We start from the raw sequence: 57,003 nt of genomic DNA, 5'->3' as shown, positions 1-57,003 counted from the left end.
CGAAAACGTATCTGCCGTTTGGGTACGGGATGTCAACCTGCCGGGGGCGGGCAAATATGTTGTGAAAGCACAGGCCAAAGGAAAAACCTCTGAGGTAACGTGGGACGTCTACCAGACATCGGATAAGCGTAAAGCCAAAAACGTGATCCTGTTTATTGGCGACGGCCTGTCGGTTGCCCACCGTACCGGCGCACGTATCCTGTCCAAAGGCGTTACCGAAGGGAAAGCCGACGGTCGTTTGGCGATCGACGATCTGCAATACATGGCGTTTGCCGGGACGTCCAGTACCGATTCGATCGCGGCGGACAGCGCCAACACCATGAGCGCCTACATGACGGGCCACAAATCCGGTGTGAATGCGCTGGGCGTTTACGTCAGCCGCAGTAAAAACTCGCTGGAGCATCCGAAACAGGAAACGCTGGGCGAATTGATTACCCGTTCGACCAATATGGCCGTCGGCGTGGTTAGTGACGCTGAACTTGAAGATGCGACCCCAGCCGCCGTGGTCTCCCATACCCGTCGTCGTGCTGATAAAGCTGAAATCGTCGGTATGTTTTACAACGTGCAACCCAGCGTGATTCTTGGCGGTGGTTCGGCCTATTTCCTGCCCAAGAGTACGCCTGGCTCCAAACGTAAAGATGAAAACAACTACGTTGAAAAATTCCAGCAGGCTGGCTATGCGCTGGCGACCGATGCCGACACGCTGAAGAAAAATGCTTCACAGGCCACCAAACTGCTGGGGCTGTTCCATACCGGCAATATGGATGGTGTGCTGGATCGTCGTTTCCTGAAAAACGATACGGTCAAAAAATTCCCCAACCAGCCGGATCTGACCGAGATGACGCAGGCGGCGCTGGATGTACTGTCCAAAAACAAGGACGGTTTCTTCCTGATGGTGGAATCGGCGCTGATCGACAAAGCCTCGCATCCGTTGGATTGGGAACGGGCGTTCTATAACACCATCATGCTGGATCAGTCGGTAGCGCTGGCGCAAAAGTTCGCTGAGAAAAACCCGGACACGCTGATTATCGTGACGGGCGACCATACGCACGGTATTTCCATTATCGGCACAGTGGATGACAACAAACCGGGTACGGAAATGCGCGAAAAAGTGGGCGTGTATGAAGACGCTGGCTACCCGAACTACCACGACGCCAATAAAGATGGTTACCCGGATGATGTGAATGTTTCCAAACGTCTGGCGGTGTTCTTCAACAACTACCCTGACTACTATGAAACCTTCCGTCCGAAACTGGATGGCACCTTTGTGCCGGCCATCAAGAACGAGAAAGATGAGTATGTCGCCAACAAAGCCTATGAAAACGTACCGGGCGCTGTGTTCCGTGAAGGCATCTTGCCGCGCTCTTCCGATACCGGGGTTCATTCGGTGGACGATATGGTGATTCAGGCCAGCGGGCCGGGGGCCGAGCGCATTCGTGGCTATATGGAAAATACCGAACTGTTCCGGGTGATTGTGGATGCCCTGGCGGTAAAACCGCAGGATAAGAAATAATTTTCAGTATGAGTCATATTAATCGCAAACTGGCGGGGGAAACCCCGCTTTTATCTTTCTGGCTGCTGACGATGTGGGTTCTGTTGTCTCTGGTATGCGCCTTTCCCGTAAAAGCGGCTCCGCCTGCACTCTCATTTGACAGGCTTTATGCGTCCTATGGCGTATTGGGACTGGAATTTTCCGATGAGGTTAAAACGTTATCCGGCAAGCGGGTGACGATGCGCGGCTTCATGGCGCCGCCGCTAAAGGCGGAATCGCAATTTTTCGTGCTAACCAAAATGCCAATGGCGCTATGCCCTTTTTGTTCATCCGATGCCGACTGGCCGGAAGACATTGTGGTGGTCTATCTGGCTAAACGGCAAACTTTCGTGCAGAACAACACCATGATTGAGGTGGAAGGTGTGCTGGAATATGGTTCGTGGACCGACCCGGAGACCGGGTTCGTCAGTCTGTTGCGGCTGCGAGAAGCGACATTCGACACGCTGTAGGAGAACCAATGGCCGAATTGTTGATCCAGAGTATGAGCGTCACATTCCCCGATACGCCGGATGCCGTGCTGGATATTCCGGCGTTGCATATTGCTGCGGGAGAGCGGGTTGCGGTAATGGGGCCATCCGGTTCAGGCAAAACCACGCTGGTGAATGCCATCACCGGCATGGATAACAGCGGAACGGGGAGCGTGTACTGGGCGCAGCAGGATATCCGGCGGCTTGACGAAGCGGGGCGCGATCGCTGGCGGGCCAGATACGTAGGATTGGTGATGCAGGATTTCCATTTATTCCCCGGTTTAAGCGCATTGGAGAACGTATTGCTGCCCGCGCATTTTCATCACTGGCGGTTACCCGCAACATTAAGACAACGGGCTATCGATCTGCTGGCGCAAGTTGGGCTGGCTACCGGCAAGCGCCCGGTTGAAGTGCTGTCCCGTGGTGAAAAACAGCGGGTCGCCATTGCCAGAGCGCTGTTGAGCGCACCGAAAATTATTGTTGCAGATGAACCGACAGCCAGTCTGGACGCACGTAGCGGTGAGCAAATCGCTGATTTACTGGTCACGTTGGCACGGAAAAACAATGCCACGCTGATCGCCATTACTCACGATACGCGTCTGGCATCTCAGATGACGCGTTGTCTGCAACTGGAAAAAGGGCGACTGATAGCAGATAGCGCTCAACCGGAGGTTGAACCATGATCCCGTGGCGTCTGATTTGGGTTGACTGGCGCCGATTATGGCCGGGCGTGCTAGTCGTGATTTTACTGATTGCAATGGCGACAGCATTGAGTATTTCCGTCAGCCTACAGGAGAGAGCGCTGCGTATGGGGAGCGCCAAAGCGGCGGATCGCTTTGATTTGGTCATCGGCGCGCCAGGCAGCGAAACGCAACTGGTACTGTCGTCGGTTTTCCTGCAACCCGCCGCGTTGACGCTGATCCCGGCGCAGGTACTGGATGATCTGGCGAAAAATCCGCTGGTGGCCTGGGCGTCGCCGGTGGCGTTTGGCGATTTCTATCAGGGGATGCCGATTGTCGGCACGACCGCGCCGCTGGTGACGGATAACGGCAAGCGTCAATTGGTGGCCGGACGGCTATTTGATCACGGCTTTGAAGCGGTGGTGGGGGCGCATACCGGTTTAGCACTGGGCGATACTTTTAGTCCTATTCATGGACAGATGGGTACGCAAAGCGTACATGCCCATGAAGGTGTGACTTATACCGTCGTGGGGATTTTACCTGCTGACGGCAGCGCGTGGGATAACGCGATTCTGGTGCCGGTGAACGCAGTCTGGCAGGTACATGGCATTCAGCCGCCGCACCACGATCACGATGATGGATATCATGCAGAGAGTGAGCACGAACATCACGACGATGCTGAACAGGATCACGCGGATGAGCAGGAGCACACGCATCAGGCGGGTGTACCGGCAATTGTGGTTAAGCCCAAAACCATTGCCGGCGCCTATCAGTTGCGTTCGCTGTACCGCAATAACGTCACTCAGGCGGTGTTTCCCGGTGAGGTACTGGTGAAGCTCTATTCTGTTCTGGGCGATATCCGGCAATTGCTGGTTTACATTTCACTGGGAACTCAGGCGCTGGTGGGAGTGGCCGTGGCGATGGTGGCGGTGATTCACCTTAAACAGCGACAAAGGCAAATTGGCGCTCTGCGTGCATTCGGTGCACCGCGCTGTGGCATTTTTGCGCTTATCTGGTGCGGGCTGATGTCGCTGGTCAGCGCCGGAGTGCTGTTGGGGGTGGGAGTAGGCTACGTCGCCGCTCAAGTCATAGCCGTGATAATGAGTGAGAAGAGCGGTTTTGTCCTCCCCGTCACGCTGGAACAGGAGGACGTGAGGTTTGTTCTGATTCTGCTGTTCGTTGCCGCCGCAGTACTGACTCTTCCCGCCATGCTGGCTTACCGGCAGTCGCCGGCGGTGGCACTGCGCGGAGAATGATGTGAATCTGTATTGGCTGTGACATATCGGATTTAGGCAAATCAGAATAACTAATGCGTAGCGCTACGCATTTTCGTTATGTCATTATCGTTTTTAGTTGGCCGTTACCCCATGATTAACAGCATTACAATAATCATGGGGCGCAGGGATTGTGAAAAACGGAATCGGGGATTTACGCCCTCCCCGGTGTGTAAGGGAGGGGGGTACAATATTTAGCGCTTTTTAAACGCTGCGGCCAGTGCGTCACTCATGGCGCTGTTACCCGTAGTTGATGTGCTGGCCGGGCGGGCGCGGGATTTGCCCACCGTCCGGTTAGCCGGGGCGTGGTTCTCTCGTGGGCCGCCGTTACCGCCACGGCGTGCGGCGGTTTCACCGGGTTGTTCGTCCAGTCGCATCGTCAGGGCGATCCGTTTACGTTGCAGGTCGATTTCCATCACTTTGACTTTCACGATATCCCCGGCTTTCACCACTTTATGCGGGTCGTCAACGAAATGGTCAGCGAGGGAGGAAATATGTACCAGCCCATCCTGATGTACGCCGATATCCACGAAAGCGCCAAAGTTGGTGACGTTGGTGACTGCACCTTCCAGAATCATGCCTGGCAACAGATCGCTCATGGTTTCCACACCATCGGCAAAGCTGGCGGTTTTAAACTCTGGCCGCGGGTCACGCCCCGGCTTCTCCAGCTCTTTAAGAATATCGGTGACGGTCGGCACACCAAAACGCGCATCGGTAAAATCCGCCGCTTTCAGGTTGCGCAGTGCGCCGGGATTACCCATCAACTCCTGTAGCGCCTGTTCGGTGGCGGCCAGAATACGCTCCACCACCGGGTAGGCTTCCGGGTGAACGGTGGAGGCGTCCAGCGGATTATCCCCGTGATTAATCCGCAGAAAGCCCGCGCATTGCTCAAAGGCTTTCGGCCCTAGCCTGCTGACTTTCAGCAGTTGTTCCCGGTTGCGGAAACGGCCATTTTCGTCACGCCATGCCACGACGTTTTGCGCCATCATTCGCGTCAAGCCCGCTACGCGGGTCAGCAAGGCGACTGACGCGGTATTCAGATCGACGCCGACGGCGTTTACGCAGTCTTCCACCACCGCATCCAGTTTTTTCGCCAGCAGGCTCTGGCTGACGTCATGCTGATACTGACCGACGCCGATGGATTTCGGGTCGATTTTCACCAATTCGGCCAGCGGATCCTGCAATCGGCGGGCGATAGATACTGCGCCGCGCAAGGAAACGTCCAGATCGGGAAATTCCAGCGCGGCCAATTCTGACGCCGAATACACCGACGCGCCAGCTTCGCTGACAATCACCTTCTGCGCTTTGACATCCGGGAACTGTTTTTGCGTATCCAGAAAGAAACGCTCGGTTTCACGCGACGCGGTGCCATTGCCGATCGCCACCAGCTCGACCTGATGCCTGATGCACAGGGCGGCAACGATGGCGGCGGCCTTGGCGGCCTGGCCGGTATGCGGGTAGATGGTATCGGTTGCCACCAGTTTACCGGTGGCGTCCACCACCGCGACTTTTACCCCGGTGCGTAAACCGGGGTCCAGCCCCATAGTGGCGCGCATCCCCGCTGGCGCCGCCATCAGCAGATCGTGCATATTGCGGGCGAACACGTTAATCGCCTCATCTTCTGCTTTTTCACGCACGCTGCCCATCAACTCGGTTTCGAGGTGCAGCAGCACCTTGATGCGCCAGGTCCAGTTAATCACCGCACGTCGCCAACTGTCTGCCGCAGCATTACCCAAACGCACGTTCAGATGGTCGACGATAATCTGCTCGCAGTAACTTTCACGCGGCGCTTCTGCAAACTGCGGATCGGCATTCAGCGATAACTGCAAAACCCCTTCATTGCGGCCCCGGAACATGGCCAGCGCCCGGTGGGAAGGCACCTGGGCAATCGGTTCGTGGTGGTCAAAATAGTCGCGGAATTTTGCCCCTTCTTCCTCTTTGCCTTCCACTACGCGGGAAACAAGATGGGCGTTTTTCCACAGGTAATGACGCACTTTAGCCAGCAGCGCCGCATCCTCTGCAAAGCGCTCCATCAGAATGTAGCGTGCGCCATCCAGCGCGGCTTTCACATCCGCCACACCTTTATCGGCATCAACATAGCGCCGGGCGACCTGCTCCGGCTCCTGACTGGGATCCTGCCACAGACTGTCAGCCAGCGATTCCAGTCCGGCTTCAATCGCAATCTGTCCGCGGGTGCGGCGTTTGGGTTTATAAGGCAGGTACAGATCTTCGAGTTCGGTTTTGCTCATCGTCGCGGCGATCGCGCTGGCGAGTTGCCCGGTCAGTTTTCCTTGCTCCTCGATAGATTTCAGAATTGTCTGGCGTCTTTCATCCAGTTCACGCAGGTAACTCAGGCGGGTTTCCAACTGACGCAACTGGGTATCATCCAGCCCGCCGGTCACTTCCTTACGGTAACGTGCGATAAAAGGGACGGTGTTTCCTTCGTCCAGCAGGCGGACGGCGGCGTCCACTTGCTCCGTACGAGCCTGCAATTCGCTGGCGATAATCTGGCTTAATGAATCATTCATAGGTCTGATATCGATAGTCATCAAATAATGGGTTAAATAACTGGAGGATAGTTATACGGTTTGATAACAGAAAATGCCAGCTGTACCCGCCAGGGAGGAAAACGGTTATCACCGTGGTGCCGTCTGCGCAGCATGGTAAAAACCGGGGGCTGAGGGTAAGGTAAACTTTATCTGAATCAATATTAGGTAAGATTATTATAACGGCGCGGCATTTTTAGCGTATTAAATAGTAACCACCATGAATTCGGGCAGGAGAAAAGATCAATGACAGTAAGAAAGTCCACCCTTATGTTAGACGGGCAGGAAGATGTCACGCTGGATATTCGTTCGGGGGTAATGGGAAAAGATGCCGTGGATATCCGCCCGTTTAGCGCTCATGGGTTATGCAGCTACGATCCTGGGTTTGCCAATACGGCAGGGTGCGAATCTGCGATTACCTACATTGATGCAGCGAACAGCGTGTTGCTGCATAGGGGCTTTCCTGTCGAGCAACTGGCAGATCAATGTGATTTTACCGAAGTCTGTTTTATCCTTCTGCACGGCGAGGCGCCTTCGCCAGAAGAGTATGCCGAATTTGTAAATACCATCACCCGCCATACTCTGGTTCATGAGCAGATCAGCCGTATGTTCAACGGTTTTCGCCGCGACGCCCATCCTATGGCGCTGATGTGTGCGGTAGTGGGGGCATTGGCCGCGTTTTATCATGATGTGCTGGATATTGATAACGCAGAACATCGTGAACTGGCGGCTGTCCGGCTGCTGTCGAAAATGCCGACGCTGGCGGCGATGTGTTACAAATATTCCATCGAACAGCCGACCGTTTATCCCTGCAATTCGCTTTCCTATACCGGCAATTTCCTGCATATGCTGTTTTCTATTCCGGCGGAAAAGTATGAGGTGAATCCGGTGCTGGAAAGCGCCATGAACCAAATTCTGATCCTCCATGCCGACCACGGTCAGTGTCCGTCTACTATGGCGGTCAGGGCTTCCGGTTCGTCTGGAGCCAATCCGTTCGCCTGTATCGCGGCAGGGCTATCCTCCATGTGGGGGCCGTTGCACGGGGGGGCTAACGAAGCTTGTATGCGTATGCTGGAAGAGATCAAAACGGTTGATCGTATTCCTGAATTTGTGAAGCGCGCAAAAGATCGGCGCAATTCGCTGCGGCTGATGGGATTCGGCAATTCGGTCTATCACCATTTTGATCCGCGTGCCGCCATTCTGCGTAAAACCTGCTATGACGTGCTCAGTGAACTGGGGATGGAAGATAGCTTGCTTCAGGTTGCCATTGAACTGGAGCATATTGCCATGACGGACCCCTATTTCCTGGAACAAAGACTGTACCCCAGCGCCGATTTTTACACGGCAGTGATCCTGAAAGCGATGGGACTTCCATCCTCCATGTTTACGGTGATTTCCGCCGTTGGCCGCACGATTGGGTGGATTGCTCACTGGAATGAAATGCATGAGCAGGAGCTAAAAATCTATCGTCCTTGTCAGGTCTACACCGGTCAGCCCCGCCGGGATTATGCTTCCCGGTTGGATAAATAAATCAAAGAAAGGACGGCGTACTGCATCGCTACTGGCCGGGGGCAGCACGTAGTCGTGTTATGGCGCGGTGGCGACGGCTGGCGTTTCAGCAGAATTTTCAGCAATAAACGGCGCGATATAACGCTGATAACGGGATGCTTTCAGTTGTTGAAGATCGACTAACACCAGCCCGTCGATACAGTTATTGAAATCGGGGTCGATACCAAAGTCGATAAACTGTACGCCACCTGGTTCACAGGCTTCCGAATACTGTTTGTAGAGTGTGGGAATAGCGCATCCTATATTGTTGAGCATACTTTTCAGCAAGGTCAGATCCTGCTGGTAATCGGTGCCTTCAAATTGTTGCAGCACGCCGGGCAGTGAAGCAGGATAAGGGCGTCGTGAATGGGCCAGCGGCTGACTGGGTGCAAAATGCAGCCGGTAAAACGCAACCAGTAAATCCCGCGCCGTTGGCGGCAGCGTGCCGGACAGCGACACCGGGCCAAACAGATAACGACACTGTGGATAACGGGCCACATAGGCGCCGATACCCAACCAGAGATAATCCAGACCACGCTTACCCCAGTATTTGGGCTGGATGAAACTGCGCCCAAGTTCAAGGCCGGATGCCAGTATCGGGTTCATCTCTTCGCCATAATGGAACAGACTGTGGCTGTACAGGCCATTTTTACCTTTTTGGGCGATTTGCTCCGCTGTTGGAATAAATCGATAGGCGCCGACAATCTCCAATTCGCCTTCATCCCATAGAATCAGATGCAGGTAATCATCATCGTAGCTGTCCAGATCGCGCCGCTGGCCCGATCCTTCACCCACGGCGCGAAATGCGATTTCCCGCAGCCGTCCGAGTTCGCGCAGCAGCGGTGAAAAATCTTCTTCTCCGCGGCGATACAGATACACCACTTTCCCGTCAGGCGTGGTTCCCAGCGTTTCGCAATCGGCCAGCGCACGTTTTAACAGGATACGATCCTCCGCCAGCGCAATGGGTTTCTCAACGGAAAAACAGCCGGGTTTGCCTTGCCCCAGTCGATAAACATGACGGCGGAAACGGGCGGCCAGATCGTTAGCCTGCTCATTCCCCTGGCTCCAGCTTGTGTAAGGAATACGCGCACCGATGCGTATTTTGATTTTGTGGCCTTCCTGATGGAACATTTCCCTGACCAGCAGCAGCGTGGAGAGGGGGCGGTACATCAACGAGGAGAGATAAAACAGGCTGCTGTTACGTCCACTGATGTGTATCGGCACCACCGGCGCACGGGCTTTACCTGCCATTCGGATAAAACCGCTGTGCCAGTGGCCGTCGCGGATCCCTTGTAGACTGATTCTGGAAACCTCACCCGCCGGGAATACAATAATCGCGCCGCCATTATCCAGATATTGCTGTATGGCGATAATTTGCTGGCGCTTGGTGCGGTTGTTGAAGTTATCAACCGAAAAAAATAGATTTTTCAGCGGTTCAACGTAAGAGAGCAACTGGCTGGCTACAATACGGACGTCAGGTCTGACGCTGGCAACCGTGCGCAGCAGCGCCAGACCATCGAGCGAACCAATCGGGTGATTAGCCACCAGTACCACCGGCCCCTGGCTGGGTATGTTTTCTAAATCCCCCTCGACCATTTCACAGTTAAGGTGAAAGTGATCCAGGATTTGCTCAACCAGATCCAATCCTTTCAAATAAGGGTAACGTTGAGAAAATTGCTGAATTTTGTTTTCGAATAGCAGAGCGCGTAATAACATTCGCTGCCAGGCTGGGGTGCGGCGATGAGGTGCAAGATCTTGAAGAATGGCATCTAAACTAAACATAAAGAGTTCTCCGTAGCTTACCGTTGTCAAAGTAAGGGATGGAGGTGACACATTTATTTCAGTGTAGAAATAATATTCAGATTGTTCCAGTTGATGTCAATCGGCAAGGGTGAATAGCGGCAATGCCTCACGACATATCCCGCCGAGGCGGATTATGTTAACAGCAGATGCTTACTTCTCATCGTCTTTGACATAATCAATGGAATTGACGAACCATTGTTTTATCCCGTCCGGCGTGGTGACGGTAACGTCCTGCTCGACCTCTTTTTTCAGCAATGCCCGCGCCATAGGCGAATCAATAGAGATGTAATCTTTCGCGTTGTCGCCATAAATTTCATCCGGCCCGACGATGCGAAAGCGCTTTACCTGACCTTCTTCATTTTCAACTTCGACCCAGGCGCCAAAGAATACTTTTCCATCCTGTTGGGGAGAGTAGTCGACGATTTGCAGCTCGGTCAGACACTTCCTTAAGTAACGGACACGCCGGTCAATCTGGCGCAGCAGCCGCTTGTTGTAGGTGTAATCGGCATTTTCAGATCTATCCCCCAAACTGGCGGCCCATGACACAATCCTGGTTATTTCCGGGCGTTTCACATTCCAGAGATGATCATGTTCTGCTTTGAGTTTGTTATATCCTTGGCGGGTGATCAGATTGGTTTTCACTCGTATTCAATCTCATGATGATGTTGGAGAATATGACCCGGCATTATATCAAGTAATTCGCAGGCAGTGCGCCATCCCTAACAGGGTTAATTACATTGGTTTTCAGCGGTGTTGCCGGAATTTAACAGGAATTGGGATCTTTATAACGTCGAATCGGTGGCTGCACATAGCGAATTACCGTGGGTTTGTGGCAAGGTAACTATAATTACCTCAAGGAAATAGTTGATTACACGTATTTTAATATGCTTTGTAACAATTTTGCCTGGAATGTATACCAGAAACGACTGTCAGTAATTCGTATGTTTCTGAACAATAGCGGCATCGGCGGCTATACGCCTTTGGAGAAAGAGAATGCAAGAGAACTATAAAATTCTGGTTGTAGATGACGATATGCGTTTGCGTGCGCTGTTGGAACGTTATCTGACAGAGCAGGGTTTTCAGGTACGTAGCGTTGCCAATGCTGAACAGATGGATCGTTTACTGACCCGTGAGTCATTTCACCTGATGGTATTGGATCTTATGCTGCCGGGCGAAGATGGTTTGTCCATTTGCCGCCGTTTACGTAGTCAGAGTAACCCGATGCCCATCATTATGGTGACGGCGAAAGGGGAAGAGGTTGACCGCATCGTTGGTCTGGAAATAGGCGCGGATGATTACATTCCCAAGCCGTTTAACCCACGCGAACTGTTAGCCCGTATTCGTGCGGTGTTGCGCCGTCAGGCCAATGAGCTGCCGGGGGCACCCTCGCAGGAAGAGGCGATTATTGCCTTTGGTAAATTCAAACTGAATCTGGGAACGCGTGAAATGTTTCGTGATGACGAACCCATGCCGTTAACCAGCGGTGAGTTTGCCGTCCTGAAAGCACTGGTCAGCCATCCGCGTGAGCCGCTGTCTCGTGACAAACTGATGAATCTGGCGCGTGGCCGCGAATACAGCGCGATGGAGCGTTCTATCGACGTACAGATTTCCCGTTTGCGGCGCATGGTGGAAGAAGATCCGGCGCACCCGCGCTATATCCAAACGGTTTGGGGCCTGGGCTACGTCTTTGTACCGGACGGCAGTAAGGCATGAGTCGGTGGCGCTTTTCTCCGCGCAGCGCATTTGCCCGGACGCTGTTACTGATTGTCACGCTGTTGTTTGTCAGCCTGGTAACCACCTATCTGGTGGTACTGAACTTCGCTATTTTACCGAGTTTGCAGCAGTTTAATAAGGTGCTGGCCTACGAGGTAAGAATGTTGATGACCGACAGTTTGCAACTGGAGGATGGCACCACTCTGGAGGTGCCGCCGGCGTTCCGGCGTGAGATTTACCGTGAGCTGGGTATATCGTTATATACCAATACGGCGGCGGAGGAGAGTGGCCTGCGTTGGGCCCAGCATTATAAATTTTTGAGCCAGCAGATGGCGCAACAACTGGGCGGTCCGACCGATGTGCGGATCGAATTGAGTAAAAATACCCCGGTGGTCTGGCTGAAAACCTGGCTGTCGCCGGATATCTGGGTGCGAGTGCCGCTGACTGAAATTCATCAGGGTGATTTCTCACCGCTCTTTCGTTACACGCTGGCGATCATGCTGTTGGTGATCGGCGGCGCGTGGCTGTTTATCCGGGTACAGAACCGTCCGCTGGTTGAGCTGGAACATGCGGCTTTGCAGGTTGGTAAAGGGATTATTCCGCCGCCGTTGCGTGAATATGGCGCTTCGGAAGTGCGCTCGGTTACCCGCGCTTTTAATCAGATGGCATCCGGCGTGAAGCTGCTGGCTGACGATCGAACCCTGCTGATGGCGGGGGTAAGCCACGATTTGCGGACACCACTGACGCGCATTCGCCTGGCAACGGAAATGATGAGTAAGGATGATGACTATCTGGCGGAGTCGATCAATAAAGACATTGAAGAGTGCAATGCGATTATTGAACAGTTTATTGACTATTTACGTACCGGTCAGGAAATGCAGACCGAAGTGGCTGACCTCAATGCCATTATGGGTGAGGTGGTCGCGGCAGAAAGCGGTTACGAACGCCAGATCGACAGCGATTTTTCCAGCGGTGAACTGTTAGTCCGCGTCAGCCCCTTGTCAATTAAGCGCGCTGCGCTGAATCTGGTGGTGAACGCCGCCCGTTATGGTAATGGTTGGATCAAAGTCAGCACCGGACGGGAACTGCAACGCGCATGGTTTCAGGTTGAGGATGATGGCGCTGGTATCGATCCTGCTCAACTCAAGCATCTTTTCCAGCCTTTTGTCCGGGGTGACAGCGCTCGCAGCACCAGTGGGACAGGTCTGGGGCTGGCGATCGTGCAGCGAATTATTGATGCGCACGACGGCATACTTGACGTTGGCGCCAGCGAACGCGGAGGGCTGTGTGTTCGGGCCTATTTACCCTTGCCGTTTGATCTTTCCGGCTCGGACAGCGGCCCGGTAAAAGACAGTTAAAAGGCGAGGTTGATGACAAACCCATAGCGGTGAGATCGAGATACCCGGGCTTATCGCACCGAGGGGCCATTATGGGACACATCCTTGTGTCCCACCCTGCGGGTCAGCATAAATGCTGTTCAAATTTTGCTCCCGGCAAATTTGTCGGCGGCTTACGCCGCTACGGCCCCATCGGCACGCTGTCCCTAATATCGGACTTTGTCGGCAGTCTGAAGGCGCGGATATCCGCGCCTTTTTTGCGAGCCGGATAAGCTACAGCTTTGGCCCAGCCGTCACCAGCGCAGCGCCTGCTGGCGCATCGGTATATTTATCAAAGTTGGTGATAAACCGTTTAGCCAGATCTTCCGCTTTTTCCTGCCATTGGGCCTGATTGGCGTAGGTATCGCGCGGATCGAGAATGTCAGGATCAACACCTGGCAATGAGGTAGGAATGGCCAGATCGAAGATCGGCAGCGTCTGCATTTCCGCATCATCTATACTGCCATTCAGAATAGCGTCGATAATCCCGCGTGTATCTTTAATTGAGATACGTTTCCCGGTTCCATTCCAGCCGGTATTAACCAGATAAGCCTGGGCGCCCGCCGCTTTCATTCGTTTCACCAGCACCTCTGCGTATTGCGTGGGATGCAGCGACAGGAAGGCGGCGCCGAAGCAGGCAGAGAAGGTCGGAGTCGGCTCGGTCACACCGCGCTCGGTTCCCGCCAGTTTGGCGGTGAAGCCAGACAGGAAATGGTACTGGGTTTGGTCTGATGTCAGGCGTGATACCGGTGGCAATACGCCAAACGCGTCAGCCGTCAGGAAAATGACTTTTGTTGCATGTCCGGCTTTAGACACAGGTTTGACGATATTGTGGATATGGTAGATCGGATAGGAAACGCGGGTATTCTCGGTTTTTGAACCGTCGTTGAAATCGACGCTGCCGTCGGCCAGCACCGTGACGTTTTCCAGCAACGCATCACGCTTAATCGCGCCATAAATGTCCGGTTCGGCTTCTTTGGACAGTTTGATGGTTTTAGCGTAGCAGCCGCCTTCAAAGTTGAAGACGCCGTCGTCATCCCAGCCGTGCTCATCATCACCAATCAACTGACGTTTGGGGTCGGTTGACAGGGTGGTTTTACCCGTACCGGAAAGGCCAAAGAAGACGGCGACGTCGCCCTGCTCGCCAACATTAGCCGAACAGTGCATAGAGGCGATGCCTTTGAGCGGCAGCAGGTAGTTCATGATAGAGAACATCCCTTTTTTCATTTCGCCGCCGTACCAGGTGCCGCCAATAAGCTGAATACGTTCCGTCAGGTTAAAGGCGATAAAGTTTTCAGAGTTCAGCCCCTGCTCCTGCCATTGCGGGTTGGTGCATTTTGCGCCGTTCATGACGATGAAGTCAGGTTCGAAGCCCTGTAATTCTTCATCGCTCGGGCGAATAAACATGTTTTTGACGAAGTGTGCCTGCCAGGCAACTTCAGTAATGAAGCGAACTTTCAGGCGGCTGTCCGGGTTTGCGCCACAGAAAGCATCAACGATAAACAGGCGCTTACCGGAGAGTTGTCTGGTGACGAGCTGCCTGAGATGCGTCCAGGTTTCCTGACTCAGAGGGTGATTATCATTTTTCCCTTTCCCCTGATCCGACCACCATACGCTATCGCGGGTGACGTCATCACGAACGATGTACTTATCTTTTGGAGAACGACCGGTAAAAATACCGGTGTCAACGGCTACCGCACCCAGTTGGGTTTCGATGCCGCGTTCATAGCCTTGCAGGGTTGGGTCGATTTCTTCCTGAAAAAGTAATTCATAGCTTGGGTTGTAGACAATATCGCGCACATCCTGGATTCCATAAGCGTTAAGAGCTTGCGGGGTTATACCTTTGACAGACATATAGCTACTCCTCAATTGTTATATTCGCACTGACAAGTATTGTAGGGGAGTGAGCTTATTTTAACCGCGATAGCAATCATAAAGTTAAATAAATTAATTAATAACTTTGTTTTTCTTGGTGTTGAAAAAATAACCAATTTGATCTAGCGCGTTTTGATGCATGGGGTGAAACGGGTACGCCTGTACCCGTTTTAAGGGTTAGTGCAGGAGATTATCTGATGAATGCTGTCTGAATGCCTTAACGTCGTCGGCGTTAAAAAGGTAGTGATTACCGCAATAGTCACAATGCATATCGATTTTACCGTCCTGTTCCAGCATTTCGGTCACTTCCTGATGGGGAAGCGTCATTAATGCCTTTGCACAACGGTCACGTGAACAATGGCATTGGAAAGAAACCGTTTGCGGTTCATACACCGTTACCTCTTCCTGATGGTAGAGGCGGTAGAGAACATCGTTGGCGGCAAGCGTAAATAACTCATCGGTCTTAACCGTTGCCGTGAGTTGCGCCAGATGATCGAAATCATCACGATCGGTATTTTGCGCGGGCAATACCTGTAACAACATGCCTGCGGCGGTCATACGGCCTTGATGCTGGCCGGTACGGATAAATAACCGGGTGGGGAGCTGTTCGGACTGCTGGAAATAGCTTTCCAGACAATCAGCGACCGTTTCGCCAGCTAATTCAACCACGCCCTGATAGCGCTCGCCTTCGCTCGGCGTAATGGTAATGACCAGGTAGCCGTTACCGACCATGTCTTTGAGGGAACTTCCGGCGGCAATGTCACCTTGCAGACGGGCAACCCCGCGCATTTGCTGCTGATGGTTACCGTTGATCACCGCAAGTTTCAGCGGGCCGTCTCCCTGGAGCTGAACGGTAATATCGCCGCTGAACTTTAACGTCGCGGTTAACAGGCTGGTGGCAACCAGCATTTCTCCCAGCAGCGTTTGTACCGCAACCGGGTAGTCATGATTGGTCAGAATGTGCTGATAGGTATCGCTTACTGTCACCAACTCGCCACGGACGGCATAATTTTCAAACAGGTAACGGTGTAGTTGGTCATGGGTGGACATAGTGTTCTCTCGCTGGGTAACAGTTATTGCTGATCGCTGTATTTAAATTTAATCAGATCCCGCCGTTCTTTTTTATCAGGACGACGATCCGGGTGCGGCATGGTTAGCGCATTCATTTTTCGCGCCAGCGCCAGCTTTTCCCGTTTTTCGATACTACCGGTGGTTTCCTGATACAGCGCCTGTGCTTCTGCGGCGGTTCTACGCTGACCACTGAGCGCGCAAACAATAACGGTGCGCTCGTCGTTCCCCTGGCGTAACGTAATTTCGGCATTCAGTTCAACCAGTTTGCTGGGTTTGCTGCGCTGCCCGTTGTAGTGAACTTTGCCGCCATCAACCATTTCGCGGGCAATAGCCCGTGTTTTATAGAAACGGGCCGCCCAAAGCCACTTGTCCAGACGGATGGTTTCGCCAGAATTCTCGCGTGCTTTCATCATGAATCCTCCTGATTAACGGGGATTTACCGACTGATGCAACGACGGTAACAGCCCAAGATAGTCATTCATTGATGGATGTTGCTGGAATGATTTTTCCTGCTGACTGGAATCAGGATTACTGACGCCCAGACAATAGCGTATGCCGAAGGCTTTGGCGGCGTCCAGAATCGGTTCGCTGTCATCAACAAACAGCGTTCTGGCCGGATCGAAACCGGTTTGCTGCTGCACGGCCTGCCATAACCTCTGATTCTCTTTCGGATACCCATAAGTATGGGTGGAAAGTAATAAATCAAGGTGCTGATCCAACCCGGTGTGTTCAATCTTAACCGCCAGGCTATGCGGGTGGGCATTAGTCAGCAGAATCGTCCGTTTTCCGCTGTTGCGCAGCGCTGTCAGGAATGGGGTAGTATCTTCTCGCAGGCGGGCGCGGGCGCCGATATCCGTGGTCATCTGATAGATATCCAGCCCTAGTTTCTCACTCCAGTAATCGAAGCAGTACCAGTTGAGCGTGTGCTGCACCGCCCGGTACTCTGTGGTGATGAGCTGTTGTGCCTGTTCAAGGCTGATGCCGCGTTTATGACTGAGTGACTGCGGGACTAGCTGCAACCAGAAGTAGTTATCGAAAGCCAGATCAAGCAGTGTGCCATCCATATCTAATATAACAGTGTCAATATCGTGCCAGTTAACATGGGGGCTCATAAATACTCCAGATACAGAATGATTCCAGAAATCGTGGTGGGGAAATTAATGCGGCGCTCCTGTCAGAATAACATAACGTCACCGAGCTTCGCGATTATCTGGGTAGGTTCGTGCGGTTATCCATCAGGGATGCCGATGATACTGCGGAGCCAAAACGTTTGGCGTAATAATGCTGAATATGAGTTACCCGCTGCTTACTCTTGCGTACTTTTATTCCCAACAGCACGGCATTGATGGAAAGCGTAGCGGAAAAAATCAGCAATAGCAGGCAACTGCCGAGATAACGCCACAGTGTTATAACATCTGGTTCGCTGTGCAGGCCAATATGCTGAGTGCCATTGGCATCGGTGCTGAGTTTAGTGATGATGCCAGCGGCATTAAACGGTGTGTGTAACAACATGGCTGACAACCGCTGGAGTTCTTGCCACTGGTCTGAGGCCCGGTATTCATGCAGCGGCATGGGAGGTAATGGATGACTGACAAATTGGCGTCCTTCATCACTACGAATTAAAAAGCCGCCAGGGGGAGGGCTATTGAGTAAATCAGCGGCGTTGTTGATTTCCTGGTTGAAGAAAAAGTTAGTTGAGCTGTTAACCAGTGATTCCAGCGTCTCTGCGCTTACCGGACGCAGCAAGACGTTCATGCCCTTAAGCGATCCCGTTCTGGCCTGTTTTACCAGCGTATCCCAGTTCTTCACATTGCCCAGATTGATCAATGCATTTTTCAGCCGGGAACAGTCCCTTTCCTGCTCGCAAAGATCCTGTGTTTTGAGCACAATACCGGAAAAATCATTAAGCAGGATCATGCCTGATTTCTGAATGGCGGAGGCCAACTGTGAGTTAACCTGGCCTTCTTTATCTGTCTGTGGGTGTAACTGGCTATTGACTATGTTATGCAGTGCCGAGGCTTTTTCAATGATATCGGATTCCGGCAAAGGTAAAGGATCGGCCTTATTCCAGTAAATCGCGGAGCAGTCAAAAGGCGTAAAAGCATAGGCCGGGCCGTTACTTGAGGGACGGATCCCGAACGGGACATAACACATCCCTGTCCCCTGGATTTCCAGGGTGTCACCAATTTTGAGCGGCATTTTTTCCAACTCGTCAACCTGAGTGACCTGAATATGTTGCGCCCCCTGTAGCCAGGCCATACTGAGCTTTAATGGCAGCCCTAGCGGCACATAGGTCAATAAGAGGATCAGGCTGAGAAGCGATCCGGCAGCCAGCAGCAGGTTTTTACCCCATCGTTGCAGGGGAAAATTTTTTACTTCGTCATGTAACGAAAGGTGTTCACCCTGACGGATAACCTGCCGGTTAAGATAAATATCGACATCCGTTTTTCTTCCTAAATCAAGCGCGATATAGGGTTGCCAGTGTGGGGGATAGATAAGGTCGATATTACCCAGCGAGATGTTACCGGACTGATTTTGATTAGATTCACCAAAAAGATCGAGACCTTGCGGTGTGCCGTGAAGACAATGGACATCCCGCAACTCGTGCTCTGAAGGGGATCGGAAAAGCTGCCAGAGACTCCAGCCTGCGAGCAGCGCTGCCGTACCGGTCAACCAGGGCAGAAGGGCCATTGGGCTGTTAAGACTGATTAACAGCAACAGGAATGCCAGACACAGAACGCCAGCTTCTTTCAGCCCAGCCGAGTGGTGTATGGCATGTTCTTCCCTGGTTTCCTTACGAATGGTCACCAGTTCAGCGTTTTCATGTTCTTCATGATGAATGGAGGCGTTGGGCATTGGAATTTCAGGGACGGACATTACCGGATGGTTATCGATGCATTCCACTAATGAGTGTCCATTCAGGGAAATAACCAGCGGAATTGAACGGGTTTTAATTAATTCAACGGTGTTATTCTCGGTAATATACTGTTCCCAACAGGGGGGCAGGTGAATCTCCTGCGTATCAATATAATATCGCCAATTATTCTGTGAGTCGGTACTCAGGCCATAACGGGTAATGGTATGGGTGATCGGATAGACGCGATTGCTTTGTAATGAACGGGGAAGTCTGGGTTGAGCGGTAGGTGTATCAAGTGGCGTCGTTTTCTGGTTATTCTCCTGCGCAAGATAATGCTCAACGGCGACGCGCTCTTCAGGCGTTAGTTGACGAAGTAACGAGGGCGTCACCGGTAAAGGGTGAACGAACGGTAAGCGCCAGCGCATACGGTAGCTGATAAAACCTCCGACAGCGATCAGACAGGCAAACAATATAGCCAATAGGGTAAATATTGTGCTCATGTCATCTCCATTCCAATGTGACTTACTCCCTGTTTGTGCCGGATTTTAACAAACTTATCCAATCGATGATAACCCGTATGGCTTTGTTTTATTAGATTTTTAGCAGAAAAATAACAGGAAAGATCCACGCAAGGAGATGATAGTAACAATCAGATAAGGTATCTGACATGAGGATAATCTGATTTTTCGACAGGTTATTGACTTTTTATTTTTTACTTCAATAAAGGTAATGCACTTCCCATGTTATAAAAAAGTAAATTCATGATCATGAGAGTTGCAGCGGGGGCTACTGTTAACGCACAATGTGAACAAGATCAAAAAAGAATATTAACGATCTCTTTTCATTCTGCGGCACCCCGGCATCCTTAATGAAGGTAAACGTTACCGATAATTATGGCTTGGCTAATTAAGGTGTCGGCCTGATCGTAATTTCTCTATGGGGCCATTATGAGTCATAACCTGCAGAAACCTAAAATTCTCAAGGTAGAAACGGTTGCTCGTTCGCGCTTGTTTAATGTTGAATCCATCGATCTGGAGTTCAGTAATGGTGCACGTCGGGTTTATGAGCGAATGCGCCCAACCGGGCGGGAAGCCGTGATGATTGTGCCGATTATTGATGATGAACTGCTGCTAATCCGTGAATACGCGGTGGGTATTGAGCAATATGAGCTTGGCTTTCCTAAAGGGCTGATTGACCCCGGCGAGACGGTATTTGAAGCAGCCAACCGGGAGCTGATGGAGGAGGCGGGATTTGGCGCGGAGCAAATAGATCTGTTAGCGACGTTGACGATGGCGCCGTCCTATTTTTCCAGCCAGATGAATATTGTGGTAGCGCGTGGGCTGTATCCGCAAAGTCGTGAAGGCGACGAGCCGGAACCGATGCCGAAAGTGCGCTGGCCATTGAGTGATATGATGTCGTTATTACAGGACCCGGATTTTCGGGAAGCGCGTAATGTCAGTGCGTTGTTTTTGACTCAGGACTGGCTAAGTCGCCAGTAACCTGTGAATAAAAAGCGCAGTTTCCTGCGCTTTTTGTGGACGCTCAGAACAATTCTTCGCTCTGCCCGTTATCCATCAATGTCGTTCCAACCTCATGTACTTCATATTCCGTTGGCTGTGTCCCCTCAATGAAGAACTCGGAACGGCTGTTGCCGCCACCGCTAGACAGCTTGCCGCTGCTGCGATCGATAGCCACGCTGATGATACCGGGCGGTGGTGTCAGCGGCTGTTCGGGAACGCCATCCAGCGCCGCTTTCATAAAATCATCCCAGGCAGGTTGGGCTGTTTTCGCCCCACCCTCATAGCCTGATATCTGATCTTTGATAGCGCCGGAAGCGCTGCTGGCGCCTAAGTTACGGCGATGGTCGTCAAAACCGATCCAAACAGAGGTAACAAGGTTAGGGCCATAACCCGAGAACCAGGCATCTTTGGAACTGTTGGTGGTGCCGGTTTTACCGCCGATATCACGGCGTTTCAGTTCACGGCCTGCGCGCCAGCCCGTCCCCATCCAGCCCGGTTCGCCAAACACATTACTGTTAAGCGCGTCTTTAATCAGGAAAGCCAGCGGGGTACTGATAACATGCGGCGCATAAGGCTGTGCGGTATTTTGCTGGGCCGCCAGCGGCGTAACTGGCTCCAGTTGCGGCATCGGCAATGCATTCTGCATCGGGCGTTCTCTGGATGTGGCGACATTTTCCATACTATCCACAGACAGTGTCGCGGCACGCTGTGTTTCACCATAAACCAACGGTAAATTGCAGGTATCGCAGACCACCCTGGGCGTGGCGGTAAAGACGGTTCCGCCTGCCTCGCTCTCTATTTTGGTAATAAAATAGGGATCGACCAGATAGCCCCCGTTCGACATTACCGCATAACCGCGAACCACCTGTAGTGGCGTGAAAGAGGCGGAACCCAGCGCCAGTGATTCCGTCGGGACAATGTTTTGTTTCGGAAAGCCGAAACGCTGCAAATATTCTGCGGCGTAATCCACGCCCATGGCGCGCATGGCGCGCACCATCACGACGTTCTTGGATTGCCCCAGCCCCTGACGCAAACGGATAGGGCCGTCATACGTTGGCGGTGAGTTTTTCGGCCGCCAGTCTGAACCCGCACCCGGATCCCAACGCGTAATCGGCACGTCATTGAGGATCGTGGCGAGCGTCAGACCTTTGTCCATTGCGGCAGTATAGAGGAATGGCTTAATGTTGGAGCCAATCTGGCGCAGCGCCTGCGTTGCGCGATTAAACTTGCTTTGATTGAAGTCGAACCCGCCTACCAGTGCTTCAACCGCACCGTCGGTCGGGTTGATAGACACCAGAGCCGAGTTCACATCCGGCACCTGAGCAAGCCACCACTCGTCGTCCACTTTCCGTACCCACACCTGCTGGCCGGTCTGCACAACATCGGTCACCCGTTTGGGCGTAGGGCCTTGTTGCGTATCGGAACGATAAGGTCGGGCCCAGCGCATACCTGCCATCGGCAATGAAATATTGCTGCCGTCAGCCATCATCGCAGTGGCTTTGTCGCTGTCGGTATCGATAATAACTGCCGGTAACAACGGACCATAAACCGGCAGGCTTTTCAGTGTGGTGACGATTCTGGCCTGATTCCAGGCGCTTTCGCCAATTTTCCACAGTACTTTGGTCGGGCCGCGGTAGCCGTGGCGCATGTCATACGCGAGGACATTGTTACGTAAAGCGTCCTGTGCGGCTAACTGCAATTTCCTGGTGATAGTGGTATAGACCTTGTAACCATCGTTATAGGCATTGTCGCCATAACGTTTGACCATTTCCTGGCGCACCATTTCCGCCAGATAAGGGGCGGAAAACGAAATCTGCGGTGAGTGGTAGTCGGCCACCAGTTTTTCATTACGCGCTTCATCATATTGAGCCTGAGTGATGTAGTTTTCATCTCGCATTCGCGCCAGAACCACATTACGCCGCGCTATTGCGCGATCATAGGAATAGAGTGGATTAAAGGTGGAAGGCGCTTTCGGTAAACCGGCAATCATGGCCATTTCACTGAGCGTAAGCTGATCGACCGGACGGCCAAAATAGACATGCGCGGCCGCCCCAATGCCATAAGCGCGATAACCGAGATAGATTTTGTTCAGGTATAACTCAAGAATTTCATCTTTAGTGAGGAGTTGTTCAATACGTATAGCCAGGAAGACTTCCTTGATTTTACGGATCAGGGTGCGTTCCGGGCTAAGGAAAAAGTTTCTGGCAAGCTGTTGCGTGATGGTGCTGGCGCCCTGGGAAGCATGACCGGAGGTCAACGCAATCGACGCGGCACGGATAATCCCCACCGGATCGACACCGTGATGTTCATAGAAGCGACTGTCTTCGGTCGCAATAAACGCATGTATCAATACCGGCGGAATCTGTTCCAGCTTCAGTGGAATACGGCGTTTTTCACCGAACTGAGCGATCAATTCGCCATCGGCGCTGTATACCTGCATAGGCGTTTGCAGCCGAATATCTTTCAGTGTGGCGACATCGGGCAATTGTGGTTCGATATAGCGGTACAGACCATATATCGAGGCAGCTCCCAGCAGGATGCAAGTCACTGCAAGGATGAATAAATACTTTACGAACTTCACCTGAGATTTTCCATTCAATAGCGTTTGGACAGTTTATAAACAATCGCGCGCTAGTATAAAGGTAAGCCAGTACTGTGGATACGTTCTTTTAACTGTGGATGCGTTCTTTGTAACAGATAAGGAGATCGGTTTGAACATGGCTTATCACATCTGGCGGGTTGGGTTAGATATACAAAACGGGTTTATGCGTGCCCTGGCGGTTCAGCGCCGTCGCTACGGCTGGCAGCTTCGCCACTGGTGGCAGTTCCCACTACCGGGCGACACGTTACGTACAGGTAGTTTACACCATACCGAGGCGCTTTGTGAGACTTTACTAAAATGGCGAAGGCTATTGCCCCGCCATATTTCACTGCGGGTAGGGTTTCCCGCCCAGTTGGTATTACAGCAGCGTTTGCCTATGCCGGACAGCCGTTTGCAAGAGCCTGAGCGCAACAGGTACATAGAAACCCTGGCTGCACGTAAGATGCCGGTAAGCAGTGATTTATTGTCAATGGACTATCGTGAGGATCCCCATACGCCGGGCGCTTTATTGATTACCGCTGCACGGCGGCGTGAGCTGAATAATTGGCTTGAATGTCTACGTACTGCGGATTTACATCCCGAAATCGTCGATGTTTCAACCTGTGCCATTCGTGGTATGGCGAAGTCAGCGGGGCTTAAAGATAACCATGTGTTACTGCATCGGCTGGCGGACAGTTGGTTATGGATATCCCCGCTGAATCATGCCTTTGAGTTTGGCGTAATACCCCCTGATGAATGGATATCTTATGAGAATATTTTGTCGTTGGTAAGCGCCCGCTATCCTAAAGCCGCCCACGATGCAGTCTATTACAGCAGCACATTGCCGGAGTTAACCAACAACACACCCGACGTGTTGATTCCCTGGTCTCCGCTGGCTGCTTTTGACCAGATGCAGCCACCTTTACCTGATTTTCCAACCGCATTTGTTATTGCGGGCGGTTTAGCTTTGCGGCCTGGAGATAACTGAAAATGCTGCTGGTTAATCTTTTGCCCTGGCGTAAGCAACGGTTACGTCGGCGAGCGCGCAACTGGCTGATGTTATTGCTGCTGCAACTGGCATTAATCACGGTAACGCTCGGTGGGTTTTACACGGTCTGGCATCAGCAACGACTAATGTTACAGCGTGAACTGAGTGATATATCGCAGCAACGGCGGCAATGGATTGCGCACTACCAGCAAACCCGCCAGATGTGGAATACATTGCGGGATTATCAGGCTCAACGTGATGCCGATACCGCAGGGGTGCGGCACAACCAACGCTACCTGAGTCTGCTGGAACAGATGGCGTCAATGATACCCCGGCGTCTCTGGCTGACAGATATTGCCGATCGCGGAGAACATCTGTTGATCTCCGGGTTGAGTGAAAATTATACCGATATTGTGGCGTTAAATCGCTCACTGGGCCGCCATCCGGCGTTGGGACGAGTTCAACTTCTCCAGGCGTTAAGACAGCAGAGCGATCGCTCGTTATTGCGTTTTTCTCTTCAGGCGGATTGGGCGTCCACTGACTCAACCGGTGGTGGGGGGAACGGTGACTAATTCGATGTTTAACTGGCTTGTCTGGATAAGTAAGCCACTGTGGGTATTGGTGATAGCGCAAATTGTCCTGATTAGCGGTTTTTTATTGCTGGGAATATGGCTGGTTTTGAGGGGGGAACAGCAGCAAATAGCAGAAGTTAAACAGCAGATTAAGCAGCAGTACACCGCTGTGCAACATATTCAGCAGCAACAGCGAACGATGCCGACGCTTATCGTCATGCAGAGGCAGTTAGCTGAGTGGCAAGCAGCAAATACGCCATTCCATGCAGATATGGCGGCTCAGTTGGTCTCGACGATGTTGTTACAATCCAGCGCGTCATTGCTTTCCTGGCAACTCGATGGTCAACAGAGCAATCGCAGGGCGTGGTTATTAACCTTTAGCGCTGACTATCAGGCACTCTTGCATATGTTGCGTCAGTTTATCGGGCTACCGCATGTTTTACGAATTGAGCAATTGGCAATGAAGTCGACGGACGGTGTTTTGCACATTGAAATGACATTGGTGAAACCGGTGGCTCAACGGAGGGAAGATGTGGAATAGGATTATCGGAGCAATATATGTCGTACTGTTTTTTATAGTCTTATTCAGCATAGTGGCGGGAGTGGCAGCGAATGTTAGCCGTGATCCTTTCCATCCTGTATCAGCAGAGCGCTGCACCCGGGTCGACGATATGCAACAGTGGCAATTAAAAGGTGTTATTGGTTCAGGTGAGCGATGGGTGGGGTGGCTGGCGCAATCGGAAAGCCAATGGCAGCGAGTAAAAGAGGGTGAGGCAATCCCGCCGGGAAGCTGGCAGGTCAGTCGTCTGGATAAGTCGGGAATGAGGTTAACATCGATCGACCATGCCGCGATCTGTGATGGAATGCCATCGGTGGTTACTCTGTCCTCGCCTTTCATTAATAAGCGTATCGCACAATAGAAAATCCTGTCGCTATATGCCCAACGTAATTGGCGTTGCCGCCAGACGGCAAACCAGCGGATCCCAAGGATATAAACCGACTTCTTTCTATAACAGGGAGTGTTATGACGTTTCAATCTGTTCAGACCATGCTTATCTTGGCTTTGCTGCTTTTTATCAGCACATTAGCAATGGCGAAGAGTGAAGAACCGGTATCAATAGCGTTTGACGATTCGCCCATAACGCGAATATTACAGGCTTTGGCAGATCATCAGCAGTTAAATCTGGTCGTGGCGCCGGGGGTTGAGGGGAAACTCAGTTTGCGATTGGCAGAGGTTCCCTGGCAGCAGGCGCTGGATATCGTTTTACATATGGGGCAGCTCACGGTGGAGCGGGACGGTAATGTTTTACTGGTTTATCCCGCCGGGCGCCTTGAAGAATGGCAATGGCAAAAAGAAGAACACCTGGCCCTACAGGCGCACAATCAGCCATTACAGAACCTTTCAGTCACCTTGCAGCATGCTGATGCCGCCGAAGTCGCCACCAGTGTTCAGGCCCAGCGCGGTGCGTTATTGACCGAGCGGGGTAGCGTGACGGTGGATAAACGTACCAATACGTTACTGTTTCGCGATACGGAAGATGCGCTGGCGCAGCTCAAACTATGGGTGAGAGAACTGGATTTACCGTTATCGCAGGTACAGTTAGCGGCGCATATTGTCACTATCAGCAGTGAAAATTTGCAGGAGCTGGGGGTTAATTGGGGGGTGGGGACAGGTGACGCGGCTAATAAAGCCCTGCGGTTGAATAATTTTAATATTAGTTTGCCGGTAGAAACGCCTGCAGTAAACGCTGGCTTTCATCTGGCTCGGCTGAATGGTCGCCTGCTTGATTTGGAACTCATGGCGTTAGAACAGGAAAATCAGGTTGAAATCATTGCCAGTCCACGATTGTTCACGGCTCACCAGCAAACGGCCAGTATTAAACAAGGTACAGAGATACCGTATCAGGTTTCCAGCGGCGCCAGCGGATCGACATCTATTGAATTCAAAGAAGCGGTATTGGGAATGGAAGTGACCCCCAGCGTTTTGCGCAACGGTCGGATTACGCTAAATCTGAAGATCAGCCAGAATATGCCGGGACAGGTGATAAAGCAGGGCGATAACGGAGAAGCGCTGGCGATTGACAAGCAGGAAATACAAACGCAGGTAACCGTTGCTGATGGTGAAACCATCGTTCTGGGCGGTATATTTCAGCAGCAGAAAAAGCGCAGCGGCAGTCAGGTTCCAGCTTTAGGCGATATTCCCGTGCTGGGATATTTGTTCAAGAACAGTACACAGCAGCTTACCCGGCGGGAATTGGTCATTTTTATCACGCCGACATTAATTCCCTCTTTTTAAGTAATAAGGAAAGTGACGTTTTCATGAAAGTGGCGCAATATTTTGATTGATTCGTGTCTTCTAAGTTTGACGCTGCGGCGGATTTAGCTTACAAGGGTTAGCGAATTGAGCACAAGAAGTGTTGTTCCACCGAAAATGTCGATAAAACACACTATATTACCACCTGTAGATCGTGTGACATTTTATTCGGTTGCCAAACTACCCTGAGTATTGAGATAATTTTTTGTCTGATTCTCGCACTATCGCTCATGAGGTTTCAGTTTAGGTCCCGTCGCTGGGTTGATTGGCGGGGCGGGTTATCATTAACGAATTGTCTTAGTAATACCAAAAAACATGGCAGAGAAACGCAATATCTTTCTGGTTGGGCCTATGGGTGCCGGCAAAAGCACTATTGGCCGTCAGTTAGCCCAACAACTCAATATGGAGTTTTTCGACTCCGATCAAGAAATTGAGCGACGCACCGGGGCTGATGTGGGCTGGGTATTCGATGTGGAAGGCGAGGAAGGCTTCCGTGATCGTGAAGAGAAAGTCATTAATGAATTAACGGAAAAGCAAGGTATCGTACTGGCGACAGGCGGTGGTTCGGTCAAATCACGCGAGACACGCAATCGTCTCTCCGCACGTGGAGTAGTCGTTTATCTGGAAACGACGATTGAGAAGCAGCTTGCCCGTACACAGCGCGATAAAAAGCGTCCGTTGCTTCAGGTTGAAGCACCTCCGCGTGAAGTTCTGGAAGAGTTGGCGAGAGAGCGGAATCCGTTGTATGAGGAAATCGCTGATGTGACCATCCGAACCGATGAACAAAGCGCTAAGGTAGTTGCTAACCAGATTATCAATATGCTGGAAAGTAACTGAGTGTAATACATCATCCGTGTTATGCGGGTTTTGAACAGGTTATTTGAACGAGCATGGAAAGAATTACCGTAACATTAGCGGAACGAAGTTATCCTATTACGATAGCCGCCGGATTGTTTAATGATTCGGCTTCTTTTATGCCGTTGAAAGCCGGGGAACAGGCCATGCTGGTGACAAACCAGACACTGGCCCCCCTCTATCTCGACCACGTCCGTCGCGTGCTGGAGCAAAGCGGTGTGCATGTTGATCAGGTTATATTGCCGGATGGGGAGAAATATAAATCTCTGACGGTGCTGGATCAGGTATTTACGGCGCTGCTTGCTAAACCACATGGCCGTGACACCACGATTGTCGCATTAGGTGGCGGTGTGATTGGTGATTTGGCCGGTTTTGCCGCAGCCAGTTACCAGCGCGGCGTCCGTTTTATCCAGGTGCCGACGACGTTGCTGGCGCAGGTTGATTCTTCCGTTGGCGGTAAAACCGCAGTGAATCACCCGCTGGGTAAGAATATGATCGGTGCTTTCTATCAACCGGCATCCGTGGTTGTTGATTTGGATTGCCTGAAAACTTTGCCTGCGCGGGAGCTCTCGTCCGGGCTGGCTGAAGTAATCAAGTACGGCATTATTCTGGATCGTGATTTCTTTCACTGGCTGGAAGAGAATATTGAAGCGGTGCGTGCATTACAGCATGACGCTCTGGCTTACTGTATTCGCCGTTGCTGTGAACTGAAAGCGGCGGTTGTTGTTGCCGATGAACGTGAAAGTGGTATGCGGGCACTGCTTAACCTTGGGCATACCTACGGTCATGCTATTGAAGCGGAAATGGGATACGGCAATTGGCTGCATGGAGAGGGCGTTGCTGCGGGTATGGTTATGGCCGCGCAGGCGGCACGGCGTCTTGGGCAGTTTTCTGCTGATGATATTGAACGTATCAAGTCCTTATTAGTTCGGGCCGGTCTGCCTGTTAACGGGCCGGAGCAGATGGCGCCGGAATCTTATCTTCCTCACATGATGCGTGATAAGAAGGTGCTGGCAGGCGAGTTGCGTCTCGTGCTGCCAACCTCTATTGGTCATTCTGAAGTCCGTGGTGGCGTAGCTCATGATATTGTGCTGGCGTCGATAGCTGATTGTCTTGCCTAAGCGCTTTATTGTTTTTGTTAACGGCAGATGCGTTAACGACAGATAAGCGCTGATGGTTTATGGTTAATAAAATACAATGCGTTATGAATTGATAATTCGCTCTGGAGATCATGTTGCGAATGTTAGCCTTTCAGTTGGGGGGTTTTAAATGGATGAGTTTAAGCCGGAAGATGAACTGAAGCCTGATACCAGTGACCGTCGACCAACACGTCAGAAAAGAAGCAGTCATTTTTCCGTACCGAAAATCGCGCTTTCCAGACAACACCTGATGATAGCCATCGGGATACTGGTATTGCTGTTGCTGATTATTGGTATTGGTTCTGCTTTGCAGGCGCCTTCTCATCCGCAGACCTCTCAGCCTCAAAGTCAAACTGGTGGTGAAAATGGTGAAAAGAGTATCGATCTCTCTTCATCATCCCCGATGACGCAAACGGAATCCGCCGCACCGGTTGATAACCCTTCTGCCGTAGTCGGACAGCCGCCACAAACGCTGAGTGCACCACCTATTTCCAGTACGCCAACGGAAGCACAGGCTCAACCACCGGTAAGTGGCCAGCAACGTATCGAGTTGCCGGGTAATATGACCGACGCGCTTACTCAGCAGCAGGGCCGCGTTAACGAATTTTCTCAGGGTGCGACAGGCAGTTCAACACTGCCAACGGCGCCAGCCACGGTGGCGCCAACGGCTAAAACGCCTGTGCTGCGACCGGCTGAGAAATCTACGCGCAATAATTCGGTTCACAGTAGCAATAAGCCATCAGCAACCAACACTCAGAAAGTCGCAGCACCAACCGCTACGGGTAAACCAGCGGCAAATGTGCCTGCTGGACAAGGTAGTTCAATACAAAACGCGCCAGCCAGCCATTTTACGTTGCAACTGAGCAGCGCGTCCCGTTCAGACACGCTGAAAGCGTATGCTAAACAGCATAATCTGGTTCATTCATGGGTGTATGAAACTAAACGTGACGGAAAATCCTGGTATGTTTTAGTGAATGGAGTCTATGCTTCTTCTGCAGAAGCAAAGCAGGCAATTGCAACGCTACCTGCCGATGTACAAGCGAAAAAACCATGGGTTAAGCCGATCCGTCAGGTGAAGCAGGACTTGAATAAGTAACACCAATTTTAGCCCTGATGTGCTGTCTGACACAGAGTACAATCCGCGGCTCTGAAAAGTATGAGTAACTAACGACGGCATGAAGAAAAACCGCGCTTTTTTAAAATGGGCTGGTGGTAAATATCCGCTGGTAGAAGAGATTCGTCGCTATTTACCCGAAGGAGACTGCCTTATCGAGCCTTTTGTTGGCGCGGGTTCTGTATTTCTGAATACAGAGTACGACAACTATATATTGGCTGATATTAATAGTGACCTCATCAATCTCTACAAAATCGTCAAATCGAATACTGACGATTTTGTCCACGACTCCCGCAAACTCTTTACTGACGAAGTGAATACTTCAGAGGTTTTTTATCTGCTGCGTGAAGAGTTTAACCTCTGTACGGACGCCTATCGGCGTGCGGTCTTGTTTCTTTATCTGAACCGCCATTGTTATAACGGCCTGTGCCGCTATAACATGCGCGGTGAATTTAATGTGCCGTTCGGGCGTTATAAAAAGCCTTATTTCCCGGAAGAGGAAATTCGCTGGTTTGCTTTTAAAGCCAGGAATGCAACATTTGTTTGTGAACATTACCAGCAAACGTTGATTAAAGCCGTGCCGGGGTCCGTTGTTTATTGCGATCCTCCTTATGCGCCGTTATCGGCGACCGCTAACTTTACGGCGTACCACACCAATAATTTTAATAATGTTGACCAGCAAGACCTGGCCCGGATGGCTCATCGTTTGTCGGTTGAAAATCAGATCCCGGTGCTGATTTCTAATCACGATACGGTGCTGACTCGTGAGTGGTATCAGGATGCTTCACTTTATGTGGTAAAAGCGCGTCGAACAATTAGCCGCAATATTCTGGGTCGTAGTAAAGTAAACGAGCTTCTGGCCCTGTATTCGTGATCCCCGTTTTGTAAACAGATGGGGATGGCCAGCAAGCAAAGCGGCAACCAGATAAATATGATTGACTGAAAGTTAGCGTTGCTCAAAAACCATCGCTGATCGGGGTGAGGGATCAACGGATATCCCGGCAGCAGGAATCAGACTTTGATCGTTTGGAGAAGCGAATGAAACCGTTTTTAATCGCCCCGTCTATTCTGTCGGCTGACTTTGCCCGGCTTGGTGACGATACTGCTAAGGTGCTGGCGGCAGGCGCCGATGTGGTTCACTTTGATGTGATGGATAACCACTATGTGCCTAATCTGACAATCGGCCCGCTGGTACTTAAATCTCTGCGGGACTACGGCATTACGGCGCCTATTGATGTTCATTTGATGGTTAAGCCGGTTGACCGCATCATTCCTGACTTTGCGCAGGCCGGGGCGAGTTTTATTACTTTCCATCCAGAGGCCTCAGAGCATGTCGATCGTTCCCTGCAATTGATCAAAGACCACGGTTGCAAGGCCGGTCTGGTTTTCAACCCCGCCACGTCGCTCAGTTATCTCGATTATGTCATGGATAAGCTGGACATTATTTTGCTGATGTCCGTCAATCCCGGCTTTGGCGGGCAGTCATTTATTCCGTCCACGCTGGATAAACTCCGGCAGGTACGCAAGCGGATTAATGAAAGCGGCTGCGATATCCGCCTGGAAGTGGATGGTGGCGTCAAGGTTGATAACATTGGCGCTATTGCCGCAGCGGGAGCGGATATGTTTGTGGCAGGATCGGCAATTTTCAGCCAGCCTGACTACCGGGCGGTCATTGAGCAGATGCGGGGCGAATTGGCAAAGGTGGCGCATGAATAACAACACCATGCCGATTCGCGGGCTGGCGTTTGATTTAGATGGCACTCTGATTAACAGCGCACCAGGACTGGCTGCGGCGGTGGACTTGGCGTTACAGGCACAGTCTCTTCCGGCAGCGGGGGAGGCACGGGTTGCCACCTGGATTGGTAACGGCGCCGATGTATTGGTGGAGCGTGCGCTGCGCTGGGCTGGCGTGGAGCCAACCCCGGTGCAGATCCGCGATACCCGTGAGCAGTTTGACTGTTACTATGCGCAAACGGTTGACTGCGGCAGCGAGTTGTTCCCCCAGGTAAAAGAGACGCTGGCCCATCTGGCCCGGCAGGGGTTTCCGATGGCGGTGGTGACCAATAAACCGACGCCGTTTGTTGCGCCTTTGCTGGCCTCGCTGGATATTGACGCCTATTTTTCCCTTATTATCGGCGGTGATGATGTTGTCGCCAAAAAACCGCATCCGGCCCCCCTGTATCTGGTGCTGGGCAAGTTAGGATTACGGGCCGGCGAGTTGCTGTTCGTCGGTGATTCGCGTAACGATATTCAAGCATCCCAGGCTGCCGGCTGCCCTTGCGTCGGCATGACCTATGGGTACAACTATGGTGAAGCGATCGAGTTGAGTCATCCAGACATTGTGCTGGATTGTTTTGCCGACCTATTGTCCCTCGTCGGGCCGTCATCTTCAAAAAATCAGGAAGCATTAGTATGAGTAAGCCCATTGTATTCAGCGGTGCGCAGCCGTCTGGTGAATTGACCATTGGTAACTACATGGGTGCGTTACGTCAGTGGGTTAATATGCAGGACGACCATGACTGCATCTATTGCATCGTCGACTTACATGCCATCACGGTACGTCAGGATGCGCAGCAGTTGAGAAAAGCGACGCTGGATACGCTGGCGCTTTATCTGGCCTGCGGTGTCGATCCACAGAAGAGTACGGTCTTCGTTCAGTCGCATGTCCCTGAACATGCCCAGTTAAGCTGGGTACTGAACTGCTACGCGTATTTCGGCGAACTGAGCCGCATGACGCAATTTAAAGATAAATCAGCACGTTATGAAGAAAATATCAACGCTGGCTTATTTGATTATCCGGTGCTGATGGCCGCCGATATTCTGTTGTATCAAACGACTCAGGTGCCGGTAGGTGAAGATCAGAAACAGCATCTGGAACTGAGCCGTGATATCGCCCAGCGCTTTAATGCGCTTTACGGTGATATTTTCAACATTCCTGAGCCGTTTATTCCGAAGTCTGGCGCCCGCGTGATGTCTTTGTTGGAACCGACCAAGAAGATGTCCAAATCGGATGATAATCGTAATAACGTGATTGGCCTGCTGGAAGATCCCAAGTCGGTGGTGAAGAAAATCAAACGTGCGATGACGGATTCTGATGAGCCGCCCGTCGTTCGTTATGATGTGGTGAATAAAGCGGGGGTATCGAACCTGCTGGATATTCTTTCTGCGGTAACGGGTAAATCCATTGTCGAGTTGGAGCAGGAGTTCAGCGGCCAGATGTATGGTCATTTGAAAGGTGCCGTCGCTGATGCGGTATCCGGCATGTTGACGGAACTACAGGCACGCTATCACCGTTTTCGTAATGATGAAGCCTTCTTGCAGCAGGTTATGCGTGATGGGGCGCAAAAAGCCAGCGCCCGTGCGCAGGAAACGCTGAAGAAAGTGTATCAAGCCGTTGGTTTTGTCTCCCGCCCATAAGTGTTAAGGGCGTCTGGAGGCATGTCTCCAGACGCCTGTTTCTACTCCCCTACGGTAAATTACTGCGGCAGCGGTGGGAAAACATCATCCGGGATCGGGTTTTCAAACGGCGTTTGCTGCAACCTGGCCTGATGATCGGCCTTTGCCTGAGTGATTAAGTCTGGCGTCAGCAGCAAGTCTACCGCCAGCGACGCCATCGCTTTGGCGGCATACTCCATCCCTTTGTGCGCCGCCGCCGTTTTACCCTGCGCCACCAGTTGCCATGAGTGCGCCGGGGTGCCGATGGCATATGTGGCGCTGCGGATCTGCACGGTAGGGACGACCCAGCTTACCGTTCCGACGTCCGTCGAGCCGATAAAGGCTTCATTGGGGCTGTAGAGAGGATAAATATCGTCATGCAACACCAGCCCCGGCTGTGGTTTTACCCCAAATCGGGCGTAGGAGTTCGCAATATCCTCTGCTGTCATTGCGGCCTGAAATTTCGCGGCAAGCTGGCGATCGTTTTCATCAAACTCAACCGGCCCCAGCGTCAGCAAATGTTGGTGCATCCGCTGTTCCAATAGCGCATTACCGAGCAGGTTGGCGTCGCCGCTAATCACTTCATGACTGACTTCGGTTTCCGTCATCAGCGCCGCGCCTTCGGCGATTTTTTTCACTCGTTTCACTAACTGATGCAGCTCTGGCAACTGTCTGGCCCGAATAAGATACCTAACGGTTGCATTGGCCTGTACCACATTAGGCGCATGACCGCCGCTGTCGGTAATGGCGTAATGAACACGGGCGGAAGAGGGCATATGCTCGCGCATATAGTTAACGCCAACGTTCATTAATTCTACCGCATCCAGCGCGCTGCGCCCCAGATGCGGGCTGCTGGCGGCATGGGCCGCCCGACCTTTGAAGTAGAAATTCAGTTCGTTACAGGCCAGCGATACCGGGCTGTTTACGCCTGTAAAAGTTGCCGGGTGCCAGCAGATAGCGATATCCACATCGTCAAACACGCCGGCTTTTACCATAAAGCCTTTTGACGATCCGCCCTCTTCGGCGGGGCAGCCGTAAAAACGGATGGTTCCCGGAAGAGAATATTGTTGCAGGTAATCTTTAACGGCAGTCGCTGCCTGTAATGCGGCGGCGCCAAGCAGGTTGTGTCCGCAACCGTGTCCGTTGCCGCCATTTTCCAGCGGCTTGGGTTCAGCAACGTTCGCCTGTTGGCTTAAGCCCGGCAGCGCATCATATTCGCCGAGGATCGCAATCACTGGTGAGCCTGAACCAAATTCGCCCAATAATGCGGTAGGCATACCGGCAACGTTTTTTGTCAGGCGGAAACCTTGCGCCTTGAGCATCGACTCATGCTGGGCAGCGGAACGGTATTCCGTATAGTTCAGTTCCGGGGTATCCCAGATGCCGTCACTCAGGGTAAAAAATTGTTGCCGTTTAGCCACGATGAGTCCGCAGAGTCTTTCCACGGTTTGGCGATCGATAGACGGCAACGTCTCTTCTGTCTGTATTGAATTCATGTGCTGGATGCTCTTTATTTTCTGTAAAGGCAAAGAAATCGACAATGTATTTTCTGAAAACCTCAGAGCGGTGTGGTATCCATGTGAAACCATTTTTCGCCTAATTGCTTCAGGGTGCCGTCGTTTCTGGCTTTCTCAATGGCGGCGTTAAACATGGCTTTTAATTCAGGATCGCTTTTGCGCAGGCCAACAGAGGAGCCGCTACCCAGAATGCCGCCGATAAATTGTGGCCCCGGCGTAATAATGTCGGTATTGCCCGGTTTTTCCGTAATCCCTTTCAGATAAGCGGCAGAGGCTATTACCAGATCGACACGGCCTGCTTTCAAATCAAGATCGTGTTCCTGGGTGGTTTTGTATTCACGAACGGTCATGACGCCTTTTAAATACTTATCCAGAAAGGTGCTGGCAATAGAGGCGGACTGTACGCCAATGGTTTTGCCTTTCAGCAGCGGTTTCAGTTTTTCAATTTCTGCTATTGCCGTGGCTTCATCGGCGGGTTTCAGTGAGAAGCGTTTGCCCGCGTCAGGAAATTCCCTGGCGAGTGGACTGGACTTCAATACGGCGAACGTTTGCCCGGCCTGAGTGTATGGCTGGCTAAAGTCGATGACTTCCCGACGCTTGTCTGTGGCGGACATCCCGGAAATGATGGCGTCAAACTTGCCGGCGTTCAGTGCCGGAATGGTACTGGTAAAGGGTTGCACGATGATCTCGCACTTCACCTGCATCGTGTCACACAGGATTTTATACAGATCGATCTCATAGCCATCCAGCGTACCGTCAGGCTTGGTAAAATTGTAAGGATGGAAAGCCCCTTCGGTGGCGATACGTACCGTTGTCCATTTTTTCTCTTCAGCCGATGCGCTGAATGAGGCGGCCAGCGTGCCTGCCAGACACAGTGAACAGACGATCATTTTTAATTTTGACTTCAACATAATGGTGTTCTCCCGGTGTTATATATCAAATAGATGACTTACCAACTGGCAATAAATTGCCTGAAGCGGGCTGATTGACTGGCGGTGAAAATTTGCTCCGGCGCGCCTTGTTCTTCAATTTCCCCTTTATGCAGAAACACTACGCGGTTAGAGACTTCACGGGCGAAACCTATCTCATGGGTGACCACCAGCATGGTCATGCCTTCATCGGCCAGAGTGCGCATGACGCGCAAAACCTCACCCACCAATTCGGGATCGAGTGCCGATGTGGGTTCATCAAACAGCATGACCTTCGGCGCCATCGCCAGCGCACGGGCAATGGCCGCCCGCTGCTGCTGGCCGCCTGAAAGGTGGGAGGGGTAGTAGTGTCGCTTGTCTGACAACCCGACCTTTTCCAGCAGTTGTTCAGCATGTTCCACACACTCCGCGTGGGGGCGCTTTAACACATGCACCGGCGCTTCAATCACGTTTTCCAGCACGGTTTTATGCGACCACAGATTAAAGTTTTGAAATACCATCCCTAACTGGGTGCGGATCCTGTCGATCTGCCGGGGATTGGACGGACGGCTTTGCCCTTTGCGGGTTTGCTTCATTTCAATGGATTCCCCGGCGACGATGATTTCGCCCCGATCGGGAAATTCCAGCATGTTGATACAGCGCAGCAGGGTGGATTTCCCGGAACCGGATGAACCAAGTATAGAAACCACTTCACCCTGGCTGGCTGCAAAAGAGATCCCTTTCAGCACGTCCAGAGAACCAAAGCTTTTGTGAATGTTGCGCAAGCTGATCGCGGGTGTGGTCATTGAAGATCTCCCAATTTCTTGATTTTCTTTGCCGCCGATTGTGCGCCGGGCGCACGTAAATGCGGGGTGACGGTGAACTCCGCCCACATCAGCAGACGAGTCAGGATAAGATTGATAAATAAATAGATCGCCCCGGCAATCAGAAAGACTTCGAGCGCCCGGTAGGTTTCCGAGATGATGCGTGCCGCAATACCGGTAATTTCCATCAGGGTAATAATGGATGCCAGTGAGGTTGATTTGATCATGGAGATCAGTTCATTACCGTAGGCTGGCAAAGCCTGACGTAAAGCCAGCGGGAAAATAATGCGTTTAAAGATCATCAGCGAAGACATACCGCAGGCGCGAGCCGCTTCTATTTGTCCGGCAGGTACGGACTGCAATCCACCACGGATAATTTCACTGGCATAGGCCCCGGTACATAAACTCAGTGACAGCAAGGCGCACCAATAAGGTTCACGCAGCAGAGGCCACAGAAAACTTTCCCGGATCCAGACAAATTGTCCCAGCCCGTAATAGATTAAAAACAACTGCACTAAGAGTGGCGTACCGCGAAAGAACAGAACATAGGTACGGGCAATGCTCCGCAGCAGTGGATTGCCGGAGATCTGCATTAACGCCAGCCCCAGCGCCAGAAAAAAACCCAGAAAGACGGAGCCGACGGCGAGTTGCAGGGTCAGGGGAATGCCGGGGATAATTTCCAGAAAGGTGGCATAAATAAAAGGAAAATCCATCAGCGTTTTACACCCCGGGAATAATATGACTCTGCCCGACGCATGATCCAGCCAGAACAGATAGAGATAAGCAGATAAAGCACCGCCGCCGCCATAAAGAAATCAAACGGTTTGCCTGTTGAACCGGCGCCGGTTTGCGACTGGGTCAGCAGTTCCGCCACGCCGGTTACCGATACCAGCGCCGAGGCTTTCAACACCAGTTGCCAGACATTGCCTAAGGCCGGTATCGCATGACGCAGCAAAAGCGGCATGATGATGCGCCGCAGGCGAAGTAAGGTGGGCATACCGCAGGCTTTGGCTGCTTCAATTTCACCGTTAGGGACCGCATAAAAGGCGCCCCGGAAAACTTCTGTCTGCTGTGCGCCGGACGCGATACCCACCGCAAGCACCCCGGCCAGAAAGCCGGGAAAACCCAGAAACTCATTGCTGCCAAATAGCCTGGCCATCATGGTTAATGCTGAACTGCCGCCGAAATAAAGCAGATAAATGATGAGCAGGTCCGGTATGCCGCGAGTGATGGTGGTATAGCCGTCAGCAAGATAACGTACCGGACGATTACCACAGATTTTTGACCAGGCGCCGATCGTGCCGATAAGCGCGCCGAGCAGGAATCCGCAACTCGCCAGCGCGAGTGTCATTCCCGTACCAATCAGTAATAATTTACCCCAGCCATGTTCACCAAAACTGATGAGCTGCCAAAAAGTGACATCTTCCACAAATAACTCCCAACTGCTTATTTTTTGTGTTCAGAGGATCTGCCCCCTGTTCGGGAACCGATAACTTCTCAGGCGGGAATGTTCTGTCATGGCAATAGAGATACAGTAACAAATGATAGGTTATCAACCCGCTACCGCACGGTTCCCCCTACGGAAGTACTTAGGATGCAAAGCAATATTCAGGCCATGTTTTGTTTATGCTGTCATTGACTATTTATTCATATCTTTTGCTTATTAATCAATATGGGTTTAGTCAGTCCAAGCCAGACAAGGCAGGTGATATGGCACTAAAATGAGGCTTTAAAATAAAAAATAACCAAAGCGGTGCATTATTATGCTCAGGATTGGCCTGATGCATTCATTTGGTGCTTCAGGTTGACGCGTAGCCACTATCCAAATAGTGGCTCGATAAAGAAGGGAGCAAGGGGTGGCTTTTATTCTGGCTTCTGGCTAAACCAGTTCAGTTTTTCTCTCAGGCTGACCACGTCGCCAATGATGATCAAACTTGGGCTGACGGCCTGTTTTGCCAGTTCCCCAAGCTGTGACAGTTGCCCGGTTAATACCCGTTGTGTCGTGAATGTTCCATTTTCGATCAGCGCCACAGGAACGGTTTCAGGCAGCCGCTGTTCTATCAATTTGCTCTGAATATAATCAGCCTGCTGGAGCCCCATATAGAACACCAGCGTTTGCTTTTCGACAGCCAGACTGTTCCAGTCAAGTTCAGTGTCCTGTTGGACGTGTCCGGTGATCAGCCTCACGCCCTGAGCATAATTGCGGTGGGTAAGGGGAATGCCGCTATAGGCGGAACACCCGGAGGCCGCGGTGATACCGGGTACTACAGAAAAAGGAATACCCGCTTGCTGCAAATGCTCCAACTCCTCACCGCCGCGGCCAAAGATGAAGGGATCGCCGCCCTTCAACCGGACAACCCGTTTCCCGGCCAGCGCTTTCTCCTGTAATAGCTGGTTAATCTGTTCCTGGGGAATACAGTGGTTGCCAGACTGCTTACCGACAAAAATACGCTCGGCATCGCGTCTTATCAGGTTAAGAACACTTTCTGAAACCAGGCGATCGTAAACCACGATATCGGCCTGTTGCAGTTGCTGTAAGCCTTTCAGGGTGAGTAATCCGGCATCGCCAGGGCCTGCCCCTACCAGAACGACTTCACCCCGGTCATCCAATGGGGCGGAAAAAAGCTGCTCGGTGAGCTGATGTACACTGGTGGCATCGTTATTGGCCAGCGACTGCGCCAGCCGATCGTGAATAAACAGTTTTTCCCAGAAACGGCGGCGGATATTGGTATTCCTGAAACGGGTTTTTACGCGCTGGCGCAATTCGCCTGCTAATGTGGCTAAGTTGCCAAGGTGCTGTGGCAGGATACTTTCCAATTTTTCACGGAGTATGCGTGCCAGCACCGGCGCGGTTCCTCCAGATGACACGGCAATCATAATCGGAGAACGGTCGACAATCGAAGGCATAATAAAGCCGGTGTTCTCTACGTCGTCTACTATGTTGCAGAAGATCTGTTGCTTACTGGCACTTTCATAAACCTGCCTGTTGATGTCATGATCGTCAGTCGCGGCAATCACCAGCCAGGTATTGTTCAGTAAGTCTGGATTGAAACCGCTTTGCACCAATGTAACCCGTGTTTCTTCCTGCCAGCGAACAAATTGTTCATTGAAATTTAGAGCATTCACCGTGAGCATCGCCCCGGCATCCAGCAAAAGTCTGGCTTTACGCTCGGCTATTTCGCCTCCCCCTACCAACAAACAATGTTTATCGCGTAATTGACAGAATATCGGCAGGTAATCCATATGATGCCTCTTGGTCGGTTCAGGTTAAAAAATGTTCTGTCGTAAAAACAGAATGCGAAATGCATGGGGTTAGCTTTTTCAGGTAGCGATCATCATATAGGTGAAAGTGCTTTTTTTTCAATGGGCTGGTGATCAATAATTCGTTTTGATGCGGCGCCGGTCAATGACGGGATAGCCGTGGCGTCAGTGGGGTGGATCCTCATCCGCACAGTGCGCGTATCACCGCAGACAGAATGCGTTTCGTTGATGTTAATCTGCTCAATGCCGATGAACCGACCTCGGCGTTGGATGTCTCCGTGCAGGCGGAAATTCTCAATCTATTGGCGGAGCTGCAACAGCAGGAAAAATTAACCTACCTGCTGGTAACGCACGATCTGGGGGGCATTTCTCATCTGTGTCATAAGGTCGCGGTGATGCAGTATGGCCGGATACTGGAAACGCTGGAGATCAACGAACTGACCTGTGAGACGCCGAAAACCGCTTACACCACCATGCTGGTGGATGCCAGTCGGCAATACAGCCGTGATTTGGCGGTTCGTTCGCAACGTATGGGGTAAGGTTTCTCACATGACCTTATCTTGCATTTAATAATGGGTGACGATAGGTAATCAGTACGTAAAAAAAGGTAAATGGGTGGCGTTGATGAAGGCGGGTATTTACAATCATTACGCTTTCTGTAGTCGGTTTCTTCAAAAAGGAATTATCATGCTCAAACGTACTCTGGTTGCCGCGGCGGCCTTTATTTCCCTCACGATTTTTTCTCCGGTGTTCGCAGCCTCCGGCACAACGAATGTTTTGCTGACGACCTCGGCTGGGGATATTGAACTGGCATTGGATAATCAAAAAGCACCGATTTCGGTGAAAAACTTTGTTGAGTACGTTAATAACGGTTTTTATAACGGGACGACGTTTCATCGGGTAATCCCCGGCTTTATGATTCAGGGCGGCGGTTTTACCGACGACATGAAGCAGAAAGCGACTAACCCGACGATCAAAAACGAAGCGGATAATGGGTTACGCAACCTGCGTGGCACCATTTCAATGGCGCGTACTTCAGAAAAAGACAGCGCGACCAGCCAATTCTTTATCAATATCGCAGACAATGCTTTCCTTGACCACGGACAACGTGATTTTGGCTATGCGGTATTTGGTAAAGTGGTAAAAGGTATGGATGTAGCGGATAAAATTGCTCAGGTACAGACCAAAAACCTCGGCCCTTATCAGAATGTGCCAACCAAACCGATCGTTATCCAGTCAGCGAAAGTCTTGCCCTGATTGTTGCAGGGTTCGACGGTGAAAGCGGTTACTAACTGTAATGCCAGTCATTTAAGGTGACTGGCATTGTTTATTGTAGGGTCATGCTGCTTAACGTGTACCGTAAACCACAATCGTTTTGCCGTGTGCGGAGATCAGATTCTGGTCTTCTAACATTTTAAGAATACGGCCCACGGTTTCACGTGAACAGCCAACGATTTGCCCAATTTCCTGACGGGTGATTTTTATTTGCATACCATCTGGATGAGTCATGGCATCGGGTTGTTTTGCCAGGTTCAATAAGGTCTGAGCAATGCGCCCCGTTACGTCAAGAAATGCCAAATTACCGACTTTCTCTGAAGTAACTTGCAGTCTGCTTGCCATCTGTGCGGACAGGCGCATCAGAATATCGGGATTGACCTGAATCAGTTGCCTGAATTTTTTATAAGAAATTTCAGCAACTTCACAAGCCGTTTTCGCCCGTACCCAGGCGCTACGCTCCTGACCTTCTTCAAACAAGCCAAGTTCGCCAATAAAATCTCCCTGATTGAGATAAGAGAGAATCATTTCTTTGCCTTCTTCATCTTTGATTAGCACTGCGACAGAGCCTTTCACGATGTAGTAAAGCGTTTCTGCTTTTTCACCCTGGTGAATAAGCGTACTCTTCGATGGATATTTGTGGATATGGCAATGAGAAAGAAACCATTCGAGAGTGGGGTCTGTTTGCGGTTTGCCGAGAACCATTCGCTATCATCCTCTGTTGTAATTCACTGCGCAAATCACAGGGCTCAGAGTTCCCTGTACGGCGTATTTTTACTGCTAAAATTCAAACTCCGTAGTAGGCAGAATGACGTCAGGGAATATACTGGAACCTCTATCTGGCGACGTCATCATCTCCCTGATATCTGAGTTTGTCCAGAAAAGGCAGATACTATTCTCGTTTTTAACACAGCTTGAAGGATGTGTCTTGTGTTGTCTCACTTCAGCATGATAACGCTCTGGTTATAAGCTGTTTTTGTACAGTAACGATATAAATTTTCAAAATTCTTTTAGCGGAGGGCGTCATGCAGGCTCGAGTGAAGTGGATTGAAGGTTTAACGTTTCTTGGCGAATCAGCTTCCGGACATCAGGTTTTGATGGATGGAAATTCGGGTGATAAGGCACCTAGCCCAATGGAGATGTTGTTGATGTCGGTTGGCGGCTGTACCGCGATTGACGTGGTATCGATCCTGCAAAAAGGCCGTAACGATGTTGCTGATTGCGAGGTGAAACTGACATCAGCGCGCAGAAACGAAGCGCCACGCCTGTTTACCCATATCAACCTGCATTTTATCGTGACGGGAAAAGGATTGACGGAAAAAGCGGTAGAGCGTGCAGTGGCACTGTCTGCGGAAAGATATTGCTCTGTGGCGCTGATGATGGGTAAAGCGGTGGAAGTGACTCATAGCCATGAAGTCAGGGAGTTGGCGTAATTTAATCGCACTGCTCTGGGCTGGCGCTGGCATGGTATTGCCGCTGTTTATCAAGCCGTGCCATTTTTTCGACCGGGCTATTCGATTTTCTTCCCTTCCAACAATCGCTGCACCAGCGGCGCCATAATTAATTCCATCGCCAGCCCCATTTTCCCGCCGGGTACCACCAATGTGTTGATATGAGAAATAAACGACCCCTGCAACATCGCCAGCAGATAAGGGAAATCAATATTATCCAGTGCCTGAAAGTGAATCACCACGAAGCTTTCATCCAATGAAGGGATAGCTTTGGCCGCAAACGGGTTAGAGGTATCAACGGTAGGAACGCGCTGGAAGTTAATGTGTGTGCGTGAAAACTGTGGCGTAATGTACGTAATGTAGTCTTCCATAGAACGCACCACCGAATCCATCACCGCTTCACGCGAGTGCCCGCGCTCGTTCACATCACGGATCAGTTTTTGAATCCACTCCAGGTTGACGATAGGCACTACGCCTACCAATAAATCGACGTGTTTCGCCACATTGTGCTGATCGGTAACGACGCCGCCATGCAACCCTTCATAAAACAGAACATCAGTGGGTTCGGGCATCGGCTCCCACGGCGTAAACGTACCGGGAACCTGATTGTAGGGAATCGCTTCATCATAGGTGTGAAGGTATTTACGTGTCTTCCCGCGCCCATGTTGACCATACTCGATAAAGGATTGTTCCAGCAGGCTGAAGTCATTGGCTTCCGGGCCAAAATAGCTGATATGGCGACCGAGATCACGCGCTTTACGAATTTCCATATCCATTTCCGGGCGGGTATAACGATGGAAACTATCGCCTTCAAGTTGAGCCGGACGCATTTTTAACTGCTGAAAAATCTTGTGGAATGCCTGACTGGTTGTTGTGGTTCCCGCCCCGCTGGAACCGGTAACAGCAATAATCGGATGCTTGTGTGACATGAAACGCTTCACTCCGTAATGGTAACGTTTTTCCAGGTCGATCACCGGCATCAAACGTCGTCAGAAAAGGGAATAGACTGCCATCATTGTTAGCATGTTTAATGATACAGATACATCTTCTTTCATGACTTTTGCCGTGTTTAGTGATGGCGATACTCGCCAGCGTTAAACTGACTGCGGGGCATGATGTTGATCGTTTCATGCAGTTCAGACCAGACTAAAACAACGTCGCCGGATTCCAGTTGCCGGCGAACGTCAGCAACCTTTTGCGGCAGTGTTCGTTCTTGTTCACCGTAATCGGTCCCTTCTCTGAGCACGAAAGATTCGATGAGATTGTCCAACGTTTCAGGATCGAGTTGTTGCCAGGGAATGATCACGATAGTTTTCCAGAAAAAGTGTTGTGCGATCAATATCACACTGTTAGCTTCAGTAGTGTCAATTAACCATCAAGTTATTGCCAACTATACCGCAAAAATACGTCAGGGTGAGGGGCGCCCGTTACATGGAAATAAGCCTGTTTCTTTCGATGTTGGGTTTTCTTTGGGTTGCCGCGATTACGCCAGGTCCGAACAATATGCTGCTGACTACCTCCGGCGCCAACTTTGGTTTTTATCGCTCCCTGTGGCTGATGCTCGGTATCATGCTCGGTATGCAGAGTATTTTACTGCTGGTGGCGTTTGGCGTCGGCAGCCTGATCCTGGTCTATCCTTCATTGCATTTCACGCTCAAAGTGCTAGGCAGTTTATATCTGCTCTGGCTGGCGTGGAAAATTGCCACCGCCTCTTATGAAAAGTTGGAAACCCTGGACGCGCCGCCGCAGCCTATCCGGCTTTATCAGGGGTGGCTGCTACAGTTTCTGAATCCCAAAGCCTGGCTGATGGCACTGGGGGCGGTCGCCAGCTTCAGCCTGGCGGGTGATGAATACAACCATTCGGTGGTGGCGATAAGCCTGGGAATTGTACTGGTCAATGTGGTGTCGGGCGTTATTTGGCTGGGGTTCGGCACGCTGATTGGCCGGCTGTTACGCAGTAAAAAAGCCTGGATTATCTTCAACGTTTCGATGGGATTGCTGACTGCGGCCTGTGTGCTGCTGATTTGGCATTAGTCATCTGGCGCAGACCGGTAATCTGCCTATCGGCCTGCGCCAAAGAAATGCTAAGACGAGAATTGCTGGTTCATCTGTTCCAACTGCTCCTGAGCCTCAAGCCACGCCATTTCGGTTTCTTCCAAATCCGTTTTCACCTTTGTCTGCTGCTGCAAGCATTCCGTGAGTTCCGCTTTGCGGCTGATATCATACAACCCACTGTCTGCCAGCCGGGCCTCAATGGCTTCCAACGTGGTGCCCAGTTTTTCCATTTGCTGTTCAAGCCGGGTGATTTGTTTACGCAGCGGCTGCGTCTGGGATCTTAGCTCGGCTTCACGCCGCTTTTGGTCTTTTCTGGCTTGCGCGCTGTTGGCGGTGTTTTCTTTCGGCGTCTCATCGGCGTTGCTATCCTGACGTTGCCTGTCGATCAGCCATTGTTGGTAATCTTCCAGATCGCCATCAAACGGCTCAACCTTCCGATCATGTACCAGATAGAGATCGTCGGTTGTGGAGCGGATCAGGTGCCTGTCGTGTGAGACCACCACCAGCGCTCCTTCAAAATCGATCAGTGCTTCCGTCAGCGCCTGTCGCATATCAAGATCCAGATGGTTGGTGGGTTCATCCAGCAGTAACAGGTTCGGGCGCTGCCAGACGACCAGCGCCAGTACCAGCCGGGCTTTTTCACCCCCGGAAAACCGTTCGGTGATTTCCGTCACCTTGTCGCCCTGAAAACCGAAGCCGCCGAGGTAATCGCGCAGTTGCTGTTCAGTTTCCCGTTCCGCCAAACGCACCATGTGTTGCAATGGCGATTCATCGGCACGCAGAAACTCCAACTGATGCTGGGCGAAATAACCCAGCTTCACCCCTTTGGACAGGCCGATTTCACCCTGCATCGGCGCCAGCGTACCGGCTAACAGCTTGATCAGCGTGGATTTCCCCGCCCCGTTATGGCCCAACAGCCCGATACGTGAGCCTGGCACCAGATTCAGCTTGATCGACTCCAGGATCGGCGTATCGCCGTAGCCTGCACTGACTTTTTCCATTCTGAGTAAAGGATTGGGCAACGATTCCGGCGCCCGAAAGCTGAACCGAAAGGGGTTATCCACATGGGCGGGCGCAATCATCTCCATCCGTTCCAGCATTTTTATCCGGCTTTGCGCCTGTTTGGCTTTCGTCGCCTTGGCCCTGAAACGGTCAATATAATGTTGCAGATGGGCGACCCGTTCCTGCTGATGTTCATATAACGACTGCTGCTGCGCCAGCCGGGTGGCCCGCTGCCGTTCAAAAGCGGTGTAGTTGCCGGTGTATTCGTTAAGCGTCTGTTGTTCTATATGTACGATTTTATTAACGATAGGATCGAGGAAATCACGGTCGTGCGAGATCAGCACCAGCGTTCCCGGATAGTTTTTCAGCCACTTTTCCAGCCAGATCACCGCATCCAGATCGAGGTGGTTTGTCGGTTCGTCAAGCAGCAGTAAATCGGAACGGCAGATTAACGCCTGAGCCAGATTGAGGCGCATACGCCAGCCGCCGGAGAAAGCGCTGACCGGCTGCTGTAATTGTTGCTGAGAGAACCCGAGCCCATTAAGCAGGCTGGATGCTCTGGCCTGGATCGTCCAGGCTTGAATGGCATCCAGCTTGCCATGCAGCGTCGCGATGGCATGGCCGTCGTTGTTTTCGTTGGCGATATGCAGCGCGGCTTCAAGCTGACGAAACTCGCGGTCGCCGTCAATAACATAATCCAGAGCCGGGACATCCAGCGCCGGCGTCTCCTGATTAACCCAGGCCAGCGCCCAGCCCTGAGGAAACGTCGCACTGCCGCCGTCGGCGCTGATTTCACCTTTCAGTAATGCTAACAGGGTAGATTTACCACAGCCGTTCTTACCCACTAACCCAACTTTCTGGCCGGGGTTAATGGTCGCCGTTGCGTTATCCAGCAGAACATGTACACCACGTCGAATTTGCAGCGAGGAGAAAACAATCATAAAGCGCCGTATGTTCAGAGTATGTTAAATTATGGACATGATATCAGGACAGTCGTGTCCTGTTTTGTAGTCTTCGCGCTGCATGGTAACGGAAAACGACAACCATGACGACGCTTTGGAGGGGAGTGATGTCGCAGCCACCCAAGATTTTGCTGCTGTATGCCCATCCGGAATCACAGGACTCGGTGGCGAACCGGGTTTTACTGCAACCGGCACAACAGTTAGAGCATGTCACCGTGCACGATCTTTACGCGCACTATCCTGATTTCTTCATTGATATTTACCATGAGCAACAACTGTTGCGCGAGCATCAGGTGATTGTATTTCAGCATCCGTTCTATACCTATAGTTGTCCGGCTTTATTGAAAGAGTGGCTCGACCGGGTGTTATCGCGTGGTTTCGCCAATGGGGTTGGCGGCAATGCGCTGGCGGGAAAGTATTGGCGTTCGGTGATTACTACCGGTGAACCGGAAGAAGCCTATCGAGCCGGTGGTAAAAGTCATTATCCGATGGAGGATTTCCTGCGTCCGTTCGAAATGACCGCGTCGTTGTGTCGTATGCACTGGATTAAACCGATGATTGTTTACTGGGCGCGCCGACTGCCGCCTGACGTATTGTCCAGCTATGGGCTGACCTATGCCCAGTGGCTGGCTTCCCCTTTTGCTCATGAGGAGCGCTGATGATGGAAAGTTCCGCGCTACTTACCGCCGGCGTGCTGTTTTTGTTTGTGGCGGTGGTCGCCGTGCCGATTGCCGCACGATTAGGTATTGGCGCCGTGCTGGGGTATCTGATCGCGGGGATCGCCATTGGCCCCTGGGGGTTGGGGTTTATTCGGGATGTCGACGCGATTCTGCACTTTTCTGAGCTTGGCGTTGTTTTTCTGATGTTTATCATCGGGCTGGAACTGAATCCGAAAAAATTGTGGACGCTGCGACGCTCCATTTTTGGCGTCGGCGCCGCACAGGTCGGGCTGAGTACGCTGATATTGGGAGGCGCGCTTTATCTGACCGATTTCTCCTGGCAGTCAGCGCTGATTGGCGGGGTGGGGTTGGCAATGTCATCGACGGCGATGGCGTTGCAACTGATGCGTGAAAAAGGGATGAATCGCAGTGAATCCGGGCAGTTGGGTTTTTCCGTCCTGCTGTTTCAGGATCTGGCGGTGATACCGGCGCTTGCCCTAATCCCCATTCTGGCTGGCGTACAGGGCGAGATCGACGACTGGAACCACGTGGCGCTCAAGGTCGCGGCATTTGCCGGTATGCTGATTGGTGGCCGTTATCTGGTGCGTCCGTTGTTCCGTTTTATCGCCGCCTCCGGGGTGCGTGAAGTATTTACTGCAGCGGCGCTACTGCTGGTGCTTGGATCGGCGCTCTTTATGGAAGCGTTGGGTTTTTCGATGGCGTTGGGGACGTTTATTGCCGGTGTGCTGCTGGCTGAGAGCGAATATCGCCATGAGTTGGAAATTGCCATTGAGCCGTTTAAAGGGCTATTGCTGGGATTGTTCTTCATTTCCGTCGGTATGGCGCTCAATCTGGGCATTCTCTATACCCATATTGTGAAAGTGCTGATTGCGGTACTGGTGCTGGTCGCCGTAAAAGGAACCGTGCTTTACGTTCTGGCGCGTATTAACAGAATGCGTCGGTCGGAACGTTTGCAGTTTGCGGGCGTATTGAGCCAGGGAGGGGAATTTGCGTTTGTCCTGTTTTCAGCCGCTTCAGCCTACAACGTCTTGCAGGGTGACCAACTGCCGTTGCTGTTGGTTGCGGTCACGCTCTCGATGATGACGACACCTCTGTTAATGCAGCTTATCGACCGTATTCTGGCTCGCCGCTACAACATGCAGGAGGTTCCTGACGAAAAGCCCTATGTTGCCGATGATGAACCGCAGGTCATTGTGGTGGGATTTGGACGTTTCGGGCAGGTGATTGGCCGCCTGCTGATGGCAAATAAGATGCGGATTACGGTACTGGAACGTGATATCAGCGCTGTCAGCCTGATGCGAACTTATGGTTATAAAGTATACTATGGTGATGCAACGGAGCTTGAACTACTGCGTTCGGCGGGGGCGGAAAAGGCTCAGTCGATAGTGATTACCTGTAATGCTCCGGAAGATACGATGGCGGTTGTGCATCTATGTCAGCAGCATTTTCCGCATTTGGAAATTCTGGCCCGGGCCCGCGGGCGTGTGGAAGCCCATGAACTTTTGCAGGCAGGCGTCAGGAATTTTTCCCGCGAAACCTTCTCCAGCGCACTGGAGTTGGGCCGTAAGGCGCTGATGTCATTGGGGATGCATCCCCATCAGGCCTTTCGTGCTCAACAACACTTTCGCCGTCTGGACATGAGGATGCTGCGGGAGCTGATGCCGCAGTTACAGAGCGATGTGGCGCAGATATCCCGGGTGAAAGAGGCCCGGCGCGAGTTGGAGGATATTTTTCAACGGGAGATGCAGCATGAGCGGCGCCGACCGGGCGACTGGGATGAGTTTGAATAATGTTGAAGTTGAATCAGGTCAGGACACTATGCGTAAACGCTTTATTGCCGGGGCGGTATGCCCTAAATGCCAACAGCAGGATACGCTGGCGGTCGGACGAGAAGAGCAGATGGAAATCGTTGTCTGCGTAAAGTGCGGCTACCAACAAAGCCGAACGGATGAACCCGCCACAGTGGCGGGGCGTTCGGCGGATGAAATTATCGGTATCTTTCATCCTGAGTAAGAGGGTTATCCTGCCTGTCGTCCTTCGGGCCGTTACTGCGTGACGTTAAAAAGCAAAATGTTCCCGACGATTTTTAATTCCAGAAGGTACATGGGGATTTTTTTCAGCTACAATTTGCGCCAATTTGGTTTCCAACCGTAGGAGATATCATGAAAGTAGCAAAAGATCTGGTGGTCAGTCTGGCCTATCAGGTGCGTACAGAAGACGGTGTATTGGTTGATGAGTCTCCGGTGAGTGCGCCGCTGGACTATCTGCATGGTCACGGCTCACTGATTTCCGGTCTGGAAAATGCTTTGGAAGGCCGTGCCGTCGGTGACCGTTTTGATGTCAATGTCGCGTCAAACGATGCTTATGGCAATTATGATGAAAACCTGGTTCAACGTGTGCCTAAAGATGTCTTTATGGGCGTGGACGAGCTTCAGGTCGGTATGCGTTTCCTGGCTGAAACTGACCAGGGGCCGGTGCCGGTTGAAATTACCGAAGTGGAAGACGACCACGTCGTGGTTGATGGCAACCACATGCTGGCTGGCCAGAACCTGAGCTTTAATGTTGAGGTTATCGCGATCCGTGAAGCAACTGAAGAAGAACTGGCTCACGGTCACGTTCATGGCGAACACGATCATGAACACGGTGATGGCTGCTGCGGAGGTCACGGTCATGACCACGATCACCAGCACGGCAAAGGCGGTTGCGGTGGGCACGGCGGATGCGGCTGCCACTAATTCGTTTGCGTTTTGCGGGTAAATTGTCTGTTGGTTTACCCGGCACATCACTTCAGGGCAGAGCTGCGGCTCTACCCTGATGTTTTTGGCGGTTCGTCTGCTCACTATCCTTCAGGCTGCCGTCTGCGCCGTTAAAAAGCATTCCGACGGTTGTTATACCCGCATCAATAGTGCGGCGGTGGTGTTTCTTCAGACTGTGGGGCGACTAACGAGGTTTGCTGGGTGCGTAACCTCTCCGTCAGCAGGCGCATTTGCTCGCGCATTCGGCTAATTTCCCGCTCATGTTGGATAATCGTCTGGTTCAGCTCTTCTATCGCCAATTCTTGAAAAGCCTGACGGCTTTCTAATTGTTCGAGCCGTTCTTCAAGTAAAGACGGTGTCATCGGTTTTCCTCTTACTTCCTATTCCCTGTGAGTTTGTCAGAAAGCGGAAACTTCTGGTAGTAAAAACGGTCGGAATAGAGCGCAATAGGCTATCTGGCGATTTTTTTGTCAAAAGTTTGTCGTGCGTGTCGTTGTGTTGTCTTTGCGCGCACGGTTATAGTAGTCGCGAATTTATTTTTAATTATGGCTGGAGCGTGTTGCTCCAGATGCTGGAGAAATGGATGAAATCACTGTTTAAAGTAACGCTGTTAGCAACGACAATGGCTCTGACTCTGAACGTCGGTCAGGCTCTGGCGGCGGAAGCGTCGGATGCTGCTACAGCCGCCAAATTCAAGAATGATGAACAAGCCGCAGCTTATGCGTTAGGCGCATCTCTGGGCCGTTACATGGATAACTCCCTTAAAGAGCAGGAAAAGCTGGGCATCAAGCTGGATAAAGATCAACTGATTGCCGGTGTTCAGGATGCGTTTGCCGATAAGAGCAAACTGAGTGACGAAGAGATTGAAAAGACCCTGCAAGGCTTTGAAAGCCGGGTAAAAGCCGCAGCTGAAACCAAGATGAAGCAGGACGCCAAAGATAACGCCGATAAAGGCACGAAATATCGTGATACTTTCGCTAAAGAAAAAGGCGTGAAGAAAACCGAATCCGGTCTGCTTTATCAGGTTGAGAAAGATGGCAGCGGTAATGCGCCGAAAGATAGCGATACGGTTGTCGTTAACTACAAGGGCACGCTGGTTGATGGCAACGAGTTTGATAACTCCTATAAGCGCGGCGAGCCGCTATCTTTCCGTCTTGACGGTGTCATCCCTGGCTGGACCGAAGGGCTAAAACACGTGAAGAAGGGCGGCAAGATTAAACTGGTAATTCCCCCAGCCCTTGCTTACGGTGAAACTGGTGTGCCGGGTATTCCCGCAAACTCTACGCTCGTCTTTGATGTTGAACTGCTGGATATCAAATCTGAAGCCGAGGTGAAAGCCGCGGACGATGCGAAAGCAGAAAAACCAGCCGCTGAGAAAAGCGCAAAGTAATTCATCAAATTAAGATCATGATGATGTATTAACCGCAGGCCATGTGCCTGCGGTTTTTTGTCCTATCCAATAAAGATGAGTGAGTTCACCGTTCAGAAACGAAACCGTTAATTTCAGGGACGAGCGAGTGGACATTTGCTAGACTGTGTCTCCTGTCAATACAATGAATAGATCACGTTGAGGATGGAGTCTGCCATGTCTAATTCGCTTGTATCTGGCGAATCTTATGACCTTGATTTGCTGGATGAACGTCCGTTTTGCCAGACGGATTATGAGATCCTGAAATCGTATGAAGCGGTGGTCGATGGTTTGGCCATGTTGATCGGTGAGCACTGTGAGATCGTGCTGCATTCCCTTGAGGATCTTAAATGTTCTGCCGTGCGTATAGCGAATGGTGAACATACCGGTAGGAAAATAGGTTCGCCAATCACTGACCTTGCATTACGTATGCTGCATGATATGGCTGGAGAAGACAGTAGTGTGTCGAAGGCCTATTTCACCCGTGCTAAAAGCGGCGTATTGATGAAGTCTGTCACCATTGCAATTCGTAACCGCGATCAGCGCGTGATTGGGTTGCTATGTATCAACATGAATCTGGATGTGCCTTTTTCTCAGATTGTTCAGACGTTTATTCCACCTGAAACGCATGAAGTTGCCTCATCAGTGAATTTTGCTTCATCAGTTGACGATCTCGTGGCACAAACGCTGGAGTTCTCAATTGAAGAAGTTAATGCAGACCGCAATGTATCTAACAATGCGAAAAACCGACAGATTGTTTTGAGTCTGTATGAGAAAGGTATCTTTGATATTAAAGATGCGATTAATCAGGTTGCCGAGCGCCTTAATATCTCCAAACATACCGTGTATCTCTATATCCGCCAGTTTAAAAGCGGTGATTTCAGCGGACACGAGCGCGGATGTTGAATTATTGCCTGCTGGTCACCGGCCCCGCTTATGGAACGCAGCAAGCGACTAGCGCGTTGCAGTTCGCTAAGGCCTTATTGGCTGAAGGTCACCAGTTGGAAAGCGTTTTCTTTTATCGTGAGGGCGTGCTGAATGCCAATCAGCTGACCGCGCCGGCGAATGATGAGTTTGACCTGGTACGAGCCTGGCAGCGCCTGGGGCAAGAGCATCGTGTGGCGCTGAATGTCTGCATTGCTGCGGCTTTGCGGCGCGGCGTTACCGATCGGCAACAAGCTGAACAGCTAAAGCTGGGGGCGGCGAATTTACAGGATGGCTTTACCCTGAGCGGTCTTGGCGAACTGGCTCAGTCCGTTCTGACTTGCGATCGGGTCATACAGTTTTAACTCTTCTTTAAGGCAACGTTATGAAGCGTATCGCTTTTGTTTTTACGCATTCGCCTCACGGTAGCGCGTCCGGTCGGGAAGGATTGGATGCGCTACTCGCCATGTCCGCGCTGACCGACGAGATTGGCGTGTTCTTTATCGGTGATGGCGTATTACAATTATTGCCGGGGCAGCAGCCGGAAAAGATTCTGATGCGCAACTATATTGTGACCTTTGGCGTACTGCCGCTGTATGACATTGAACATTGTTATGTATGTGAAACATCCCTTCAGCAACGTGGTATCGACTTTGAGACAGACTGGGTTCTGGATGTTGAGCTTCTGGCCCCCGAAGCATTACGAAGCAGGCTGGCGGATTACCATTCAATATTCTCATTTTAGCGGCAGGCGTTTTGTTTATGTTACATACTCTTTCCCATTCTCCTTACCAGTGTGATATTGATGCGCTTTTACGTTGTCTGGGGCCAGAGGACGCATTGGTGCTATTGCAGGACGGTGTTATCGCCGCGTTGGCGGATACCAAGATGGTAAACCACTTCCTTAATACATCCATCCCTTTATATGTGTTGCAAAATGATGCAGACGCCAGGGGCGTGACTGCACAAATTTCAAACAATTTTTTATTAATTGACTATAATCAGTTTGTTCAACTGACAGTTCAACACCCGCAACAGCTGGCTTGGTAACGCTGAATTTTTGTATATTTCTTGACTCCTTCCACCGCCAGCCCTAAAATTCTGCGTCCTCGTACTTTGCCCTGCGCAACTACGAGACGATTCACTACGTGTTTACGAAGCAAAAACCAGGAGCTTTTTTAATGGCAACAATTAACCAGCTGGTACGCAAGCCGCGCTCCCTGAAGGTTGCTAAAAGCAACGTTCCGGCGCTGGAAGCCTGCCCGCAGAAACGTGGCGTATGTACTCGTGTATATACCACCACCCCGAAAAAACCGAACTCCGCACTGCGTAAAGTATGCCGTGTTCGTTTAACTAACGGTTTTGAAGTTACCTCCTATATCGGTGGTGAAGGTCATAACCTACAGGAACACTCCGTGATCCTGATCCGTGGCGGTCGTGTTAAAGACCTGCCAGGTGTGCGTTACCATACCGTTCGTGGCGCGCTGGACTGCTCTGGTGTTAAAGACCGCAAGCAATCCCGTTCCAAATACGGTGTGAAGAAGCCAAAGGCTTAATGGTTCTCCGTTAAGTAAGGCCAAACGTTTTAACTTAAATGTCAAACTAAACTCGTAGAGTTTTGGACAATCCTGAATTAACAACGGAGTATTTCCATGCCACGTCGTCGCGTCATTGGTCAACGTAAAATCCTGCCGGATCCTAAGTTTGGATCAGAGCTGTTGGCCAAATTTGTAAATATCCTGATGGTAGATGGTAAAAAATCTACTGCTGAAGCAATTGTCTATACCGCGCTGGAGACCCTGGCTCAGCGTTCTGGTAAAGATCATCTGGAAGCTTTTGAAGTAGCTCTGGACAACGTTCGCCCGACTGTCGAAGTTAAGTCGCGTCGCGTTGGTGGTTCTACTTATCAGGTGCCAGTAGAAGTCCGTCCGGTTCGTCGTAATGCCCTGGCAATGCGTTGGATCGTTGAAGCTGCTCGTAAACGCGGTGATAAATCCATGGCTCTGCGCCTGGCGAACGAACTTTCTGATGCAGCAGAGAATAAAGGTACTGCTGTTAAGAAACGTGAAGACGTTCACCGTATGGCTGAAGCCAACAAGGCGTTCGCTCACTACCGTTGGTAATCCCTTCGCTGTAGTTTTGCTAACCAGGCGGGCGCGTCAAAAACCAGCCCGCTTGGATTAACTAAATTGAACGCCCTAGGATATAGAGGAAACAAATGGCTCGTACAACACCCATTGCACGTTATCGTAACATCGGTATTAGTGCACATATCGACGCCGGTAAAACCACCACAACTGAACGTATTTTGTTCTATACCGGTGTAAACCACAAAATCGGTGAAGTTCATGACGGCGCGGCAACTATGGACTGGATGGAGCAGGAGCAGGAGCGTGGTATCACTATCACCTCTGCTGCGACTACGGCTTTCTGGTCTGGTATGGCTAAACAGTTTGAGCCACACCGCGTAAACATCATCGACACCCCCGGACACGTTGACTTCACTATTGAAGTGGAACGTTCCATGCGTGTTCTTGACGGTGCAGTAATGGTTTACTGTGCAGTTGGTGGTGTTCAGCCGCAGTCTGAAACTGTATGGCGTCAGGCTAACAAATATAAAGTTCCGCGTATTGCGTTCGTTAACAAAATGGACCGTATGGGCGCGAACTTCCTGCGTGTTGTCAGCCAGATCAAAACGCGTCTGGCGGCAAACCCGGTTCCCATTCAGTTGGCGATCGGTGCAGAAGACAGCTTCACTGGTGTTGTCGACCTGGTGAAAATGAAAGCGATCAACTGGAATGAAGCCGATCAGGGCGTTACCTTCACTTATGAAGAGATTCCGGCTGATATGCAGGATCTGGCCCAGGAATGGCACCAGAATCTGGTTGAGTCTGCAGCTGAAGCATCTGAAGAGCTGATGGACAAATACCTGGGCGGTGAAGAACTGACCGAAGAAGAAATTAAGAAAGCACTGCGTCAACGCGTTCTGAACAATGAAATCATCCTGGTTACCTGTGGTTCTGCGTTTAAGAACAAAGGCGTACAGGCAATGCTGGATGCCGTTGTCGAGTATCTGCCGGCGCCGACCGACGTACCTGCAATCAACGGTATTTTGGACGACGGTAAAGATACGCCGGCTGAACGTCATTCTGACGACAAAGAACCGTTTGCAGCTCTGGCGTTCAAAATTGCTACCGACCCGTTTGTGGGTAACCTGACGTTCTTTCGTGTGTACTCTGGCGTAGTTAACTCCGGTGATACCGTACTGAACTCAGTGAAAACTCAGCGTGAGCGTTTTGGTCGTATCGTTCAGATGCATGCCAACAAACGTGAAGAGATCAAAGAAGTTCGTGCAGGTGACATTGCTGCGGCAATCGGCCTGAAAGACGTCACCACCGGAGACACCCTTTGTGATCCAAACAATGTGATCATCCTGGAACGTATGGAATTTCCGGAACCGGTTATCTCTGTTGCGGTTGAACCGAAAACCAAAGCTGACCAGGAAAAAATGGGTCTGGCTCTGGGGCGTCTGGCGAAAGAAGATCCGTCTTTCCGCGTATGGACTGACGAGGAGTCTGGCCAAACGATCATCGCAGGTATGGGTGAACTTCATCTGGAAATCCTGGTTGACCGTATGCGTCGGGAGTTCAACGTAGAAGCGAACGTCGGTAAACCGCAGGTTGCTTACCGTGAAACTATCCGTGAAACTGCAACGGATGTTGAAGGTAAACACGCCAAACAGTCTGGTGGTCGCGGTCAGTATGGTCATGTCGTTATCGACATGTCTCCGCTGGAGCCAGGTGGCGTCGGTTACGAATTTGTCAACGATATCGTGGGTGGTTCTATTCCTAAAGAATTCATCCCTGCCGTTGATAAAGGTATTCAGGAACAGCTTAAATCTGGTCCTTTGGCTGGTTATCCGGTTGTTGATATCAAAGTTCGACTGCATTTCGGTTCTTACCACGATGTCGACTCCTCTGAACTGGCGTTTAAACTGGCTGCGTCTTTGGCGTTTAAATCAGCGTTCAATAAAGCGAAACCAGTTCTGCTTGAGCCAATCATGAAGGTTGAAGTTGAAACGCCTGAAGATTACATGGGCGACGTCATCGGTGACCTTAACCGCCGTCGTGGTATAATCGAAGGCATGGAAGATATTGCAACTGGTAAGACTGTTCGTGCTCAGGTACCGTTGTCTGAAATGTTTGGTTATGCTACCGATCTGCGTTCGCAGACCCAGGGCCGTGCTTCTTACTCTATGGAGTTCCTGAAGTACAGCGAAGCGCCGAACAACGTCGCTCAGGCCGTTATTGAAGCCCGTGGTAAATAATCCGGGTTTAACACATTGATCCCGTGCTCTCTCCATAGGGGAGAGTATAAGAGTAAGGAATATCGCCGTGTCTAAAGAAAAATTTGAACGTACAAAACCGCACGTTAACGTCGGTACTATCGGCCACGTTGACCATGGTAAAACGACGCTGACCGCAGCTATCACTACCGTTCTGGCTAAAACCTACGGTGGCGCTGCCCGTGCATTCGACCAGATCGACAACGCACCAGAAGAAAAAGCCCGTGGTATCACCATCAACACCTCTCACGTTGAATACGATACCCCGTCTCGCCACTATGCACACGTTGACTGCCCAGGGCACGCCGATTATGTGAAAAACATGATCACCGGTGCTGCGCAGATGGACGGCGCC

General features: G+C 51.4%; 57 protein-coding genes and 1 pseudogene (1 of these 58 only partly in view). 38 read left to right on the top strand and 20 right to left on the bottom strand.

All coding sequences use genetic code 11. The features are described from left to right. The 4 genes in view from BIY29_RS08050 to BIY29_RS08035 are tightly spaced (at most 8 nt apart) and all read left to right on the top strand, a layout consistent with a single transcriptional unit that may run on beyond the window. Positions 1-1,513, top strand: partial view of an alkaline phosphatase gene (locus tag BIY29_RS08050; RefSeq protein ID WP_121574622.1) — the 3' portion only. Its footprint begins 233 nt before the window's first position; only the last 1,513 of its 1,746 coding nucleotides appear in the window; its start codon lies beyond the left edge, outside the window; the stop codon is at positions 1,511-1,513. Between the two features lie 8 nt (positions 1,514-1,521). Then, complete coding sequence (locus BIY29_RS08045; protein WP_121574621.1) at positions 1,522-2,001, top strand: hypothetical protein; 480 nt, start codon at positions 1,522-1,524, stop codon at positions 1,999-2,001. A gap of 8 nt (positions 2,002-2,009) precedes the next feature. Next, complete coding sequence (locus BIY29_RS08040) at positions 2,010-2,702, top strand: ABC transporter ATP-binding protein (protein ID WP_121574620.1); 693 nt, start codon at positions 2,010-2,012, stop codon at positions 2,700-2,702. Further along, positions 2,699-3,955, top strand: a complete 1,257-nt coding sequence (locus BIY29_RS08035; RefSeq protein WP_121574619.1) for an ABC transporter permease — start codon at positions 2,699-2,701, stop codon at positions 3,953-3,955. Before BIY29_RS08040 ends, BIY29_RS08035 begins: the two co-directional genes overlap by 4 nt. 212 nt (positions 3,956-4,167) lie before the next feature. Here the strand turns inward: BIY29_RS08035 and BIY29_RS08030 are convergent, their stop codons facing one another. Further along, the gene (locus BIY29_RS08030) at positions 4,168-6,501 is read right to left on the bottom strand and encodes a Tex family protein (RefSeq protein WP_121574618.1); all 2,334 of its coding nucleotides are present in this window, start codon (positions 6,499-6,501) and stop codon (positions 4,168-4,170) included. Between the two features lie 264 nt (positions 6,502-6,765). On the opposite strand from BIY29_RS08030, the gene BIY29_RS08025 reads away from it, so the two are divergent. Continuing rightward, a complete protein-coding gene (locus tag BIY29_RS08025; RefSeq protein ID WP_121574617.1) occupies positions 6,766-8,049 on the top strand; it encodes a citrate synthase in 1,284 nt (427 codons plus the stop codon). A 57-nt stretch (positions 8,050-8,106) separates the two neighbouring features. On the opposite strand, the gene olsF is transcribed toward BIY29_RS08025, so the two are convergent. Together olsF and greB are read right to left on the bottom strand one after the other, a co-directional pair. Further along, the gene (gene olsF / locus BIY29_RS08020) at positions 8,107-9,849 is read right to left on the bottom strand and encodes a bifunctional ornithine lipid synthase OlsF (protein ID WP_121574616.1); all 1,743 of its coding nucleotides are present in this window, start codon (positions 9,847-9,849) and stop codon (positions 8,107-8,109) included. 171 nt (positions 9,850-10,020) lie between these two features. Continuing rightward, positions 10,021-10,512: a transcription elongation factor GreB gene (gene greB, locus BIY29_RS08015; protein ID WP_121574615.1), complete on the bottom strand. Its 492-nt coding sequence runs from the start codon at positions 10,510-10,512 to the stop codon at positions 10,021-10,023. Between the two features lie 351 nt (positions 10,513-10,863). Here greB and ompR point away from each other — a divergent pair, with 351 nt between their 5' ends. The 3 genes from ompR to BIY29_RS08000 all read left to right on the top strand — a co-directional run bounded on the left by ompR (position 10,864) and on the right by BIY29_RS08000 (position 13,192). Continuing rightward, positions 10,864-11,583 carry an osmolarity response regulator transcription factor OmpR gene (gene ompR / locus BIY29_RS08010; protein WP_005969424.1) on the top strand — a complete coding sequence of 240 codons (720 nt, stop codon included), beginning with the start codon at positions 10,864-10,866 and terminating at the stop codon, positions 11,581-11,583. Then, positions 11,580-12,941, top strand: a complete 1,362-nt coding sequence (envZ, locus tag BIY29_RS08005; RefSeq protein ID WP_121574614.1) for a two-component system sensor histidine kinase EnvZ — start codon at positions 11,580-11,582, stop codon at positions 12,939-12,941. The genes ompR and envZ overlap by 4 nt, the downstream gene beginning before the upstream one ends. Before the next feature lie 71 nt (positions 12,942-13,012). Next, complete coding sequence (locus tag BIY29_RS08000) at positions 13,013-13,192, top strand: hypothetical protein (protein WP_121574613.1); 180 nt, start codon at positions 13,013-13,015, stop codon at positions 13,190-13,192. A 1-nt stretch (position 13,193) separates the two neighbouring features. Here BIY29_RS08000 and pckA read toward each other — a convergent pair whose 3' ends face one another. The 5 genes from pckA to BIY29_RS07975 form a co-directional block, all read right to left on the bottom strand. Further along, a complete protein-coding gene (pckA, locus tag BIY29_RS07995) occupies positions 13,194-14,813 on the bottom strand; it encodes a phosphoenolpyruvate carboxykinase (ATP) (RefSeq protein ID WP_121574612.1) in 1,620 nt (539 codons plus the stop codon). 198 nt (positions 14,814-15,011) lie between these two features. Beyond that, entirely contained in the window at positions 15,012-15,884 is an 873-nt protein-coding gene (gene hslO / locus BIY29_RS07990) for an Hsp33 family molecular chaperone HslO (protein ID WP_121574611.1), read from the bottom strand. A gap of 23 nt (positions 15,885-15,907) precedes the next feature. Beyond that, positions 15,908-16,318, bottom strand: a complete 411-nt coding sequence (gene hslR / locus BIY29_RS07985) for a ribosome-associated heat shock protein Hsp15 (RefSeq protein WP_121574610.1) — start codon at positions 16,316-16,318, stop codon at positions 15,908-15,910. A 12-nt stretch (positions 16,319-16,330) separates the two neighbouring features. After that, complete coding sequence (gene yrfG, locus BIY29_RS07980) at positions 16,331-17,017, bottom strand: GMP/IMP nucleotidase (RefSeq protein ID WP_121574609.1); 687 nt, start codon at positions 17,015-17,017, stop codon at positions 16,331-16,333. Between the two features lie 94 nt (positions 17,018-17,111). Next, the gene (locus BIY29_RS07975) at positions 17,112-19,262 is read right to left on the bottom strand and encodes an intracellular growth attenuator family protein (protein WP_121574608.1); all 2,151 of its coding nucleotides are present in this window, start codon (positions 19,260-19,262) and stop codon (positions 17,112-17,114) included. Positions 19,263-19,709: 447 nt separating this feature from the next. Here BIY29_RS07975 and nudE point away from each other — a divergent pair, with 447 nt between their 5' ends. Continuing rightward, a complete protein-coding gene (gene nudE / locus BIY29_RS07970) occupies positions 19,710-20,261 on the top strand; it encodes an ADP compounds hydrolase NudE (RefSeq protein ID WP_121574607.1) in 552 nt (183 codons plus the stop codon). A gap of 43 nt (positions 20,262-20,304) precedes the next feature. Here the strand turns inward: nudE and mrcA are convergent, their stop codons facing one another. Continuing rightward, positions 20,305-22,863, bottom strand: a complete 2,559-nt coding sequence (gene mrcA, locus BIY29_RS07965) for a peptidoglycan glycosyltransferase/peptidoglycan DD-transpeptidase MrcA (protein WP_121574606.1) — start codon at positions 22,861-22,863, stop codon at positions 20,305-20,307. Between the two features lie 136 nt (positions 22,864-22,999). Here mrcA and pilM point away from each other — a divergent pair, with 136 nt between their 5' ends. The 12 genes from pilM (at position 23,000) to trpS (ending at position 33,262) form a co-directional block, all read left to right on the top strand. Then, positions 23,000-23,851: a pilus assembly protein PilM gene (gene pilM, locus BIY29_RS07960; protein WP_121574605.1), complete on the top strand. Its 852-nt coding sequence runs from the start codon at positions 23,000-23,002 to the stop codon at positions 23,849-23,851. Positions 23,852-23,853: 2 nt separating this feature from the next. Further along, positions 23,854-24,423, top strand: coding sequence for a PilN domain-containing protein (locus tag BIY29_RS07955; protein ID WP_121574604.1), 570 nt, complete (start codon positions 23,854-23,856; stop codon positions 24,421-24,423). Beyond that, positions 24,416-24,964 (top strand): hypothetical protein, encoded by a 549-nt coding sequence (locus tag BIY29_RS07950; RefSeq protein WP_147437149.1) that lies wholly within the window; start codon positions 24,416-24,418, stop codon positions 24,962-24,964. Before BIY29_RS07955 ends, BIY29_RS07950 begins: the two co-directional genes overlap by 8 nt. Next, the gene (locus tag BIY29_RS20830) at positions 24,954-25,343 is read left to right on the top strand and encodes a HofP DNA utilization family protein (RefSeq protein ID WP_121574602.1); all 390 of its coding nucleotides are present in this window, start codon (positions 24,954-24,956) and stop codon (positions 25,341-25,343) included. Before BIY29_RS07950 ends, BIY29_RS20830 begins: the two co-directional genes overlap by 11 nt. Before the next feature lie 128 nt (positions 25,344-25,471). Then, the gene (hofQ, locus tag BIY29_RS07940) at positions 25,472-26,719 is read left to right on the top strand and encodes a DNA uptake porin HofQ (protein WP_240630035.1); all 1,248 of its coding nucleotides are present in this window, start codon (positions 25,472-25,474) and stop codon (positions 26,717-26,719) included. 333 nt (positions 26,720-27,052) lie between these two features. Continuing rightward, positions 27,053-27,574, top strand: coding sequence for a shikimate kinase AroK (gene aroK, locus BIY29_RS07930; RefSeq protein ID WP_121574600.1), 522 nt, complete (start codon positions 27,053-27,055; stop codon positions 27,572-27,574). Between the two features lie 53 nt (positions 27,575-27,627). Then, entirely contained in the window at positions 27,628-28,713 is a 1,086-nt protein-coding gene (aroB, locus tag BIY29_RS07925) for a 3-dehydroquinate synthase (RefSeq protein WP_121574599.1), read from the top strand. 148 nt (positions 28,714-28,861) lie between these two features. Continuing rightward, positions 28,862-29,827, top strand: coding sequence for an SPOR domain-containing protein (locus BIY29_RS07920; protein WP_121574598.1), 966 nt, complete (start codon positions 28,862-28,864; stop codon positions 29,825-29,827). Positions 29,828-29,906: 79 nt separating this feature from the next. Beyond that, complete coding sequence (gene dam / locus BIY29_RS07915; RefSeq protein ID WP_121574597.1) at positions 29,907-30,719, top strand: adenine-specific DNA-methyltransferase; 813 nt, start codon at positions 29,907-29,909, stop codon at positions 30,717-30,719. A 164-nt stretch (positions 30,720-30,883) separates the two neighbouring features. Then, complete coding sequence (gene rpe / locus BIY29_RS07910; RefSeq protein ID WP_121574596.1) at positions 30,884-31,561, top strand: ribulose-phosphate 3-epimerase; 678 nt, start codon at positions 30,884-30,886, stop codon at positions 31,559-31,561. Further along, the gene (locus BIY29_RS07905) at positions 31,554-32,261 is read left to right on the top strand and encodes a phosphoglycolate phosphatase (protein WP_240630029.1); all 708 of its coding nucleotides are present in this window, start codon (positions 31,554-31,556) and stop codon (positions 32,259-32,261) included. Before rpe ends, BIY29_RS07905 begins: the two co-directional genes overlap by 8 nt. Beyond that, the gene (trpS, locus tag BIY29_RS07900) at positions 32,258-33,262 is read left to right on the top strand and encodes a tryptophan--tRNA ligase (RefSeq protein ID WP_121574595.1); all 1,005 of its coding nucleotides are present in this window, start codon (positions 32,258-32,260) and stop codon (positions 33,260-33,262) included. The genes BIY29_RS07905 and trpS overlap by 4 nt, the downstream gene beginning before the upstream one ends. Before the next feature lie 59 nt (positions 33,263-33,321). On the opposite strand, the gene BIY29_RS07895 is transcribed toward trpS, so the two are convergent. From BIY29_RS07895 to cysG, 6 genes are all read right to left on the bottom strand, one after another. Next, positions 33,322-34,776, bottom strand: coding sequence for a M20 family metallopeptidase (locus BIY29_RS07895; protein WP_121574594.1), 1,455 nt, complete (start codon positions 34,774-34,776; stop codon positions 33,322-33,324). A gap of 62 nt (positions 34,777-34,838) precedes the next feature. Beyond that, a complete protein-coding gene (locus BIY29_RS07890) occupies positions 34,839-35,708 on the bottom strand; it encodes a transporter substrate-binding domain-containing protein (protein WP_121574593.1) in 870 nt (289 codons plus the stop codon). A gap of 38 nt (positions 35,709-35,746) precedes the next feature. Next, positions 35,747-36,511, bottom strand: coding sequence for an ABC transporter ATP-binding protein (locus BIY29_RS07885; protein WP_121574592.1), 765 nt, complete (start codon positions 36,509-36,511; stop codon positions 35,747-35,749). Then, positions 36,508-37,242 (bottom strand): ABC transporter permease, encoded by a 735-nt coding sequence (locus tag BIY29_RS07880; protein WP_121574591.1) that lies wholly within the window; start codon positions 37,240-37,242, stop codon positions 36,508-36,510. The genes BIY29_RS07885 and BIY29_RS07880 overlap by 4 nt, the downstream gene beginning before the upstream one ends. Beyond that, positions 37,242-37,958: an ABC transporter permease gene (locus BIY29_RS07875; protein WP_121574590.1), complete on the bottom strand. Its 717-nt coding sequence runs from the start codon at positions 37,956-37,958 to the stop codon at positions 37,242-37,244. The genes BIY29_RS07880 and BIY29_RS07875 overlap by 1 nt, the downstream gene beginning before the upstream one ends. Positions 37,959-38,392: 434 nt before the next feature. Then, a complete protein-coding gene (gene cysG / locus BIY29_RS07870) occupies positions 38,393-39,772 on the bottom strand; it encodes a siroheme synthase CysG (protein WP_121574589.1) in 1,380 nt (459 codons plus the stop codon). A 257-nt stretch (positions 39,773-40,029) separates the two neighbouring features. On the opposite strand from cysG, the pseudogene BIY29_RS07865 reads away from it, so the two are divergent. Beyond that, positions 40,030-40,329: pseudogene (locus BIY29_RS07865) on the top strand (ATP-binding cassette domain-containing protein); the annotation flags it as partial. Positions 40,330-40,477: 148 nt separating this feature from the next. Continuing rightward, positions 40,478-41,047, top strand: coding sequence for a peptidylprolyl isomerase A (ppiA, locus tag BIY29_RS07860; protein WP_121574588.1), 570 nt, complete (start codon positions 40,478-40,480; stop codon positions 41,045-41,047). 90 nt (positions 41,048-41,137) lie between these two features. On the opposite strand, the gene crp is transcribed toward ppiA, so the two are convergent. Continuing rightward, positions 41,138-41,770, bottom strand: a complete 633-nt coding sequence (crp, locus tag BIY29_RS07855) for a cAMP-activated global transcriptional regulator CRP (RefSeq protein ID WP_004090925.1) — start codon at positions 41,768-41,770, stop codon at positions 41,138-41,140. A 320-nt stretch (positions 41,771-42,090) separates the two neighbouring features. On the opposite strand from crp, the gene BIY29_RS07850 reads away from it, so the two are divergent. Continuing rightward, on the top strand, positions 42,091-42,498 hold the full coding sequence (locus tag BIY29_RS07850; protein WP_121574587.1) for an OsmC family protein: 408 nt from the start codon (positions 42,091-42,093) through the stop codon (positions 42,496-42,498). Positions 42,499-42,575: 77 nt separating this feature from the next. Here the strand turns inward: BIY29_RS07850 and BIY29_RS07845 are convergent, their stop codons facing one another. After that, a complete protein-coding gene (locus BIY29_RS07845) occupies positions 42,576-43,445 on the bottom strand; it encodes a phosphoribulokinase (protein ID WP_121574645.1) in 870 nt (289 codons plus the stop codon). 140 nt (positions 43,446-43,585) lie between these two features. Next, complete coding sequence (locus BIY29_RS07840; RefSeq protein ID WP_121574586.1) at positions 43,586-43,822, bottom strand: YheU family protein; 237 nt, start codon at positions 43,820-43,822, stop codon at positions 43,586-43,588. Between the two features lie 125 nt (positions 43,823-43,947). Between BIY29_RS07840 and BIY29_RS07835 the strand changes: the two genes are divergently transcribed. After that, complete coding sequence (locus BIY29_RS07835; RefSeq protein WP_121574585.1) at positions 43,948-44,550, top strand: LysE family translocator; 603 nt, start codon at positions 43,948-43,950, stop codon at positions 44,548-44,550. 50 nt (positions 44,551-44,600) lie between these two features. On the opposite strand, the gene BIY29_RS07830 is transcribed toward BIY29_RS07835, so the two are convergent. Then, positions 44,601-46,514 (bottom strand): ABC transporter ATP-binding protein, encoded by a 1,914-nt coding sequence (locus BIY29_RS07830; protein ID WP_121574584.1) that lies wholly within the window; start codon positions 46,512-46,514, stop codon positions 44,601-44,603. A 128-nt stretch (positions 46,515-46,642) separates the two neighbouring features. On the opposite strand from BIY29_RS07830, the gene kefG reads away from it, so the two are divergent. The 4 genes from kefG to slyD all read left to right on the top strand — a co-directional run bounded on the left by kefG (position 46,643) and on the right by slyD (position 49,950). After that, positions 46,643-47,194 carry a glutathione-regulated potassium-efflux system ancillary protein KefG gene (gene kefG, locus BIY29_RS07825; protein ID WP_170158900.1) on the top strand — a complete coding sequence of 184 codons (552 nt, stop codon included), beginning with the start codon at positions 46,643-46,645 and terminating at the stop codon, positions 47,192-47,194. Positions 47,195-47,196: 2 nt separating this feature from the next. Further along, positions 47,197-49,005, top strand: coding sequence for a glutathione-regulated potassium-efflux system protein KefB (gene kefB, locus BIY29_RS07820; RefSeq protein WP_121574644.1), 1,809 nt, complete (start codon positions 47,197-47,199; stop codon positions 49,003-49,005). A gap of 28 nt (positions 49,006-49,033) precedes the next feature. After that, positions 49,034-49,228 (top strand): YheV family putative zinc ribbon protein, encoded by a 195-nt coding sequence (locus BIY29_RS07815; RefSeq protein ID WP_121574643.1) that lies wholly within the window; start codon positions 49,034-49,036, stop codon positions 49,226-49,228. Between the two features lie 149 nt (positions 49,229-49,377). Beyond that, entirely contained in the window at positions 49,378-49,950 is a 573-nt protein-coding gene (gene slyD, locus BIY29_RS07810; protein WP_121574582.1) for a peptidylprolyl isomerase, read from the top strand. A 164-nt stretch (positions 49,951-50,114) separates the two neighbouring features. Here slyD and BIY29_RS07805 read toward each other — a convergent pair whose 3' ends face one another. Continuing rightward, positions 50,115-50,333, bottom strand: coding sequence for a SlyX family protein (locus BIY29_RS07805; RefSeq protein WP_121574581.1), 219 nt, complete (start codon positions 50,331-50,333; stop codon positions 50,115-50,117). A gap of 221 nt (positions 50,334-50,554) precedes the next feature. On the opposite strand from BIY29_RS07805, the gene fkpA reads away from it, so the two are divergent. The 9 genes from fkpA to BIY29_RS07760 form a co-directional block, all read left to right on the top strand. Then, positions 50,555-51,361 (top strand): FKBP-type peptidyl-prolyl cis-trans isomerase, encoded by an 807-nt coding sequence (fkpA, locus tag BIY29_RS07800; protein WP_121574580.1) that lies wholly within the window; start codon positions 50,555-50,557, stop codon positions 51,359-51,361. A gap of 195 nt (positions 51,362-51,556) precedes the next feature. Then, positions 51,557-52,285: a helix-turn-helix transcriptional regulator gene (locus tag BIY29_RS07795; RefSeq protein ID WP_170158899.1), complete on the top strand. Its 729-nt coding sequence runs from the start codon at positions 51,557-51,559 to the stop codon at positions 52,283-52,285. Then, the gene (tusD, locus tag BIY29_RS07790) at positions 52,279-52,668 is read left to right on the top strand and encodes a sulfurtransferase complex subunit TusD (RefSeq protein WP_121574578.1); all 390 of its coding nucleotides are present in this window, start codon (positions 52,279-52,281) and stop codon (positions 52,666-52,668) included. The genes BIY29_RS07795 and tusD overlap by 7 nt, the downstream gene beginning before the upstream one ends. Before the next feature lie 20 nt (positions 52,669-52,688). Beyond that, positions 52,689-53,048, top strand: coding sequence for a sulfurtransferase complex subunit TusC (gene tusC / locus BIY29_RS07785; RefSeq protein ID WP_121574577.1), 360 nt, complete (start codon positions 52,689-52,691; stop codon positions 53,046-53,048). A 17-nt stretch (positions 53,049-53,065) separates the two neighbouring features. After that, complete coding sequence (tusB, locus tag BIY29_RS07780; protein ID WP_121574576.1) at positions 53,066-53,353, top strand: sulfurtransferase complex subunit TusB; 288 nt, start codon at positions 53,066-53,068, stop codon at positions 53,351-53,353. Between the two features lie 131 nt (positions 53,354-53,484). Continuing rightward, positions 53,485-53,859 carry a 30S ribosomal protein S12 gene (rpsL, locus tag BIY29_RS07775; RefSeq protein WP_012768095.1) on the top strand — a complete coding sequence of 125 codons (375 nt, stop codon included), beginning with the start codon at positions 53,485-53,487 and terminating at the stop codon, positions 53,857-53,859. Positions 53,860-53,955: 96 nt separating this feature from the next. Then, positions 53,956-54,426: a 30S ribosomal protein S7 gene (gene rpsG, locus BIY29_RS07770; RefSeq protein WP_009111198.1), complete on the top strand. Its 471-nt coding sequence runs from the start codon at positions 53,956-53,958 to the stop codon at positions 54,424-54,426. A gap of 95 nt (positions 54,427-54,521) precedes the next feature. Further along, on the top strand, positions 54,522-56,630 hold the full coding sequence (gene fusA, locus BIY29_RS07765; RefSeq protein WP_121574575.1) for an elongation factor G: 2,109 nt from the start codon (positions 54,522-54,524) through the stop codon (positions 56,628-56,630). 67 nt (positions 56,631-56,697) lie between these two features. Next, a partial coding sequence (locus tag BIY29_RS07760; RefSeq protein ID WP_121574574.1) for a GTP-binding protein occupies positions 56,698-57,003 on the top strand: 306 nt, incomplete at its 3' end.

Source organism: Brenneria alni (assembly GCF_003666245.1).
GTDB lineage: Bacteria > Pseudomonadota > Gammaproteobacteria > Enterobacterales > Enterobacteriaceae > Brenneria > Brenneria alni.
Note: the sequence above shows the minus strand (reverse complement) of the source record. Positions and strands in the feature narration are given on the sequence as shown.

Excerpts from the sequence above, each read along its gene's own strand:
- BIY29_RS08045 (WP_121574621.1), top strand. The coding sequence starts at position 1,522 with ATGAGTCATATTAATCGCAAACTGGCGGGGGAAACCCCGCTTTTATCT.
- BIY29_RS08040 (WP_121574620.1), top strand. The coding sequence starts at position 2,010 with ATGGCCGAATTGTTGATCCAGAGTATGAGCGTCACATTCCCCGATACG.
- BIY29_RS08035 (WP_121574619.1), top strand. The coding sequence starts at position 2,699 with ATGATCCCGTGGCGTCTGATTTGGGTTGACTGGCGCCGATTATGGCCG.
- BIY29_RS08030 (WP_121574618.1), bottom strand. The coding sequence starts at position 6,501 with ATGAATGATTCATTAAGCCAGATTATCGCCAGCGAATTGCAGGCTCGT.
- BIY29_RS08025 (WP_121574617.1), top strand. The coding sequence starts at position 6,766 with ATGACAGTAAGAAAGTCCACCCTTATGTTAGACGGGCAGGAAGATGTC.
- olsF (WP_121574616.1), bottom strand. The coding sequence starts at position 9,849 with ATGTTTAGTTTAGATGCCATTCTTCAAGATCTTGCACCTCATCGCCGC.
- ompR (WP_005969424.1), top strand. The coding sequence starts at position 10,864 with ATGCAAGAGAACTATAAAATTCTGGTTGTAGATGACGATATGCGTTTG.
- envZ (WP_121574614.1), top strand. The coding sequence starts at position 11,580 with ATGAGTCGGTGGCGCTTTTCTCCGCGCAGCGCATTTGCCCGGACGCTG.
- BIY29_RS08000 (WP_121574613.1), top strand. The coding sequence starts at position 13,013 with ATGGGACACATCCTTGTGTCCCACCCTGCGGGTCAGCATAAATGCTGT.
- pckA (WP_121574612.1), bottom strand. The coding sequence starts at position 14,813 with ATGTCTGTCAAAGGTATAACCCCGCAAGCTCTTAACGCTTATGGAATC.
- hslO (WP_121574611.1), bottom strand. The coding sequence starts at position 15,884 with ATGTCCACCCATGACCAACTACACCGTTACCTGTTTGAAAATTATGCC.
- hslR (WP_121574610.1), bottom strand. The coding sequence starts at position 16,318 with ATGATGAAAGCACGCGAGAATTCTGGCGAAACCATCCGTCTGGACAAG.
- yrfG (WP_121574609.1), bottom strand. The coding sequence starts at position 17,017 with ATGAGCCCCCATGTTAACTGGCACGATATTGACACTGTTATATTAGAT.
- BIY29_RS07975 (WP_121574608.1), bottom strand. The coding sequence starts at position 19,262 with ATGAGCACAATATTTACCCTATTGGCTATATTGTTTGCCTGTCTGATC.
- nudE (WP_121574607.1), top strand. The coding sequence starts at position 19,710 with ATGAGTCATAACCTGCAGAAACCTAAAATTCTCAAGGTAGAAACGGTT.
- pilM (WP_121574605.1), top strand. The coding sequence starts at position 23,000 with ATGGCTTATCACATCTGGCGGGTTGGGTTAGATATACAAAACGGGTTT.
- BIY29_RS07955 (WP_121574604.1), top strand. The coding sequence starts at position 23,854 with ATGCTGCTGGTTAATCTTTTGCCCTGGCGTAAGCAACGGTTACGTCGG.
- BIY29_RS20830 (WP_121574602.1), top strand. The coding sequence starts at position 24,954 with ATGTGGAATAGGATTATCGGAGCAATATATGTCGTACTGTTTTTTATA.
- hofQ (WP_240630035.1), top strand. The coding sequence starts at position 25,472 with ATGCTTATCTTGGCTTTGCTGCTTTTTATCAGCACATTAGCAATGGCG.
- aroK (WP_121574600.1), top strand. The coding sequence starts at position 27,053 with ATGGCAGAGAAACGCAATATCTTTCTGGTTGGGCCTATGGGTGCCGGC.
- aroB (WP_121574599.1), top strand. The coding sequence starts at position 27,628 with ATGGAAAGAATTACCGTAACATTAGCGGAACGAAGTTATCCTATTACG.
- BIY29_RS07920 (WP_121574598.1), top strand. The coding sequence starts at position 28,862 with ATGGATGAGTTTAAGCCGGAAGATGAACTGAAGCCTGATACCAGTGAC.
- dam (WP_121574597.1), top strand. The coding sequence starts at position 29,907 with ATGAAGAAAAACCGCGCTTTTTTAAAATGGGCTGGTGGTAAATATCCG.
- rpe (WP_121574596.1), top strand. The coding sequence starts at position 30,884 with ATGAAACCGTTTTTAATCGCCCCGTCTATTCTGTCGGCTGACTTTGCC.
- BIY29_RS07905 (WP_240630029.1), top strand. The coding sequence starts at position 31,554 with ATGAATAACAACACCATGCCGATTCGCGGGCTGGCGTTTGATTTAGAT.
- trpS (WP_121574595.1), top strand. The coding sequence starts at position 32,258 with ATGAGTAAGCCCATTGTATTCAGCGGTGCGCAGCCGTCTGGTGAATTG.
- BIY29_RS07895 (WP_121574594.1), bottom strand. The coding sequence starts at position 34,776 with ATGAATTCAATACAGACAGAAGAGACGTTGCCGTCTATCGATCGCCAA.
- BIY29_RS07890 (WP_121574593.1), bottom strand. The coding sequence starts at position 35,708 with ATGTTGAAGTCAAAATTAAAAATGATCGTCTGTTCACTGTGTCTGGCA.
- BIY29_RS07885 (WP_121574592.1), bottom strand. The coding sequence starts at position 36,511 with ATGACCACACCCGCGATCAGCTTGCGCAACATTCACAAAAGCTTTGGT.
- BIY29_RS07880 (WP_121574591.1), bottom strand. The coding sequence starts at position 37,242 with ATGGATTTTCCTTTTATTTATGCCACCTTTCTGGAAATTATCCCCGGC.
- cysG (WP_121574589.1), bottom strand. The coding sequence starts at position 39,772 with ATGGATTACCTGCCGATATTCTGTCAATTACGCGATAAACATTGTTTG.
- ppiA (WP_121574588.1), top strand. The coding sequence starts at position 40,478 with ATGCTCAAACGTACTCTGGTTGCCGCGGCGGCCTTTATTTCCCTCACG.
- crp (WP_004090925.1), bottom strand. The coding sequence starts at position 41,770 with ATGGTTCTCGGCAAACCGCAAACAGACCCCACTCTCGAATGGTTTCTT.
- BIY29_RS07850 (WP_121574587.1), top strand. The coding sequence starts at position 42,091 with ATGCAGGCTCGAGTGAAGTGGATTGAAGGTTTAACGTTTCTTGGCGAA.
- BIY29_RS07845 (WP_121574645.1), bottom strand. The coding sequence starts at position 43,445 with ATGTCACACAAGCATCCGATTATTGCTGTTACCGGTTCCAGCGGGGCG.
- BIY29_RS07835 (WP_121574585.1), top strand. The coding sequence starts at position 43,948 with ATGGAAATAAGCCTGTTTCTTTCGATGTTGGGTTTTCTTTGGGTTGCC.
- BIY29_RS07830 (WP_121574584.1), bottom strand. The coding sequence starts at position 46,514 with ATGATTGTTTTCTCCTCGCTGCAAATTCGACGTGGTGTACATGTTCTG.
- kefG (WP_170158900.1), top strand. The coding sequence starts at position 46,643 with ATGTCGCAGCCACCCAAGATTTTGCTGCTGTATGCCCATCCGGAATCA.
- kefB (WP_121574644.1), top strand. The coding sequence starts at position 47,197 with ATGGAAAGTTCCGCGCTACTTACCGCCGGCGTGCTGTTTTTGTTTGTG.
- BIY29_RS07815 (WP_121574643.1), top strand. The coding sequence starts at position 49,034 with ATGCGTAAACGCTTTATTGCCGGGGCGGTATGCCCTAAATGCCAACAG.
- slyD (WP_121574582.1), top strand. The coding sequence starts at position 49,378 with ATGAAAGTAGCAAAAGATCTGGTGGTCAGTCTGGCCTATCAGGTGCGT.
- BIY29_RS07805 (WP_121574581.1), bottom strand. The coding sequence starts at position 50,333 with ATGACACCGTCTTTACTTGAAGAACGGCTCGAACAATTAGAAAGCCGT.
- fkpA (WP_121574580.1), top strand. The coding sequence starts at position 50,555 with ATGAAATCACTGTTTAAAGTAACGCTGTTAGCAACGACAATGGCTCTG.
- BIY29_RS07795 (WP_170158899.1), top strand. The coding sequence starts at position 51,557 with ATGTCTAATTCGCTTGTATCTGGCGAATCTTATGACCTTGATTTGCTG.
- tusD (WP_121574578.1), top strand. The coding sequence starts at position 52,279 with ATGTTGAATTATTGCCTGCTGGTCACCGGCCCCGCTTATGGAACGCAG.
- tusC (WP_121574577.1), top strand. The coding sequence starts at position 52,689 with ATGAAGCGTATCGCTTTTGTTTTTACGCATTCGCCTCACGGTAGCGCG.
- tusB (WP_121574576.1), top strand. The coding sequence starts at position 53,066 with ATGTTACATACTCTTTCCCATTCTCCTTACCAGTGTGATATTGATGCG.
- rpsL (WP_012768095.1), top strand. The coding sequence starts at position 53,485 with ATGGCAACAATTAACCAGCTGGTACGCAAGCCGCGCTCCCTGAAGGTT.
- rpsG (WP_009111198.1), top strand. The coding sequence starts at position 53,956 with ATGCCACGTCGTCGCGTCATTGGTCAACGTAAAATCCTGCCGGATCCT.
- fusA (WP_121574575.1), top strand. The coding sequence starts at position 54,522 with ATGGCTCGTACAACACCCATTGCACGTTATCGTAACATCGGTATTAGT.